Origin of the sequence: Nocardioides epinepheli (assembly GCF_037936805.1) — a bacterium.
GTDB lineage: Bacteria > Actinomycetota > Actinomycetes > Propionibacteriales > Nocardioidaceae > Nocardioides.
Map to the genome: position 1 here is coordinate 1 of NZ_JBBMMC010000003.1, position 57671 is coordinate 57671.

General features: G+C 70.5%; 47 protein-coding genes, 2 tRNA genes and 1 pseudogene (1 of these 50 running past the window's edge). 26 read left to right on the forward strand and 24 right to left on the reverse strand.

Annotated features, from left to right (window positions below):
* Positions 1-201: 201 nt before the first annotated feature.
* The gene (locus WMR31_RS05020; protein ID WP_340537686.1) at positions 202-1992 is read right to left on the reverse strand and encodes an alpha/beta hydrolase; all 1791 of its coding nucleotides are present in this window, start codon (positions 1990-1992) and stop codon (positions 202-204) included.
* Complete coding sequence (locus WMR31_RS05025) at positions 1989-2306, reverse strand: hypothetical protein (RefSeq protein WP_340537687.1); 318 nt, start codon at positions 2304-2306, stop codon at positions 1989-1991. Before WMR31_RS05025 ends, WMR31_RS05020 begins: the two co-directional genes overlap by 4 nt.
* A 70-nt stretch (positions 2307-2376) precedes the next feature.
* On the opposite strand from WMR31_RS05025, the gene WMR31_RS05030 reads away from it, so the two are divergent.
* Both WMR31_RS05030 and WMR31_RS05035 read left to right on the forward strand, forming a co-directional pair.
* The gene (locus WMR31_RS05030) at positions 2377-3534 is read left to right on the forward strand and encodes a lipid II:glycine glycyltransferase FemX (protein WP_340537688.1); all 1158 of its coding nucleotides are present in this window, start codon (positions 2377-2379) and stop codon (positions 3532-3534) included.
* Between the two features lie 4 nt (positions 3535-3538).
* The gene (locus WMR31_RS05035) at positions 3539-4600 is read left to right on the forward strand and encodes an alanine racemase (RefSeq protein WP_340537689.1); all 1062 of its coding nucleotides are present in this window, start codon (positions 3539-3541) and stop codon (positions 4598-4600) included.
* A 133-nt stretch (positions 4601-4733) separates the two neighbouring features.
* Here the strand turns inward: WMR31_RS05035 and WMR31_RS05040 are convergent, their stop codons facing one another.
* Positions 4734-6149: a glycosyltransferase 87 family protein gene (locus tag WMR31_RS05040; protein ID WP_340537690.1), complete on the reverse strand. Its 1416-nt coding sequence runs from the start codon at positions 6147-6149 to the stop codon at positions 4734-4736.
* Between the two features lie 16 nt (positions 6150-6165).
* Positions 6166-8568 carry a transglycosylase domain-containing protein gene (locus WMR31_RS05045; RefSeq protein WP_340537691.1) on the reverse strand — a complete coding sequence of 801 codons (2403 nt, stop codon included), beginning with the start codon at positions 8566-8568 and terminating at the stop codon, positions 6166-6168.
* 213 nt (positions 8569-8781) lie between these two features.
* Between WMR31_RS05045 and WMR31_RS05050 the strand changes: the two genes are divergently transcribed.
* Both WMR31_RS05050 and WMR31_RS05055 read left to right on the forward strand, forming a co-directional pair.
* The gene (locus WMR31_RS05050; protein ID WP_340537692.1) at positions 8782-9369 is read left to right on the forward strand and encodes a PadR family transcriptional regulator; all 588 of its coding nucleotides are present in this window, start codon (positions 8782-8784) and stop codon (positions 9367-9369) included.
* A gap of 87 nt (positions 9370-9456) precedes the next feature.
* Positions 9457-10542, forward strand: coding sequence for an inositol-3-phosphate synthase (locus WMR31_RS05055; RefSeq protein ID WP_340537693.1), 1086 nt, complete (start codon positions 9457-9459; stop codon positions 10540-10542).
* 186 nt (positions 10543-10728) lie between these two features.
* Here WMR31_RS05055 and WMR31_RS05060 read toward each other — a convergent pair whose 3' ends face one another.
* Complete coding sequence (locus WMR31_RS05060; protein WP_340537694.1) at positions 10729-11061, reverse strand: hypothetical protein; 333 nt, start codon at positions 11059-11061, stop codon at positions 10729-10731.
* 61 nt (positions 11062-11122) lie between these two features.
* Here WMR31_RS05060 and WMR31_RS05065 point away from each other — a divergent pair, with 61 nt between their 5' ends.
* Positions 11123-11635, forward strand: a complete 513-nt coding sequence (locus WMR31_RS05065; RefSeq protein ID WP_340537695.1) for a MerR family transcriptional regulator — start codon at positions 11123-11125, stop codon at positions 11633-11635.
* Positions 11636-11770: 135 nt separating this feature from the next.
* Here WMR31_RS05065 and WMR31_RS05070 read toward each other — a convergent pair whose 3' ends face one another.
* The gene (locus WMR31_RS05070; protein WP_340537696.1) at positions 11771-12847 is read right to left on the reverse strand and encodes a MerR family transcriptional regulator; all 1077 of its coding nucleotides are present in this window, start codon (positions 12845-12847) and stop codon (positions 11771-11773) included.
* A gap of 197 nt (positions 12848-13044) precedes the next feature.
* Entirely contained in the window at positions 13045-14502 is a 1458-nt protein-coding gene (locus WMR31_RS05075) for a CCA tRNA nucleotidyltransferase (protein WP_340537697.1), read from the reverse strand.
* 57 nt (positions 14503-14559) lie between these two features.
* Between WMR31_RS05075 and WMR31_RS05080 the strand changes: the two genes are divergently transcribed.
* The 7 genes from WMR31_RS05080 to trxA all read left to right on the forward strand — a co-directional run bounded on the left by WMR31_RS05080 (position 14560) and on the right by trxA (position 24268).
* On the forward strand, positions 14560-16923 hold the full coding sequence (locus WMR31_RS05080; protein WP_340537698.1) for a DUF6049 family protein: 2364 nt from the start codon (positions 14560-14562) through the stop codon (positions 16921-16923).
* Positions 16920-18995 (forward strand): murein biosynthesis integral membrane protein MurJ, encoded by a 2076-nt coding sequence (gene murJ / locus WMR31_RS05085; protein WP_340537699.1) that lies wholly within the window; start codon positions 16920-16922, stop codon positions 18993-18995. Before WMR31_RS05080 ends, murJ begins: the two co-directional genes overlap by 4 nt.
* 88 nt (positions 18996-19083) lie before the next feature.
* Entirely contained in the window at positions 19084-21114 is a 2031-nt protein-coding gene (locus WMR31_RS05090; protein ID WP_340537700.1) for a protein kinase family protein, read from the forward strand.
* On the forward strand, positions 21107-21823 hold the full coding sequence (gene sigM, locus WMR31_RS05095; RefSeq protein WP_340537701.1) for an RNA polymerase sigma factor SigM: 717 nt from the start codon (positions 21107-21109) through the stop codon (positions 21821-21823). The genes WMR31_RS05090 and sigM overlap by 8 nt, the downstream gene beginning before the upstream one ends.
* A 39-nt stretch (positions 21824-21862) precedes the next feature.
* The gene (locus WMR31_RS05100; protein ID WP_340537702.1) at positions 21863-22657 is read left to right on the forward strand and encodes a hypothetical protein; all 795 of its coding nucleotides are present in this window, start codon (positions 21863-21865) and stop codon (positions 22655-22657) included.
* Between the two features lie 220 nt (positions 22658-22877).
* Entirely contained in the window at positions 22878-23846 is a 969-nt protein-coding gene (gene trxB / locus WMR31_RS05105) for a thioredoxin-disulfide reductase (protein ID WP_340537703.1), read from the forward strand.
* 47 nt (positions 23847-23893) lie between these two features.
* The gene (gene trxA / locus WMR31_RS05110; protein ID WP_445321601.1) at positions 23894-24268 is read left to right on the forward strand and encodes a thioredoxin; all 375 of its coding nucleotides are present in this window, start codon (positions 23894-23896) and stop codon (positions 24266-24268) included.
* Between the two features lie 39 nt (positions 24269-24307).
* Here the strand turns inward: trxA and WMR31_RS05115 are convergent, their stop codons facing one another.
* Complete coding sequence (locus WMR31_RS05115; protein ID WP_340537705.1) at positions 24308-24988, reverse strand: GNAT family N-acetyltransferase; 681 nt, start codon at positions 24986-24988, stop codon at positions 24308-24310.
* A gap of 45 nt (positions 24989-25033) precedes the next feature.
* Here WMR31_RS05115 and WMR31_RS05120 point away from each other — a divergent pair, with 45 nt between their 5' ends.
* Together WMR31_RS05120 and WMR31_RS05125 are read left to right on the forward strand one after the other, a co-directional pair.
* Positions 25034-26248 (forward strand): pyridoxal phosphate-dependent aminotransferase, encoded by a 1215-nt coding sequence (locus WMR31_RS05120; RefSeq protein WP_340537706.1) that lies wholly within the window; start codon positions 25034-25036, stop codon positions 26246-26248.
* 22 nt (positions 26249-26270) lie between these two features.
* Positions 26271-27047, forward strand: coding sequence for a lysophospholipid acyltransferase family protein (locus WMR31_RS05125; RefSeq protein ID WP_340537707.1), 777 nt, complete (start codon positions 26271-26273; stop codon positions 27045-27047).
* 76 nt (positions 27048-27123) lie between these two features.
* On the opposite strand, the gene WMR31_RS05130 is transcribed toward WMR31_RS05125, so the two are convergent.
* From WMR31_RS05130 to rpmH, 8 genes are all read right to left on the reverse strand, one after another.
* A complete protein-coding gene (locus tag WMR31_RS05130; RefSeq protein ID WP_340537708.1) occupies positions 27124-28152 on the reverse strand; it encodes a ParB/RepB/Spo0J family partition protein in 1029 nt (342 codons plus the stop codon).
* Positions 28149-28940: a ParA family protein gene (locus WMR31_RS05135; protein ID WP_340537709.1), complete on the reverse strand. Its 792-nt coding sequence runs from the start codon at positions 28938-28940 to the stop codon at positions 28149-28151. The genes WMR31_RS05130 and WMR31_RS05135 overlap by 4 nt, the downstream gene beginning before the upstream one ends.
* A gap of 326 nt (positions 28941-29266) precedes the next feature.
* Positions 29267-30010, reverse strand: a complete 744-nt coding sequence (rsmG, locus tag WMR31_RS05140) for a 16S rRNA (guanine(527)-N(7))-methyltransferase RsmG (protein ID WP_445321602.1) — start codon at positions 30008-30010, stop codon at positions 29267-29269.
* Positions 30011-30020: 10 nt separating this feature from the next.
* A complete protein-coding gene (locus tag WMR31_RS05145; RefSeq protein ID WP_340537711.1) occupies positions 30021-30536 on the reverse strand; it encodes a Jag family protein in 516 nt (171 codons plus the stop codon).
* Positions 30533-31738, reverse strand: a complete 1206-nt coding sequence (gene yidC, locus WMR31_RS05150) for a membrane protein insertase YidC (RefSeq protein WP_340537712.1) — start codon at positions 31736-31738, stop codon at positions 30533-30535. Before yidC ends, WMR31_RS05145 begins: the two co-directional genes overlap by 4 nt.
* A gap of 6 nt (positions 31739-31744) precedes the next feature.
* Entirely contained in the window at positions 31745-31993 is a 249-nt protein-coding gene (gene yidD, locus WMR31_RS05155) for a membrane protein insertion efficiency factor YidD (RefSeq protein WP_340537713.1), read from the reverse strand.
* The gene (rnpA, locus tag WMR31_RS05160) at positions 31990-32361 is read right to left on the reverse strand and encodes a ribonuclease P protein component (RefSeq protein WP_340537714.1); all 372 of its coding nucleotides are present in this window, start codon (positions 32359-32361) and stop codon (positions 31990-31992) included. The genes yidD (WMR31_RS05155) and rnpA overlap by 4 nt, the downstream gene beginning before the upstream one ends.
* A gap of 55 nt (positions 32362-32416) precedes the next feature.
* Positions 32417-32554: a 50S ribosomal protein L34 gene (rpmH, locus tag WMR31_RS05165; RefSeq protein ID WP_139979691.1), complete on the reverse strand. Its 138-nt coding sequence runs from the start codon at positions 32552-32554 to the stop codon at positions 32417-32419.
* Positions 32555-33336: 782 nt separating this feature from the next.
* On the opposite strand from rpmH, the gene dnaA reads away from it, so the two are divergent.
* The 3 genes from dnaA (at position 33337) to gnd (ending at position 37295) form a co-directional block, all read left to right on the forward strand.
* Positions 33337-34815, forward strand: a complete 1479-nt coding sequence (gene dnaA, locus WMR31_RS05170) for a chromosomal replication initiator protein DnaA (RefSeq protein ID WP_340537989.1) — start codon at positions 33337-33339, stop codon at positions 34813-34815.
* A gap of 381 nt (positions 34816-35196) precedes the next feature.
* Positions 35197-36348: a DNA polymerase III subunit beta gene (dnaN, locus tag WMR31_RS05175; protein WP_340537715.1), complete on the forward strand. Its 1152-nt coding sequence runs from the start codon at positions 35197-35199 to the stop codon at positions 36346-36348.
* A gap of 53 nt (positions 36349-36401) precedes the next feature.
* Positions 36402-37295, forward strand: a complete 894-nt coding sequence (gene gnd, locus WMR31_RS05180; protein WP_340537716.1) for a phosphogluconate dehydrogenase (NAD(+)-dependent, decarboxylating) — start codon at positions 36402-36404, stop codon at positions 37293-37295.
* 24 nt (positions 37296-37319) lie between these two features.
* Here the strand turns inward: gnd and WMR31_RS05185 are convergent, their stop codons facing one another.
* Both WMR31_RS05185 and WMR31_RS05190 read right to left on the reverse strand, forming a co-directional pair.
* Entirely contained in the window at positions 37320-37736 is a 417-nt protein-coding gene (locus tag WMR31_RS05185) for a DUF2752 domain-containing protein (protein WP_340537717.1), read from the reverse strand.
* Positions 37717-38253, reverse strand: coding sequence for an NINE protein (locus WMR31_RS05190; protein WP_340537718.1), 537 nt, complete (start codon positions 38251-38253; stop codon positions 37717-37719). The genes WMR31_RS05185 and WMR31_RS05190 overlap by 20 nt, the downstream gene beginning before the upstream one ends.
* A gap of 131 nt (positions 38254-38384) precedes the next feature.
* Between WMR31_RS05190 and recF the strand changes: the two genes are divergently transcribed.
* Positions 38385-39581 (forward strand): DNA replication/repair protein RecF, encoded by a 1197-nt coding sequence (gene recF, locus WMR31_RS05195; protein ID WP_340537719.1) that lies wholly within the window; start codon positions 38385-38387, stop codon positions 39579-39581.
* A 28-nt stretch (positions 39582-39609) separates the two neighbouring features.
* Positions 39610-40146: a DciA family protein gene (locus WMR31_RS05200; protein ID WP_340537720.1), complete on the forward strand. Its 537-nt coding sequence runs from the start codon at positions 39610-39612 to the stop codon at positions 40144-40146.
* A gap of 10 nt (positions 40147-40156) precedes the next feature.
* Here the strand turns inward: WMR31_RS05200 and yidD (WMR31_RS05205) are convergent, their stop codons facing one another.
* Positions 40157-40582, reverse strand: a complete 426-nt coding sequence (gene yidD, locus WMR31_RS05205; protein ID WP_340537721.1) for a membrane protein insertion efficiency factor YidD — start codon at positions 40580-40582, stop codon at positions 40157-40159.
* 403 nt (positions 40583-40985) lie between these two features.
* Here yidD (WMR31_RS05205) and gyrB point away from each other — a divergent pair, with 403 nt between their 5' ends.
* The 6 genes from gyrB (at position 40986) to WMR31_RS05235 (ending at position 47157) form a co-directional block, all read left to right on the forward strand.
* Positions 40986-43145: a DNA topoisomerase (ATP-hydrolyzing) subunit B gene (gene gyrB, locus WMR31_RS05210; protein ID WP_445321603.1), complete on the forward strand. Its 2160-nt coding sequence runs from the start codon at positions 40986-40988 to the stop codon at positions 43143-43145.
* Positions 43146-43256: 111 nt separating this feature from the next.
* A complete protein-coding gene (gyrA, locus tag WMR31_RS05215; RefSeq protein WP_445321607.1) occupies positions 43257-45860 on the forward strand; it encodes a DNA gyrase subunit A in 2604 nt (867 codons plus the stop codon).
* Positions 45860-46744, forward strand: coding sequence for a DUF3566 domain-containing protein (locus tag WMR31_RS05220; RefSeq protein ID WP_340537723.1), 885 nt, complete (start codon positions 45860-45862; stop codon positions 46742-46744). Before gyrA ends, WMR31_RS05220 begins: the two co-directional genes overlap by 1 nt.
* Before the next feature lie 73 nt (positions 46745-46817).
* A tRNA-Ile gene (locus WMR31_RS05225) sits at positions 46818-46891 on the forward strand.
* A 36-nt stretch (positions 46892-46927) separates the two neighbouring features.
* On the forward strand, positions 46928-47056 hold the full coding sequence (locus WMR31_RS05230) for a DLW-39 family protein (protein WP_340537724.1): 129 nt from the start codon (positions 46928-46930) through the stop codon (positions 47054-47056).
* Positions 47057-47084: 28 nt separating this feature from the next.
* Positions 47085-47157: transfer RNA gene (locus WMR31_RS05235), tRNA-Ala, on the forward strand.
* 108 nt (positions 47158-47265) lie between these two features.
* On the opposite strand, the gene WMR31_RS05240 is transcribed toward WMR31_RS05235, so the two are convergent.
* The 5 genes and pseudogenes from WMR31_RS05240 to WMR31_RS05260 all read right to left on the reverse strand — a co-directional run bounded on the left by WMR31_RS05240 (position 47266) and on the right by WMR31_RS05260 (position 54620).
* Complete coding sequence (locus WMR31_RS05240) at positions 47266-49686, reverse strand: GmrSD restriction endonuclease domain-containing protein (protein ID WP_340537725.1); 2421 nt, start codon at positions 49684-49686, stop codon at positions 47266-47268.
* A 55-nt stretch (positions 49687-49741) separates the two neighbouring features.
* Positions 49742-50050: pseudogene (locus WMR31_RS05245) on the reverse strand (ISL3 family transposase); the annotation flags it as partial.
* 385 nt (positions 50051-50435) lie between these two features.
* Positions 50436-50996, reverse strand: coding sequence for a hypothetical protein (locus tag WMR31_RS05250; RefSeq protein WP_340537726.1), 561 nt, complete (start codon positions 50994-50996; stop codon positions 50436-50438).
* Between the two features lie 42 nt (positions 50997-51038).
* Positions 51039-53264, reverse strand: a complete 2226-nt coding sequence (locus WMR31_RS05255; RefSeq protein WP_340537727.1) for a protein kinase domain-containing protein — start codon at positions 53262-53264, stop codon at positions 51039-51041.
* A gap of 144 nt (positions 53265-53408) precedes the next feature.
* Entirely contained in the window at positions 53409-54620 is a 1212-nt protein-coding gene (locus WMR31_RS05260) for a nuclease-related domain-containing protein (protein ID WP_340537728.1), read from the reverse strand.
* A gap of 102 nt (positions 54621-54722) precedes the next feature.
* Here WMR31_RS05260 and WMR31_RS05265 point away from each other — a divergent pair, with 102 nt between their 5' ends.
* On the forward strand, positions 54723-57671 hold the 5' portion of the coding sequence (locus WMR31_RS05265) for a DEAD/DEAH box helicase (RefSeq protein WP_340537729.1). Its footprint extends 132 nt past the window's final position; only the first 2949 of its 3081 coding nucleotides appear in the window; the start codon lies at positions 54723-54725; the stop codon falls past the right edge of the window.

The following is a 57671-nucleotide window of genomic DNA, read 5'->3' on the forward strand; positions in this document are numbered from 1 at the left end:
TACATCGCCCGCGAGATCTACCGACACCTCGCCACCACAATGGCTTGACAACCCATAGAAGCGTCTCAACCTCCGGCGCGCGCAGTCCTCGGAGGTTGAGCAAGCGGGACGAGTGAGGAACGAACTCGTCCCGCGCCGACGAAACCTCGCAAGCCTCCTCGGCAACGCTGGCAGCGACGGTTGCCGGGTTTTCGTCGGCGCTCAACCTCCGATGCCGAGGCCCTCCAGCGTGCCGAGCAGGTCGCCGGCGGCGGCGTGGCCCTGGTCGACGAGCTCGTCGACCCAGTGGTCGCGCTCGTCGTCGAGCCATGCGCCGAGGTAGGTGGGGGCGGGGTCGTCGCGGCCGGGGACGACGTCGGGGTCGGCGCCGGCGACCACGGCCGCGGTGTTGGCCAGCGCGTGGCTGCCGGGGTCGTCGTAGGAGGAGTGGTTCTGCTCGAAGCCGACCGAGACGAACTCCTGGACGTGGAACGGCTCGCCCGGGTCGACGTCGAAGCGGATCGCGCCGAAGGAGTCCTGCGCCGGGTCCTGGCCCAGGCCGGGCTCCCCTGGGCTTCCGAGCCAGCTGACCGGGTCGCGGTCGGCAGCCCCGACGTAGACGTCGCCACCGAAGCCGAGGTCGTCGACGGTGTCGACGCCCGCGCCGGGGCTCCCGAGCAGCACGACGGCGTCGGCCTGCAGCCCGTCGGCCGCGGCGTGCGCGACGGTGGTGGAGCCGTAGCTGTGACCGACGACGGTGACCTCGGCGGGCGAGCCCACGTCGGTGGCGTGCAGGCCGTCGACGAAGTCGACCAGCGTGTGACCGCCGTCCTCGGCCGCGTCGGCATCGGCGACGCCGAGCACGTCGGCGCCCTCGTCGAGCAGGTCGCGGACGCCGGGAGGGTCGAAGGTCGGGGCGTCGTAGCCCATCCAGGCGATCACCGAGGTGGACCCGGTGTTGCGGTCCTCGATCGCCTCGTAGAGGTCGAGCGCGCTGGCGACCTGGCCGTCGATGCCGGCGAGGTCGCTGGTGAGGCCGGGCACCGTGACCGCGACGTGGTCGGCCTGCTCGGGGTCGCCGATGGCGATCGCTCCGGAGCCGTCGCCGTCGAAGGCATCGGGCCGGTACTCGACCAGGTAGACCGCGGCACCGGAACGCGATGCCCGCGCCAGCGCGTCGCGGACGGCGGTGACCGTCGCCCGCCACGGGCCGCGCGCACCGGCGACGAGGCCGGCGGCGAGCGCGGCCAGGTCGACGGCGAGGGCGGCCCGGTTGGCGTCGTCGCGAGCCGAGACCGGGATGCCATCGGTGTTGCCGACCACCTCGGGGTGGTGGGTAACCAGGGCGTCGCGCTCCCGGCCGCTCAACGCGACCCACCACGCGTGCACGCGCTCGGGATCATCGGCCAGCGCACGGAGCCGGCGCAGCAGGTCGGCGATCCGCTCGGCGTCCGGGCGCGCGCCGGGGGGCAGCGCGTCGGCGGTGGCGGTGGCCTCGGCGTCGGTGTCGAGGCTGCGCAGGATCGCGATCAGCCGGTCCTCGGCGGAGGCGAGGTCGGAGGCGATCTGGACGCCGTCGCTGACCAGCCCCTCGCGCCACCGCCCCAGCGACTCGATCTCGGCGGCCAGCCGCTCTGGGGCCGGATCGCCGTGGAGGCGACTGCGGAGCTCGCGCAGCGCTGCGTCGTAGGAGGCGGAGTCGGCCTGGAGGGCCGCGTGCCGGCGGCCGAGGTCGGCGACGTGGTCCTCGAAGGACTCCAGGCCGCGGGTGGCGCTCTCGAGCGCGATGGCCGCGAGGTCGACCGAGCGCGCGAACCGGTCGGCCTCGGCTCGCGCGGCGTCGTCGGCCGCTCCGGAGCCGCCGGTGAGGGAGCCGGCGCCGCGCACCTGGGCGACGACGTCGACCAGGACGGTGCTCGCGGCGCGCACGGCGTGGGTGACCGTGGCGGCCGTGACGTCGACGCCGAGCGGCGTGACCGCGGGGGCCGGCGGCGGCAACGGCGGGGCGCTCACCGCGACCACCACGGTCCGGAGTCGGGCAGCCGGCCCAGGCGGAGCGCGGCGTCGAGGTCGGTGGCGCCCAGGACCGGCCACAGCGCCCGCACGGCGCCGGCATGCTCCTCGGCCGCGACGCCGTGGGCGCCCAGCGTCGTGCTCCAGTGGTCGAGGAAGCCGGCCGCGACCGGGGCGACCCGGACGCCGAGGAGTCCGGGGTCGGCCCCGGCGAGGAGCCGGCGGGCGGTGTGGAGCTCCTCGACCTGGCGTTCCCACACCTGCGCGACCGCGGAGAGAGCCGGCGGGTCGGTGCGGAGTTCGTGGCGCGTCATGGCGGGACTCGATGCCCTCGACGTCGAGGCCGAAACCGGGGCCGGGCGCGCTTGTGGATAGCCTCGTGGAATGGTCGAGGTGGACGTGCGGACGACGAGCGAAGACGAGCATCTGAGCTTTCTGGAGTCCCGTCGCTCGGCGAGCTTCCTGCAGACCCCGGCCTGGGGCCGGGTGAAGTCGGAGTGGGTCCGGGAGTCGATCGGCTTCTTCGAGGGCGGCGAGCAGGTCGGCGCCGCGCTGGTGCTCTACCGGCGCCTCCCGAAGCTGAAGCGCTCGCTGGCCTACGTGCCCGAGGGCCCGGTGATCGACTGGGCCGGCGACGACCTCGCCGCCTACCTGCGCCCGCTGGCCGCGCACGTGAAGCGTCAGGGCGCGTTCGGGATCCGGATCGGCCCGCCGGTCGTCACCCGGCGCTGGGACACCGCCGCCGTCAAGGCCGGGCTCGCCGACCCCGACGTCCGCAGCCTCGACGACGTACCGCCCACCGAGCGCGACCCCGTGGGGGCCCGGGTGGTCTCCCAGCTGCGGGCGCTGGGCTGGCAGCCGCAGGCCGTCGAGGGTGGGTTCGCCGCCGGGCAGCCGCGGCACGTCTTCCAGGTGCCGCTGCGGCACCGCGGTGACGCGGAGCGGGCCGCGAAGACCGAGGCCGAGGTGCTGGCCGGGATGAACCAGCTGTGGCGCCGCAACATCAAGAAGGCCGCGAAGTCCGGGGTCGAGGTCGTCGCGTCCGGCGGGCCGACGCCGATCACCCCCGACGACCTGGCGGCGTTCCACGCGCTGTACGTGCACACCGCCGAGCGCGACCGGTTCACGCCGCGGCCGCTCTCCTACTTCCAGACCATGATCGCCGCGCTCTCCGCTGAGGACCCCGACCGGATCCGCCTGTGGAACGCCCGCCACGACGGCGACCTGGTGGCCTCCACGCTCGCGATCCGCGTCGGCGGGCACGCCTGGTACTCCTACGGCGCCTCCTCCACCGAGAAGCGCGAGGTGCGCGGCTCGAACGCCGTGCAGTGGGAGATGATGCGCGACGCGCTCACGGCCGGCGCCGACGTCTACGACCTGCGCGGCATCACCGACACCCTGGACTCCGACGACCCGCATGCCGGGCTGATCCAGTTCAAGGTCGGCACCGGCGGCGAGGTCGTCGAGTACGCCGGCGAGTGGGACCTGCCCCTCAACCGGCCGCTGTACTTCGCCTTCCAGCAGTACCTGAAGCGGAGGTGACCCCGTGTCCTTGACCCTCACCGTCGACGGCGAGCGCTGGCGCGCCCACCTGCGAGACGTCGCCCAGGCCAACCCCGGCCTCGTGCCGGTCGCCAAGGGCAACGGCTACGGCTTCACGCTCGGCCGCCTGGCCCGCAAGAGTCAGTGGCTCGGCGTCGACACCATTGCCGTCGGGACGTACGACGAGCTGCCCGAGGTGGCCTCCCGCTTCGAGGGGTCGCTGCTGGTGCTCACGCCGTGGCGGCCGTTCGTGGCCGACCTCGACCCGGCGCTGGCCGGCCGGGTGATCCACACCGTCGGTCGCGTGGAGGACGTCGAGGCCCTGCTCTCCCGCCAGCCCGACGCCCGCCTGGTGCTCGAGCTGGAGACCTCGATGCGCCGTCACGGCTTCGCCGCGCGTGGGCTGTGGGAGGCCGCCGAGTACCTGCGGCGCTCCCCCGCGGCCCGCGCGGCCCGGGTCGAGGGCGTCGCGCTGCACCTGCCGCTGGCCCAGGGGTCCCACCTGGGGGAGGTCCGGCGGCTGATGAACGACGCCGTGGGCGCTGGCCTGCCCGGTCTGCACACCGTGTGGGTCAGCCACCTCACCGCGAGCGAGCTGGCGACCCTGCGTCGCGAATTCGCCGACTTCGCCATCCGTCCCCGGATCGGCACCGACCTGTGGCTCGGTGACCGGTCGGCGCTGCGGGTCACCGCGACCGTCCTCGACGTCCACGCGGTCGAGCGCGGCGACGCCTTCGGCTACCGCGGCCGCACCGCTCCCAAGGCGGGCCACGTGGTCGTCGTGTGCGGCGGCACCGCGCACGGCATCGGCCTGGAGGCGCCCACCGGCGACTCCTCCCTCAAGTCGCGCGCCGCCACCTTGGCCCGCGGGGGCCTGGACGCCGTCGGCTTCGTCCGCTCACCGTTCTCCATCGACCGCAAGCAGCGCCTGTTCGCCGAGCCGCCCCACATGCAGGCCTCCATGCTCTTCCTCCCCGCCGGTGCGCGGGTCCCCGACGTCGGCGACGAGATCGACGTCCGGGTGCGGTTCACCGCCACCACGTTCGACCGGGTCGTGGTCAGCTGAGCCGGTCCGGTGTGGGCTGGCGTCGGCTGGCGTTCAGCTGAGATCGTCGGCTTGTTACTGACCGTTCTTACCTCTGGCCTGCGCTTGTAAGAGCAGGCCAGAGGTCACAACGGTCAGTAACAAGTCACAACGGTCAGTAACAAGCAGGCCCGGCCGGCACCTGGGGAGCCCCCGCCGGAGCGGTCTCGGGGTCGTCGAGCGGGGCTTGCTCGGGCCACCACAGGTCGCGGACGACCATGGCCACCAGCCAGCCGGTGCAGACCAGCCGGATCACGATGGCCAGCCAGTAGAAGCCGGACTGCTCGCCGTCGCCGGGAGAGAGCAGGCCGCCCTCCCACCAGTAGGTCGCGGCGAAGAAGAGGACCTCGCCGGACTGCCAGATCAGCAGATCGCGCCAGCGGGGGCGGGCCAGCGCCGCCAGCGGTAGCAGCCACAGCGCCTGCGAGGGGTCGTAGTGCAGGCCGAAGAGCGCCAGGCCCGCGACCAGGAGGAAGGCGACCTGGCTCACCCGTGGACGACTCGGCGCGAGCAGCACCAGCGCGATCACCAGCGCGGCCCACAACGCCACGAACAGCCAGGAGAACCGCAGCCCGACGTCGTGGGAGAGGCCGGCGGTGTCGGCCACGATCCGCCACAGCGAGCCGCGATCGGGACCGCGTTCGACCAGCACGTCCCAGAACCGGTTCCACTGGGCGCGGCCGGTCAGGAACGCCGGCGCGTTGAACAGCGCCCACGTGGCGGCGGCGGTGACGGCGGTCGGCAGCACCCAGGCCACGCGACGCTCGCGCATCGCCACGAGCAGGAACGCCACCAGCACCAGCAGCGGCCATACGCCGGCCGCGACACCGACGCCGAGGAATGCCCCCGCGGCCACCGGACGGCCGCGCGACCAGGCCCACATCGCCCCGGCGACCGCGGCGACCGCGATCAGGTCCCACGACAAGACGCCGGCGAAGGCCAGCACCGGGGCGGCGGCGAAGCCCGCGGCATCCCACGGACGACGTCGGTGCACCGCCGCGAGGGCCGCGGTGGTGAGCAGCGCCAGCACCGCCAGCCCGACCACGTTGATCGCCATGAACAGCGAGCGTTCGCTGGCGACGTCGTCGGACTCGGCCACCACGTCGACCGGCTGGCCGTAGCGCTCGGAGACGTCCGGGGAGCCGGCCAGCACATGGGTGAGCCGCGCCGCGGCGTAGTTCCACAGCCCGACCGGCGCGGACTCCTCGGTGACGGGGTAGCGCTCACGGGTGTCGCGATCGCCCGACCAGGGCCAGGCCAGCTCGACCAGGCCGGTGCCGGTGTAGGCGGCCGGGACGTCGGACACGCACACGTGGGTGAACCGATCGGCCTCGGTCGGAGACCAGTCGTCCAGTGCACACGTCGTCTTCGACAGCAGCCCCAGCGCGAAGGTGAGCGCGGTGAGCGCGAGCAGCACGCCGAGCGCCCGGACCGGTCCCCCGGCCCCGGCGTGCGAGCCGAGCCGACCGCCGACCGCCGGGCTCAGCCCGGCGAGGACGGGATCGTCGTGGGTGGGGTGCGACCGGCTCACGTTGCTCAGGTGGCCCTCAGGCGGCCGACGCCGGCGATCGGCGTCCGCGGCGCCGCTCCCGGCCGCGCTGGCGCTGGAGCTGCCCCGGCGGGTTGCTCGGGGACGGCGGCGCGCTGCTGGTCGGGTCCGGCGGGTCGCTGGTCGGGTCCGGCGGGTTGCTGGTCGACGGCGGCGGATTGGTGGTCGAGGGCGGCGGGTTGCTCGTCGTCGGCTCCTCGGTCGGGTCGGTGGTGACGATCTCCGGCGGCGGCTCGCTGGTGTGGTTGTTGCCGCCGCCGTTGTTGTTGTTGCCGTTGTTGTTCCCCGGGTTGTAGCTGGTCGGCGGGGGCGTGTAGGGGGCGTGACCGTCGCGGGGCGGCTCGCCGTCGACGAAGGCCGGCTCGGGGAACTGCTCGATCTCGACGCCGGCCATGTCGCGGGTCATGATCGCCTTCCAGGTCTTGGCCGGATAGTTGCCGCCGAAGTAGCCCTGGGCGCCGTCCTCCGCCGACGCCGGGAGCCAGCCGTCGAGCTGGCCGTTGCCCTCGCCCCGCACGTACATCACCGCGGTGGACAGCTGCGGGGTGTAGCCGGCGAACCACGACGACGACACCGCGCCGCCGGTCTTGGTGGCGGTACCGGTCTTCCCGGCGATCGGGCGCCCGTCGTCGAGGTTGGCCCGGGTGCCGGAGCCGGACTCGGCGACCTGCTGGAGGGCGTAGGAGACGTCGGAGGCGATGTCGGCGCTGATCGCGCGGTGGTTGGTGACCTTGTGCTCGTAGAGCACCTTGCCGTTGGCGTCCTCGATCTTGGAGATCACGAACACGTCGGCCGCGGTGCCGCCATTGGCGATGGTGGCGTAGGCGTTGGCCATGTTGATCGGGCTCACCGTCTGCGAGCCGAGCGCGACACCGGTGATCGGCTCCAGGCCCGGCGAGGAGGTGGGGATGCCGTAGGCGTCCTTCTTGCGCGCCTTCTCCGGCGGGATGCCCATCGACTCGGCGGTCTCGATGATCTTCTCCGGGCCGTCGTCCATCTCGACGGTGAGGTCGATGAAGGCGGTGTTGATGGAGTCCTGGGTGGCCTTGGTGAGGGAGACGGCGCTGCCGTAGTCCTCGTCGCCCTGGTTCTCGAACTCCAGACCGTCCTCGGTCTCGTAGGGCGAGTTGCCGTCGAAGGTGTCCTTGAGGGCGTAGCCCTCCTTGAGCGCGGTGGCCACCGCGAACGGCTTGAACGTCGACCCCGCCTGACCGCCGAGGATCGCCCAGTTGAGCTGGGAGTCGAGGTAGTCCTGGCCGGCGTAGAAGCCGCGCAGTGCTCCGGTGCCGGGCTCGACGCTGGCCGCGCCGATGTGGAGGTCGTCGGTGCCCTTGAACTTCGGGCGGACCGAGTTCACGCCGGCCTTCGCGGCGTCCATCGCCTTCTTGGTGAGCGTGGTGGTGATCCGCAGGCCGCCGCCGTCGATCTCCTCCTCGGTGAACGGCGTTCCGTCCTCCTTGGTGAGGCCGAGCACCTGGTTCTTGATGAGGGTGAGTGCGTGGCCGGTCTGCCCGCCGTAGCTGTCCTCGACGTCCTGCTCGGGGAACGGGGGCAGCTTCTTGCGTGCCTTGGCGGCTTCGACGTCGGTGATGTACCCCTCGCTGGCCATCGAGTCGATGACGTACTGGAAGCGACCCTTGAGGTCCTGGCGCACGGCCTTGCCGTCGGCGGGGTCGAGGTTGTTCGGGTTGTTCAGGATGCTGGCCAGCACCGCCGCCTCCCGAAGGTTCAGGTCGGCGGCCTTCTTGTTGAAGTAGACGTCGGCGGCCGCCTCGATGCCGTAGGCCCCTCGCCCGAAGTAGATGGTGTTGAGGTAGCCGGCGAGCACGTCCTCCTTGGAGTACTCCCGCTGGATCTTCAGCGAGAGGATCGCCTCCTTCACCTTGCGCTTGTAGCTGCGCTCCTGGGTGAGGTAGAGGATCTTCACGTACTGCTGGGTGATCGTGGAGGCGCCCTGCTGCGAGCCGCCGCTGGCGTTGTTGAACAGCGCGCGCACGATGCCCTTGGGGTCGATGCCCGAGTTCGTCCAGAAGGACTTGTCCTCGGCCGCCACCACGGCGTCCTTCATGTTCTGCGGCATGTCCTCATAGTCGAGGGAGTCGCGGAACTGGGTGGCGAACCGGCCGATCTCGGTCTCGCCGTCCTGGTAGTAGACGAAGGTGGCGTTGGTGAGCAGTTCGGCGTTCGGCTCGGGGATGTCAGTGGTCTTGTACAGGTAGATGAAGCCGGCGATCGCGATGAGGGTGAGCACCAGGCCGGTGATCATGCTCCACTTGGTGAACTTCCACAGCCGCCGACGCCAGGTCGGGGTGGGGTTGTCCCAGTAGTCGTCGCTCCGCTTGCGCCGGAACCGGCTGAACCGGGCGCCCGTCGATCCGCCCGCGCTGCGCTTGCCCGCCACCTGTCACCTCGTCCGCCACCGAGAGTTCTCGCCGGCATCCCCGGCACGACGTACGAGGGTACGCAGCAGCCGGTCATGCCACCGAAATTCCGGCGCGCGCGACGTGCGCGGCGGACGCCGGACGGCGCGACCGGTCCGCGGCCGAGCGCCCGACCGGTCGACACGAGCCATCGTCGATTCCTATTCGGTGGATATATCGCTACGATGCATCGCATGGCACGTCGTGGAGAGTCCATCGAGCTGGCCGTCCTCGGTCTGCTGCACGAGGGCCCCATGCACGGCTACGAGCTGCGCAAGCGGCTCAACCTGATGCTCGGGTGGGGGCGCGTGCTCTCCTACGGCTCGCTCTACCCGACGCTGAAGAAGATGCTGCGCGGCAACCTCATCGAGGAGCTGCCGCCGGAGATGACGCCGGTCTCCCGGCGTCCGAAGATCGTCTACCAGGTCACCGCGGCCGGCACCGCCGAGTTCGAGCGCCTCATGTCCGAGGTCGGACCGGCCGCCTGGGAGGACGACGACTTCGGCATCCGGTTCGCGTTCTTCGGCCGCACCGACATGGAGATCCGGCTGCGCGTCCTCGAAGGACGCCGCACCCGCCTCCAAGAACGGCTCGACCGCATCCAGTCGCAGCTGTCGATGACGGAGAAGGAGGTCGACCGGTACTCCGCCGAGCTCCAGCGGCACGGGGTCGAGTCGGCCCAGCGCGAGGTGCAGTGGCTCTCCGACCTCATCAACGCCGAGCGCAACAACCACCACCCCCGCAGTCAGGACCCGGCGGCCCCGCCGGCGTCGTCCGCCTAGCTGCCGTTCCCGACCGGTCGCGTGGCCGGTCGCGGTGTGGCAATCCCCAAGAGGCCTCAGACGAGGCCACCCCAGGAAGGAAACCCGATGGGTTCGGTTCGAGTAGCAATCGTGGGAGTCGGCAACTGCGCCACTTCCCTCATCCAGGGCGTCACCTACTACGCCGACGCCGACGCGTCGACGACGGTCCCCGGCCTGATGCACGTCGCCTTCGGCGACTACCACATCTCCGACGTCGAGTTCGTCGCCGCATTCGACGTCGATGACAAGAAGGTCGGCAAGGACCTCTCCGAGGCGATCAACGCCTCAGAGAACAACACCATCAAGATCGCCGACGTCCCGACCCTCGGCGTCGAGGTCCAGCGCGGCCCGACCCTCGACGGCCTGGGCAAGTACTACCGCGAGACCATCGAGGAGTCCGGCGCCGAGCCGGTCGACGTCGTCCAGGTCCTCAAGGACCGCAAGGTCGACGTGATGGTGTCCTACCTGCCGGTGGGCTCGGAGGAGGCCGACAAGTTCTACGCCCAGTGCGCCATCGACGCCGGCGTCGGCTTCGTCAACGCCCTGCCCGTCTTCATCGCCTCCGACCCCGAGTGGGCCAAGAAGTTCGAGGACGCCGGCGTCCCGATCGTCGGCGACGACATCAAGAGCCAGGTCGGCGCGACCATCACCCACCGCGTGATGGCCAAGCTGTTCGAGGACCGCGGCGTCGTCCTCGACCGCACCTACCAGCTCAACGTCGGCGGCAACATGGACTTCAAGAACATGCTCGAGCGCGAGCGCCTGGAGTCGAAGAAGATCTCCAAGACCCAGGCCGTCACCTCCAACCTGCACGGCGAGCTGGCCGGCAAGGTCCACGACCGCAACGTGCACATCGGCCCGTCCGACTACGTCGCCTGGCTCGACGACCGCAAGTGGGCCTACGTGCGCCTAGAGGGTCGCGCGTTCGGCGACGTCCCGCTGAACCTGGAGTACAAGCTCGAGGTCTGGGACTCCCCCAACTCCGCCGGCATCATCATCGACGCCCTGCGCGCCTGCAAGATCGCCAAGGACCGCGGCATCGGCGGCCCGATCATCAGCGCGTCGTCGTACCTGATGAAGAGCCCGCCGGTCCAGCTCCCCGACGACGAGGGCCGCGCCCGCGTCGAGGCGTTCATCGCCGGCACGGAGTGACCCTCCGGCTCTCCTGATCGACCTGCTCGAGGGCGGGCATCCCGAATGGGGTGTCCGCCCTCGGCTCATTTCGTCCAGACGCGCGCTTGCGCCCGGTGGGGCCGCGGCTCGGGATAGTTTGAGGCGTTATCAACCTCGAAGGGGTGACCTGAGGTTGATAACGCCTCAAACTATCCGGCGATCCGGCTACCCGGCGATCGGAGCGGGGGTGGCGGCGAGACGTCGGACGGCGAGGGCCGCGGCGACCAGGCAGGTCAGCACGCCCGCGACCAGGGCGTAGCTCGGCTCCTCCTCGGCGACCGTGGCACCGAAGGCGACGACGTAGACGCCGAGGGCGAAGGCGAAGCCGGCGAGGAGCGCGGGCACCGCCCACCGCGGGTTCGGGACGAGCGCGCCGGCGACCAGCAGGGCGACGACGACGAGGTCGGCGACTACGAACTCCGCGTCGTGGGAGCCCACGACCAGCAAGAGTGCCGTGACGGCGGCGGTGCCGAGAGCCAGGATGCGCAACGGGGTCATGGGTATCCTCCATGCTGTGAGTAGCACTATCGATAGTGATGCTATCAGTGCCGGGTTGCGCGTGGCAGACGTCGCCGAGTCCGCCGGCGTGGCCGTCGCGACGGTGAAGTACTACGTGCGCGAGGGCCTGGTGCCCCCTGGCGAGCGGACCGGGCACAACCAGACGCGCTACTCCACCGACCACGTGCGCCGGGTCCGCCTGGTCCGAGCGCTCCTCGAGCTCGGCGGTCTGAGCATCGCCGCCGCCAAGGACGTGCTCGCGGTGATCGACCACCCCGGCCGGACCCAGCACCAGGTGCTCGGCGCCGTCCAGCGCTCGGTGCCCACGCCGCGGGCCGACGACGTCGTGGCGACCGCCGAGGCGCTCGGTCACGGCGACCTGGCCGAGTTCGCCACGGTCTACGCCGACGCGGCCGAGCGACTGGCCGCGCTGGAGCTGGCCTGGGTCAAGCGCGCGGGCACGGACCGCCAGGCGCTCTCCGAGCGGGCGCTGGTCGGCACGGTCCTCGGTGACGCCCTGCTCACCGCCGCCCGCCGCGAGGCCCAGCAGGCCGCCTCCGAACGCGGCGCCTAGGTCGCTGCCTGAGCCGCCGCCGGCATCGGCTGGGCAGGTCACCAGAGGGATAGTTTGAGGCGTCATCAACCTCGCAGGGCCAGGTTGAGGTTGATGACGCCTCAAACTATCCCCGGCCGGCGGCGCTCCCAGCGGTCAGAGATCGATGACGACGATCGCCCAGTTGTCGTCCGCGCCGGCAGCGAGGACGGCGTCCGCCACGGCCGCGACGACGGCGTCGGGGTCGGACTCCTCGACCAGGAGGTCGGTGAGGGCCGCTGGGTCCAGCCGGCCGTGGACGCCGTCGGTGGTGAGGACGAGCCGGTCGCCGGAAGCCACGGGGTGCACGGCGAGGTCGGGTTGGTAGGGACCGTCGACGGCGATCGCCCGGTTCAGCTGGACCCGGCGCTCGTCGGATCGGGCCTCCTCCGCGGTGAGCCGGCCCTCGTCGATGAGGGTCTGCACGACCGTGTGGTCGCGGGTCAGCCGCTCCAGCCGGCCCTTTCGCACCAGGTAGGCGCGCGAGTCGCCGACGTGCGCGAGCACCGCCTGCTCCCCGCTGAGCAGCACCGCGGTGAGGGTGCAGCCGGCCTCGGGCTGGCCGGCGTACCGCTCGGAGACCAGGGTGGCTGCCGCTGCCACCGCGGTGTCGAGCGCCGCCAGCGGCGCGGCGGAGCGATCCACCTCGCCCACCCGGGCGACGACGTCGGCGCTCACTCCGGAGGCGCCCGCGCCGATGCCGTCGGCCACGGCGAACATCCCCTCGCCGAGGTGAACCGCATCCTCCTGGGTGTCGCGCGCGCCGATCCCGGATCGCGTCGCGGCGCGGGGGTGGGTCGTCGGTCGGATGTGACTCGTGGTGCTCATCGGGGGCTCCTGGTCGCTCAGCGTGGCCACGAGGTCGGCGATCAGCACCCGGGCGGAGGCCGTGTCGGCCTCCACCTGGCGCCAGTACGAAATGAGCTCGGCCGCCGCGGCGGGCGCCGACTGCTCGACGAGATCCGCCACGACGCGGATCCGCGCCAGGGGGACTCCCGCCAGCCGCAGTCGCGCCACCAGCCTGGCCCGCACCAGCTGCTCGGGCTCGTAGCGCCGGTAGCCGGTGACCGGGTCGACGTCGACCGGAACCAACAGCCCGGACTCGTCATACAGCCGCAGGGCCTTGGCGCTGAGCCCGGTGGCTCGGGCGACGTCGCCGATCGTCATCAGCTCGCCGGGAACGCGATCGCTCACCATGTCTCCTCGTGATCCGGTGAACCGTTCACCGGTCCCCCGAGACTGGAGCCTGCCCCAGGGGCAGGGTCAACCACCGCCTCGAACGCGATCCGCTACGTGGCGGACCCGCTACGTACACGCTCCGCCACGTGAGCGGTCCGCCACGTGAGCGCTCCGCTTCGTGAGGGAACCCGGACGTGACGGAACCGCCCTGTTCACGACGTAGAGCGCTCGGCCCACCACGCCAGCAGCGCCTCGCGCGCGTCCTCCTGCGAGAGCGGGCCGCGATCCAGGCGCAGGTCGAGCAAGAAGCGGTAGGCCTCGCCGACCTTGCGGCCGGGCCCCAGACCGAGGATCTCCATGATCTGGTTGCCGTCCAGGTCGGGGCGGAGCGAGGCCAGCTCTTCCTCCTGGGAGAGCCGCTCGATGCGAGCCTCGAGGTCGTCGTAGGTGCGGCTGAGCCGCTCGGCCTTGCGTCGGTTGCGGGTGGTGCAGTCGGCGCGGGTGAGGACGTGAAGACGCTCGAGCTGGTCGCCGGCGTCGCGTACGTAGCGGCGCACCGCCGAGTCGGTCCACTCTCCCGAGCCGTAGCCGTGGAAGCGCAGGTGCAGCTCCACCAGCTTGGTGACCGCGGCGACGTCGTCGTTGGAGAAGCGCAGGGCCTTCATCCGCTTCCCGGTGAGCTTGGCACCGACCACGTCGTGGTGATGGAAGGTCACGGTGCCGTCGTCGAGGAGGCGGCGGGTCTTGGGCTTGCCGACGTCGTGCATGAGCGCGGCGAACCGCGACACGAAGTCGGGCTCGCCGCCCAGCCGCGACTCCAGGTCGATGGCCTGCTCGAGCACGGTGAGCGTGTGCTCGTAGACGTCCTTGTGGCGGTGATGCTCGTCGCGCTCCAGACGCAGCGCGGGCAGCTCCGGGAGCACACGGTCGGCGAGACCGGTGTCGACCAGGAGGGTGAGCCCGCGGCGCGGGTAGGGCGCGCAGATCAGCTTGACCAGCTCCTCGCGGACCCGCTCGGCCGAGATGATGTCGATCCGCTCGGCCATCTCGGTCATCGCCGCCACCACCTCGGGGGCGACGGCGAAGCCGAGCTGGGCGGCGAAGCGGGCGGCCCGGAGCATCCGGAGCGGGTCGTCGCCGAAGGAGTCCTCGGGACGGCCCGGGGTGCGCAGCACCTGATGGGCCAGGTCCACGACGCCCCCGTAGGGGTCGACGAACTCCCGCCCGGGCACGCTCACGGCCATCGCGTTCACGGTGAAGTCGCGCCGGCCCAGGTCGCCGTCGAGGGTGTCGCCGTAGGCCACGACCGGATTTCGGGAGGCCGGGTCGTAGGTCTCCGACCGGTACGTCGTCACCTCGACCTGCCAGGGCCCCTTGCACACCCCGATGGTCCCGAAGTCGCGCCCCATGTCCCACAGCGCGTCGCCCCAGCGGCCCAACAGCCGCTCGGTCTCCTCGGGACGAGCCGAGGTGGTGAAGTCCAGATCCGTGTGCGAGCGGCCCAGCATCGCATCGCGGACGGGGCCACCGACGAGGTACAGCTGGTGGCCCGCGTCGGCGAAAAGCGCACCGAGATCGTCGAGCACCGGTGCCAACCGGTCCAGCTCGAGGCCGACCCGGCGCTGCACCTCGATGATCGAGAGCGGCTCGGGGGTCGAGGGGGCGGGCACGGCGCGGAGTCTACGGAGTGCACGGTCTGGCAGTGCGGGGCGGATACCCTCGGAAACGTGGTCCGACCCCCGACGTTCTCGCGCGCCCTCGTGGCGGCCTGCGGGATCCTCGCCTCGGCCGCCTTCCTCGGAGCCGGCGCCTCCCCCGCCACGGCCACCGACCCGCACGTCGGCAGCGCGACCAGGGCGGCCACCCCGGCCGCCGAGCGGGCGCTCGCCGGACATCCCCACCACCCTCGGACCACCGACCAGCTGGCACCCGACACCGCGCCCCTGCAGGTGCGGATCTCCACGCTCTCCCCGGCGAGCCTGCCGGCCCAAGGCGACGTGCGGGTCACCGGCACCGTCACCAACCGCTCGACCGAGACCTGGACCGGTATCGCGCTCTACCCGTTCTTCGGCAACGCCGAGGGCACGGCGCTGCGCACCGAGGCCCAGCTGGAGGCCGCGATGAGCGAGCCCTACGACTCGCTGCTCGGTGAGCGGCTGATCAACGTCGGGGAGCAACGCGGCGACATCGAGGAGCTCGAGCCGGGCGAGTCGGAGTCGTTCACCGTGACGGTCCCGGCCAAGAAGCTCCCGGTGACCCGGGCCGGGGTCTACTGGTTCGGCGTGCACGCTCTCGGCGCGAGCGCCAGCGCGCCGGACGACCTGCTCGCCGACGGCCGCGCCCGGACGCTCATCCCGTACGTGCCGAAGCGGTTCGAGGACACCCCGCTGCCGGCGACTCTCGTCGTCCCGATCACCGCTCCGGTGCGCTACACCGCCGACGGCCGGATCGACAGCCCGGAGACGTGGGCCCGCTGGCTGGCACCGCAGGGTCGCCTGTCCCGTCTGCTCGGCTTCGGGCAGGCCGGGTCCGCGCCGCTGACGTGGCTGATCGATCCGGCCCTCGTCGACGCCGTCGGCCACCTGGCTCGCGGCAACCCGCCCCGCAACATCGAGCCCACCACCCCGCCGGGCGAGACCGGCCAAACCGGCGGCACGGCGACCCCCGGCGGCGAGGCGACGGGCCTCACCGAGGGGGCCGGCGGCGGAGGCACCGGCGGCGGGAGCACCGACGCCGAGCCCGTCTCGCCCGAGGCCCAGGCGGCCGCCGCCTGGCTCGATCGGCTCAAGGGCGCCGTCGCCGGCGACGAGGTGCTCGCCCTCCCCTACGGCAACATCGACCTCCCGGCCGCCGTGCAGCACGACCCCGACCTGCTCAAGCTCGCCCTGACCCAGCACAGCGCGGTGCTCAAGAGCCTCGGCATCGAGACCCGCCCCGGCGTCATGTCGCCCAGCGGCTACCTCAACCTCTCCAGCGTCCGCGCCCTCGATCCCGACACCACGGTCATCGTCACCGACCGGATGATCGCCGCCCGCGGCCCGCGGCCGGCGGTCGCGTCGGTCGAAGGCCACCGGCTCGTCGCGGCGTCCTATGCGGTGGGCGAGGGCACGCCCGGCCCGGGCCCGTCGCGGACGTCGGTCGGCCTGCGCCAGCGCTTCCTCGCCGAGGCCGCGGTCCGGCTGGTCCGCGGTGAGCAGCGTCCGCTCAGCGTCGTCCTCCCCCAGGGCTGGGGGCTGGCCGACGCGGTCGGCTTCTACTCCGGACTCGACACGCCCTGGCTCGACCTGGGCACCGTCGGCGACCTCGAGGCGGCGACCACCCCGGTCGACGTCGATCCCGCCACGCTGGACTATCCGGCCCTCCAGGCCCAGCGCGAGCTGGACTCGGCCACCTTCTCCGACGTCGCCGAGCTCATCTCGTCCGGCGACGTCCTGCAGAACGTGCTGGTCGACAACAACGACATCGGCGCGGTGCTCACCGAGGAGGGGCTCACCGGGCTGTCGTACTCGGTTCGGCCCGAGCAGGCCTCGGGGCGCTTCCTCACCCAGGGATCGCAGGCCTGGGTCGACCGGCATCTCGACGAGATCGGCGTGACGACGTCGCGGGGGGTGACCCTCGCCGGCGCCTCCGGTGAGTTCTCGGTGACCATCAGCAACGACCTCGACCAGGCGGTGTCGGTGCGCGTGCAGGGGGTCTCCGACGCCGGCATCGAGATCACCGGGCCCGAGGTCACCGAGCTGGGTCCCCAGAGCCGCACGACCGTGGTGCTCCAGGCCCGGACCACCGACACCAGCGTCCACAACGTCGACCTCGTGCTCACCGACTCCGAGGGCACACCGCTCGGCGCGACGCACTCGGTGCCGATCCGGTCCGCCCAGGTCAGCGACGTGATCTGGCTGATCATGGGCACCGGCGCGGGGCTGCTCTTCCTGGCGATCGCGGTCCGCGTCGTCAAGCGGCTGCGTGCGGCGCGGCGCGGGGAGGCCGGTGACCTGTTCGCCACCCGGGCCGAGCGCGCCGCGGAGTCCGCGCGGGCGGCAGAGGAAGCAGCCGAGTCGACCGATGCCACCGACCCGGTCGAGGCCCCATGACCGAGCGCGGACCGAAGCATCGCGCACCCGGCCACGCACGCGGGCCCGACGACGAGCCGATGCCCTACGAGGACGAGCACCCCACCGTCGAACGGATGATGCCGCTGCTCGCGGAGTGGGAGCGCGGCCGTCAGGGCGACTGGCAGCTGGTCGAGGACCCGACCATGGAGCGGTTCGCGCCCACCCCCGTGATCCGCCGCGTCCACTCCGAACCCCCACCCCCGCCACCCCGGGCCGCCGGGCAGGGCGGGGGCGCCCGGGCCGCCTCGGAGAGCGCGGGCGAGCGGACCCAGGCGATCCCGATCGCACGCCGCCAGGCGCGGCTGGCCGAGCACTCGATGCTCCACGGCCCGCAGGTCCCGGGGGGACCCGACGAGGAGCCGGAGGCGACCCAGGTGCAGCCGGTCGCCCCGGCCGCGGGGTCCGGCAGCCAGGAGTCGGTGCTGGCCAACAGCGCGGTCATGGCGGCCGGCACGGTCGTGTCGCGGCTCAGCGGCTTCGTCCGCTCCACGCTGCTCGCGGCCGCACTCGGCCTGAGCCTGCACGCCGACATCTTCAACATCGCCAACACCGTCCCCAACATGCTCTACATCCTGTTGGCCGGCGGCGTGTTCAACGCCGTGCTGGTGCCGCAGCTGGTGCGGGCGATGACCCACGACCCCGATGGCGGCGACGCCTACACCGACCGGGTGGTCACCCTCGCCGCGCTCTTCCTGGCCGGGGTCACCGCAGCGCTGGTGATCTTCGCGCCGCAGCTGATGTCGCTCTATCTCGACTCCGGATTCGACCGGCCCGACCGGGCCGCTCATCTGGACTCGGTGATCGCCTTCGCGCGGTACTGCCTGCCGCAGGTGTTCTTCTACGGCATGTTCGTGCTCGTCGGGCAGATCCTCAACGCCCGCGGTCGCTTCGGGCCGATGATGTGGGCGCCGATCGCGAACAACATCATCTCGGTGTTCGTCCTGGTGGTCTACCTGCTCACCTACGGCCCGGCCACCGGCGCGGAGCAACAGGGCCCCTACACCTCCGGCCAGGAGATGCTGCTCGGCCTGGGCTCGACCGCCGGCATCGCCGCCCAGCTGCTGATCCTGCTGCCCTACCTCAAGCGGGCCGGGTTCACCTTCCGGCCGCGCTTCGACTTCCGCGGCTCCGGCCTGGGCCACACGTTCCGGCTGGCGATCTGGACGGTGCTCTTCGTCGTCGTCAACCAGATCGCCTACACCGTCGTGGTGCGCCTGGCCTCCACCGGCACGGTCGACGGCGGCGACGGGACCGGCTACTCGGTCTACTCCTCGACCTTCCTGATCGTGATGGTGCCGCACTCGATCATCACCGTCTCCCTGGCCACCGCGATCCTGCCGCGCCTCTCGCGGGAGGCCGCGGTCGGCGACCTGGACCGGCTCAGCCAGACCCTGTCGTCGGCGTTGCGCACCGCCCTGGCGGTGGTGATCCCGTTCGCCGCCCTCCTCCCGTTCATCGCCGACGACGTCGCCCACGTCGTGTGGGGGCACGGCGCAGCCGCCGACGGCTACGACGGCTACGTGCCCTCCCTGGTGCTCTTCGGCCCCGGGCTGGTGATGTTCACCATCCACTACCTGATGCTGCGCGGCTTCTACGCGCTGGAGGAGACCCGGACCGTCTTCCTCATCCAGTGCGTGGTCGCGGTCGTCAACATCATCGGGGCGATCATGCTGGTCCACGGCGTGGCCGCGGTGGACACCTCCCCGGCACTGGTCGTCGCCTACGGGATCTCCTACGCAGCCGGAGCCCTGGTGTCCTACGTCGTGCTCTCCCGGCGGCTCGACGGCCTTGAAACCGCCCGCCTGGTCCGGTTCGTGGTGCGCCTGGCGATCGCCGTGGCGATCTCGACCGCGGTGGCGGCCGGCGTCGCGTGGCTCCTGGGCCGCGCCCTGGAGGATCCGCACTGGGTGCTGGCCGGCGTGCGCGCCGCCGTGGTCGGTGCGGTCCAGGTCGCCGGATTCGTCGTGGTCGCCCGCGCCCTGCGGATCACCGAGGTGACCGCGGTGATCGACATGGTCGCCTCGCGCCTCTCGCGAGCACGGAGGCGGTGAATCACCGCCTCGAAGAACTACGATAGGCCGAAGGCCCCCCACCCGCCTTGGGTCCTCGTACCCGTACCGCAACCAGGAGACACGTCCGGTGCCGCATGCCACCCGACCCGGTGATCTCCTCGGCGACCGCTATCGGCTGGTCGACCTGCTCACCGAGAGCGGTTCCGGCCGGTTCTGGCGGGCCTACGACCGGATCCTGGAACGGCATGTCGCGATCCATGTGATCGCGGCCGGCGACGAGCGTGCCTCGGCCCTGATGGACGCGGCCCGGCGCTCGGCGACGGTGCACGACCGCCGGATGCTCCGCGTGCTCGACGCCGAGATCGGCGAGAAGCTGTGCTTCGTCGTCAACGAGTGGGGCTGGGGCAGCTCGCTGGACGTGATCGTCGCCAGCATCGGCACCCTGCGCTCGCGGCACGCCGCGTGGCTCGTGGCCGAGGTGGCCGACTCGATCGCGGCGGCCCACGAGGCCGGGATCGCCCACGGCCAGCTCAACCCGGAGAACGTGCTCATCGACCGCAACGGCGCGGTGCGGATCATCGGGCTCAGCGTCGACGCCGCTCTGCACGGCGTGGAGACCGAGGGCGAGTCGGGCCAGTCTGCTGCGATCCAGCGCGACGTCGAGGACCTCGGCGGCCTGCTCTACTACGCCCTCACCGCCAAGTGGGCCGGCGCCTCGCGCTCGGGCGCCACCGCGGCGCCCCGCGGCGGCGGCGACGTGCTGCGGCCGCGCCAGGTGCGCGCCGGGATCCCGCGTCCCCTGGACAACATCTGCGACGACGTCCTGGTGCCCGAACGCCCCCGGCACCGCGAGACCGCCGACGTCGAGATCAGCGCACGCGGCATCGAGGGCTTCCTCAGCTCCTTCGTCGGCGACGCGACGGGCATCTCCGAGGCCCTGCTCGCCTCGTTGCCAGACGTCCCAGCCGACGAGGAGCAGGTCGTGCTCCCCCCGGTCCCCGAGCTGCGTCCCTTCCTCGCCGACGAGCCGCCCGAGCTCGCCGAGGTGCCCGGTGCCGAGCCGGGCGCGCGGCACGCGCAGGGCGACACCAAGACGAGCACCTCGATCCGCACCGACACCGAGACCGAGACCGAGAGGGTCACCGAGACCGGCCAGGGCGCAGGGGGCGACAACTCCGACGACGAGCTGCCCACCGAAGCCGGCGTGCCGATCTTCGGGGAGGGCGACGACGTGTCGTGGCTCGAGCGCCGTTCCACGCCGGCGGCGCCGCCGCCGCCCTTCGACGACCCGCCCGAGCGTCCGCTGTTCGCGCCCACGCCGGCCGACGGCGAGCCGATCCGCAAGCCTCGCAACGGCGTCGCGTCCGGTTCCCACGGCTCCGGACCGAAGGGGGCGGGGTCGAAGAGTGGCGGCTCGAAGTCCGGAGACGAGTACTGGCCCTGGGAGACCGGGGGCCCGGTCGGCCTGGTGTCCACCGGCACCCACCTCGCCACCGTCGAGGAGGAGCCGGTGCCCGGGCGCTCGTTCCTGCGCCTGGCGATCATCATCGCCGTCGTCTGCGTGGTGGGGCTGGGCGTCATGGTCGCGGTCAACCTCGGCAACGGCAGAGGGCCGCTGGGTCGTGAGCCCGAGTCCTCGACGTCGCGGTCGAACTCGCCCTCGGCGCAGCGCTCGCCCGGTCCCGCACCGGCGCTGACCGGCCTGGTCGCCACCGCCTTCGATCCGCTCGGGGGCTCGGACAGCAACGGCGCCGAGAACGACCCGGACGCCGGGCTCGCCGTCGACGGCGACGCCACCACCAGCTGGTCGACGGTCGGCTACAACGACCAGCTCGGTCCCGCCGCGCCGGCGCTGAAGACTGGCGTCGGCCTGGTGATCGACCTCGGTGCGAAGCGCTCGGTCACCGCCGTCGACCTCACCTTCGTCGGCGCACCGACCTCGGTGTCCCTCTACGTCACCGATGCCGCGCCCACCGAGGCGCCGGAGGCCGACGGCCTCAAGCCCGTCGCCCAGGGCACCGCAGACGGCACGAAGCTGCGCCTGCCGGTCGACGGCGCCACCGGTACCCACCTGATCGTGTGGCTCACCTCGCTCCCCGAGGGCGACGACGGGCGCTTCCGCGGCCGGGTCGCCGAGGTCGTGGTGCACGGTGAGTGACCTCTCCCCCGCCACCGCGCCGCAGCCGGACGGAGCGACCGACCGCGACCTCCTCGCCGCGCACGTCGCGGGCGATCCCGAAGCCTTCGGTGAGCTGTTCGCCCGCCACCGCGACCGCCTGTGGGCGGTCGCCCTGCGCACGATGGGCAATCCCGACGACGCCGCCGACGGGCTGCAGGACGGGATGGTGGCCGCCTTCCGGCGCGCGGCGTCCTATCGCGGGGAGGCACAGGTCACGACCTGGCTGCACCGCGTCGTCGTCAACGCCTGTCTCGACCGGCTCCGCGCGGCCAAGGTGCGCCGCGCCGACGCACTTCCCGACGACCTCGAGGAGTACGGCGGCCGAGGCTCCCTGGCGACCTCCACCGGCGGGCCGTCCGAGGAGGTCGCCGACCCGGCCGACCTCAGCGTGGCCGCCGATCGCCGACGCCGGGTGCTCGCCGCGCTCCAGGAGCTCCCGGAGGACCAGCGTGCCGCGCTGGTGCTGGTCGACATGGAGGGCTACTCCGTCGCCGAGGTCGCCCAGATCCTCGGGTGCGCCGTGGGTACGGTCAAGTCGCGCTGCTCGCGCGGTCGGTCCCGGCTCGCCTCGATCCTGGCCGACCTGATGCCGCCGCCGACGAGAACCCGGATCGTCGCTCCGCGGAACCGAATCGGCCCCGGCGACGTCCCAACCACGAACCCCCCACGCGGGCCACCCTCCTCGTGACCTCCCGACCCGCCTGATTCCACCGATCCGAGAGTGACCATGTCCGACCAGCAGCCGCAGGCGACGCCCGAGCAGGAGGCCCGCGTCCGCAGCCTCCTTGCCGAGGCCCGCCACACCGGGACGCTGCCGCCCGAGGTGGCGCAGCGACTCGACAGCGCGCTCGCCCGGCTCGTGGCCGACGGACCCCGCGCCATCGACCCGCCGCCGCCCACCGGGGAGCCGTCGGGCCGGCCGAACCCGCCGCCGGGACCGCCGAACTGGTCGACCCAGGTCGTCGATCTCGCCGATCGCCGACGACGCCGGGTCACCGCCCTGCTCGCGGCCGCCGCCGCCGTGGTCATCGTCGGTGTCGGCGGCACGGCGGTCATCAGCAGCCTGGATGACAAAGACTCCTCCCAGAGCGATGCGGGGGGAGCGGATTCGGTGGACCTCGGTGAGCTGTCCCGAGATGACGATGGCGCCGAGGCCCCCTCGCTCCAGCAGGAGACCCGCCCGGCCGGACCCGATGGCGGCTCGGCGCCACCGCCCGAGGCGAGTCCACTCGCTCCGAGCATGTCCGTCGCCGCATTCAAGGCCGACGCGCTGGATCTGCGCTCGAAGGCGGTCTATCGGGCCGAGGCCGGAGCCGTCGTCACCGGCGAGCAGCTCAGCAGTGACCCGATGTTCGTCTGCGAGGCGACGCCCACCGGATCCGGCATGATGCTCGGTGTCACCTTCGACGGCCGCCCGGCCGTGCTCGCCTACCGGGACCCGCAGGGCGACGTCCAGTCGGTCGACCTGATCCAGTGCGGCACCGGATACATCCTGCGTTCCACCGTCGTGCCCGCGCCCTGACCTCGTCCTTCTCCGGCGGGAATCACCCTCGCCTACGATCAGTTACACCGCTGAACCCGTCCGGATCGGTACGCCGACGTACCGCACTGCCTGCCCTGGGGTGTGGTCCGGCCGGGCGCCGCTACGAACCCGATCCTCTACGAGCGCGTTCCCCCACGAACCGGATCCGCTACGTAGGGGATCCCCGTCAGACCCACACAGCCGAGGAGCTCCCCTACCCATGTCGACCCGCAACGTCATCATCATCGGCTCCGGCCCGTCGGGCTACACCGCGGCGATCTACGCCGCCCGAGCGAGCCTGCAGCCCCTGGTCTTCGAGGGATCGGTCACCGCCGGCGGCGCGCTGATGAACACCACAGACGTCGAGAACTTCCCCGGCTTCCGCGACGGCATCATGGGTCCGGCCCTGATGGACGACATGCGCGCCCAGGCCGAGCGCTTCGGCGCCGAGCTGGTCGCCGACGACGTCGTCGAGGTCGATCTCACCGGCGAGGTGAAGGTCGTCAAGACCGCCACCGACACCTACACCGCCAAGGCGGTCATCCTGGCGATGGGCTCGGGCTACCGCAAGCTCGGACTGCCCAACGAGGACGCCCTGTCCGGACGCGGCGTCTCGTGGTGCGCCACCTGCGACGGCTTCTTCTTCCGCGAGCAGCACATCGCCGTCGTCGGTGGCGGGGACTCCGCCGTCGAGGAGGCCACCTTCCTGACCCGGTTCGGCTCCAAGGTGTCCCTGATCGTGCGCCGCGACGAGCTGCGCGCCTCCAAGATCATGCAGGAGCGTGCCTTCGCCGATCCCAAGCTCGACATCGTGTGGAACTCGGTCGTGGAGTCCATCAACGGCACCGAGGCGCTGGAGTCGGTCACCCTGCGCGACACCGTGACCGGTGCGACCAGCACCCTGGAGGCGACCGGGCTCTTCATCGCCATCGGACACGACCCGCGCTCGGAGCTCCTGCACGGCCAGGTCGACCTCGACGAGAACGGCTACGTGCTGGTCAAGCAGCCCAGCACCGAGACCAACCTTCCCGGCGTCTTCGCCGCGGGCGACCTGGTTGACCATCACTACCGTCAGGCGGTCACCGCGGCCGGCACCGGATGCGCCGCCGCCCTCGACGCCGAGCGCTACCTGGCCGACCTCGAGTTCGCCGCCACCCCGGCCGAGGCCGCCGCCGACGCACTGATCTAGGGCGCCGCTGGCCCGGGAACACCCGTGGTCGCGGCGGTGTTGAGCCGATGACGACCTCAATCCGAGCATCGAAGCAGTCAAGGAAGGAAACATCCGTGGGCAACATCTCAGCCGTGACCGACGCAGAGTTCGAGGCGCAGGTCCTCAAGTCCGACAAGCCGGTCCTGGTCGACTTCTGGGCCGAGTGGTGCGGTCCGTGCCGCCAGGTCGCCCCGATCCTCGACGAGATCGCCGGCGAGTACGGCGACAAGATCACCTTCTTGAAGATGAACGTCGATGAGAACCCCGTGACGCCGTCGTCCTACCGCGTCACCGGCATCCCGACGATCAACGTGTACCAGGACGGCGAGGTCGTGCGCAGCATCGTCGGCGCTCGCCCGAAGGCCGCCCTGCTCAAGGAGCTCGAGGCCTTCACGGCCTGAGCCCGCGCTGCCTGCCGGCACCCGTCACGACCCCGGACGTCACCCGACGTCCGGGGTCGTGTGCGTCGCGGGCCGCTGCCCGTCGCGACGCAGCGCCGGAGTCGGCGGCCGGACGACGCCGACCAGGCGCTCCAGCGCCGCCTCCACCTCATCGCGCCAGGTGAGCGCCGAGCGAAGGTCCATCCGCAGGCGCGGGGTGCGGGGGTGGTCCCGGCGGGTCTTGAAGCCCACCCGGGCCAGGAACTCCGCACTCACCACGCACCCGCCAGGCGACGCTCGAGCTCCGAAGGCCTCCACCGCGCGGATCCCGCCGCGCTCGATCAGGTCGCGGGCCATCGCCTGCACCAGGATCCGGCCCAACCCGCCGCCGGCGTACTCGGGGGCGACGAACGCGGTGGTGAGGAGCACGGCATCGGCGGAGACCGGCGCGGTGGGTAGCGCCGCAGCGCCCGGGACCAGGCCGGGAGGCGCGTAGCAGACGTAGCCAACCGGCGCGTCGTCGACGAACACCACTCGGCCGCACGAACCCCACTCGCGCAGCACCACCGAGAGCCAGGCGTCCTTCTCGGCCGCGCAGTCCTCCTCGTCCAGCCCGCCGCGCCGGACCGCGTCGAGCTCCCACCAGCAGCACCACCGACAGCGCACACCGGCCTCGCCCAGCGCTTCGAGCACGTCGGGTGTGAGTCGGACGATTCGCCGCGTCGCCGGACGGCGTGTCATGGGATGCACGGTACTGCGCCCGGCCCGACCTGCGAGGATGCCGCCGTGCGCCAGATCCGTCAGAGCCGCAAGCTGCACGACGTCCGCTACGACGTGCGCGGCCCCATCCTCGTCGAGGCCCAGCGACTCGAGGCCGAAGGTCACCGCGTCCTGAAGCTGAACATCGGCAACCCGGCCCCGTTCGGCTTCGAGGCTCCCGAGGCGATCCTCGCCGACGTCAGTCACCACCTCGCGACCTCGCAGGGCTACAGCGACTCGCGCGGCATCTTCTCCGCGCGTACCGCCGTCGCGCAGTACTACCAGCAGCGCGGCCTGCGGGACACGACCGTCGACGACGTCTTCATCGGCAACGGCGTCTCCGAGCTGATCTCGATGGTGCTGCAGGCCTTCCTCGACGACGGCAACGAGATCCTCGTGCCCGCACCGGACTATCCGCTGTGGACCGGCGCGGTCACGCTGTCGGGTGGCACGCCGGTGCACTACCTGTGCGACGAGGCGAACGGCTGGGTCCCCGACCTGGCCGACATCGAGTCGAAGATCACCGAGAACACCCACGGCCTGGTGATCATCAACCCCAACAACCCCACCGGTGCGGTGTACAGCAAGGAGATCGTCGACGGCCTCGTCGACATCGCCCGGCGCCACGAGCTCGTCGTGTTCGCCGATGAGATCTACGAGAAGATCCTCTTCGACGACGCCGTACACCACCACGCCGCTGCGGCGGCCGGTGACGACGTCCTCTGCCTGACCTTCAGCGGTCTGTCAAAGGCCTATCGCGTGTGCGGGTACCGCGCTGGCTGGGTGATGATCTCCGGACCGCAGGAGATCGCCACCGACTTCCTCGAGGGCCTGACCCTGATCGCGAACATGCGGATGTGCGCCAACGTGCCGGCACAGCACGCGATCCAGACCGCCCTGGGCGGCTACCAGTCGATCGAGGAGCTCATCGTGCCCGGCGGCCGGTTCTACGAGCAGAGCATGCTCGCCGACCGGCTGCTCAACGAGATCCCCGGGGTCAGCTCGGTCCGGCCGCAGGGCGCGCTCTACTGCTTCCCGCGGCTGGACCCCGACGTGTACCGGATCGAGGACGACGAGGCGTTCATGATCGACCTGCTGCGGGCCAAGAAGATCCTGGTGACCCACGGGACCGGCTTCAACTGGCCGCACCCCGATCACTTCCGGCTGGTGACGCTGCCCGACGTCGTCATGTTGGAGGAGGCGATCGGCCGGATCGCCGAGTTCCTCGCCACCCGCCGCTGACCGCTGAGATCCAGGAGCCCCGATGCGCGACCTGACCTATCCGCCGATCATCGCCAGCGCCAAGACGGCGTTCTGGATGCTTGGCCAGCGCTTCCAGACCTCGGGCGCCGAGCACGTGCCCCGTGAGGGCGGGGCGCTGCTGGCGCTGAACCACATCAGCTACCTGGACTTCATCTACGGCGGGCTCGCCGCCAACCCGTCGCGCCGCCTGGTGAGGTTCATGGCCAAGCACGAGATCTTCAACAACCCCGTGTCGGGACCGTTGATGCGCTCCATGCACCACATCGAGGTGGACCGGGGCGCCGGGACCGCCTCGGCCGCCGCCGCCGTGGACTACCTCCGTTCGGGAGAGGTCGTCGGGATCTTTCCCGAGGCGACGATCTCGAGGTCGTTCGAGCTGAAGGAGTTCAAGACCGGCGCGGTCCGGATCGCCGCGGAGGCGGGCGTACCGATCATTCCGGTGATCCTGTGGGGCACCCATCGGATGATGACCAAGGACCACGACCTGGATCTGGGTCGCGGGAAGACGATCGCGGTGCGCTGCGCACCGCCGATGCGACCCAGCGGTGCGGATCCCGTGGCCGAGACGGCCGAGCTGCGGCGGATCATGACGGCCCTGCTCGACGAGACCATCCGCACCTACCCCGAGGACGAGCAGCCGCCCGGCTCGTGGTGGCTCCCGGCGTCCTACGGCGGCAGCGCACCGACGCCCGAGGAGGCCGCCCGGATGGACGCGGCGGAGAAGCGGGAGCGGGTGGCTCGCCGAGCGGCTCGCCGAGCGGCCCAGGGCGGCGACTGAGCCGGGCTCCTCGATCTATCGACCTATCGATGTGTCGTTCCCTCGACATCTCGATATGTCGACATTGCTGGACGGCTCAGATCGGGCGATCGGTGCGATTGCGGGGGTCCATGATGTCGACGATGCGGCGCAGGTCGTCCAGCGAGGCGAACTCGACGGTGATCTTGCCCTTGCGCTGCCCCAGGTCGACCTTCACCCGGGTCTCGAAGCGGTCCGAGAGCCGCTCGGCCAGATCGGCGAGACCCGGGGCCACCGGCTTGCGTCGCGTCTGCCGGTTCGTGCGGCCGGCCAGCTCGCCGTCGGCCACAGCGACGATCTCCTCGAGCCCGCGCACGCTGATCCCCTCCGCGACCACGCGCTGAGCGAGCCGGTCCTGGAGGTCGGCGTCCTCGACGGCGAGCAGGCTGCGCGCATGGCCCGCCGACAGCACGCCGGCCGCGACGCGGCGCTGTACCGCGGGGCTGAGCCGCATCAGGCGGAGCGTGTTGCTGATCTGCGGCCGGGACCGCCCGATCCGGGTGGCGAGCTCCTCGTGGGTGCAGTCGAAGTCCTCGAGCAGCTGGGCGTAGGCGGCGGCCTCCTCCAGCGGGTTCAGCTGGCTGCGGTGCAGGTTCTCCAGCAACGCATCGCGCAGCATGTCGACGTCCTCGGTCTGCCGCACGATCGCCGGGATCGTGGTGAGACCGGCCTCCTGGGACGCACGCCAGCGGCGCTCGCCCATGATCAGCTCATAGGACTCCGGACCGGTCGAGCGGACCACGATGGGTTGCAGCAGCCCGACCTCGCGCACCGAGTGGACGAGCTCGGCCATCTCCTCCTCGTCGAAGACCTGACGAGGCTGCACCGCGTTCGGGACGATCTGCTCGATCGGGAGCTCGGCGAAGTACGCACCCTCCACCGGTGCCAGGGTCGAGCCCGGAGTGGCCGAGCCCGGCCCGGCGCCGTCCGCCGAGCCGTCGCCACCGGGATGCGCCGCCTGCCGGCCGGCTGCCGCGGTCTCCTCGGCGAGCGAGGAGTCCGCCGCGTCGGGCTTGGTCGCCGGGGCGGTGGGGATGAGAGAACCGAGCCCGCGGCCCAGTCCGCGTCGGGTGCCAGGCGCGCTCATGCTCGTACTCCTCGGGTCGTGATCTCACGGGCGGCCTCCAGATAGGAGAGCGCCCCCGGCGAACCGGGATCGTAGGTCATCACGGTCTGCCCATAGGACGGGGCCTCCGAGACGCGCACCGACCGCGGGATAGCGGTCCGCAGGACCTGGTCGCCGAAGTGGGTCCGCACCTCCTGCGCCACGCCGGCCGCGAGCCTGGTGCGAGCGTCGAACATGGTCAGCAGGATGGTGGAGACCGAGAGGTCCGGATTCAGGTGAGCCTTCACCATCTCCACCGTCTCCAGCAGCTGGCCGAGCCCTTCCAGGGCGTAGTACTCGGCCTGGATCGGGATCATCATCTCCTCGCCCGCCACCAGGGCATTCAGGGTCAGGAGTCCCAGCGACGGCGGGCAGTCGATGAGCACGTAGTCGAAGCGGTCCTCGCCCACCAGACCCTCGGCTCCGACGAGCGGGTGGCCGTGGATCGCCTTGCGCAGCCGGCCCTCACGGGCGACCACGCTGACGAGCTCGATCTCCGCGCCGGCGAGATCGATCGTCGCGGGTACCACCTGGAGCGCGGGCAGGTCGGGGCACACCTGGGCGATCTCCACCAGCGGTCGGCCGTCCACCAACGCGTCGTAGGTCGACGGGACGCCACGGTGGTGCTCCACGTTCAAGGCGGTGGAGGCGTTCCCCTGGGGGTCGAGGTCGACGACCAGCACGCGCTGACCCAGCTGCGCCAGCGCGGCAGCGACGTTGACGGTCGTGGTGGTCTTGCCGACCCCGCCCTTCTGATTGGCGACCACCATCACCCGAGTCGCTCGAGGGCGCTCGGCCGCCCCGACCGCCGGGCCTGCGCTCGGCCCGGTGCGTCGCGCGAGAAGGGTGTGTTGAGCAGCCCGCGCCAGCGGTGTCTCCTCGGCGTCGAAAGAGTCGTACGAGGCGAGATCCCCCGCTGTACGGACGGTCGGCTCGGTGGGTTCTGCCGACTGGCCGTCGGAACCGGAACTGCTGGTCACTGATGACTCCGTTTCACGTGAAACAGGCCGCGACGGCCTGGGGAAAACTCGATGCAAATCTGTGGAGAACCTGCCGATTCACGCGGGGAACGGCCGGTGGATAACTCGGGAGTAGCTCAACGGCGACGACGTCGCGCCTTCTTCTTGCGTGGCGCGGTGGACGACCCGCTCCCCGACGACCCGGGACGCTGGACCGGCCACGATACCGACGACGGATCGGCCCAGGCGACTCGGACCGCGCGAGTTGTGGAGGGGAGGCTCCCGGAGCCCAACTCGTGCACCTCGGGTGTGGCGCAACCCCACTGCTCGAGGGCCAACGCCGCATCCTCGATCTCCTGCTCGGCGCGGGACCCCTTCATCGCGACCAGAGCGCCGTTCGGGCTCACCAGCGGCATGCTCCACCCCAGGAGCCTGTCCAGGGGAGCGACCGCTCGCGAGGTCACGACGTCGAACCGCTCGATGTCATGGAGCTGATCGGCCCGCCCTCGGACGACCCGTACGTCCAGACCCAGGTCTCGGACCACCTCTTTTAGGAAGGTGGTCCGCCGCAACAAGGGCTCGACCAGGGTCACCGTGACATCGGGACGCGCGATCGCGAGGACGAGACCGGGCAGGCCCGCCCCAGAGCCGATGTCGGCCACGGTCGCGCCCTCGGCGACCTGCTCGGAGAGCACCGCCGAGTTCAGCAGATGGCGATCCCACAGCCGCGGCACCTCGCGCGGCCCGATCAACCCTCTGGTCACTCCGTCGGTGGCAAGGAGATCGGCGTACCGGACGGCAAGGTCCAATCGCCCAGGCGGAAACACCCCCTGCGCCTCCTCGGGCACAGGGGGTGTTTCACGTGAAACCTCGTCGCTCACCAGGTGCCCATCACCGCGGCAGGATCACCACGTAGCGGCGTGGCTCGACGCCCTCGGACTCCGAGGTGAGACCAGCGGCAGCGACGGCGTCGTGCACGACCTTTCGCTCGAAGGGCGTCATCGGCTCCAAGGACGCCGGCGCACCGGACTCCTCGACAGTGGCGACCGTCTCGGCGGCGAGCTTCTCCAGCGCAGCGCGGCGCGCGGCCCGGAAGCCGGAGATGTCGAGCATCAGCCGGGACCGCTCCCCGGTCTCGCGGTACACAGCCAGGCGAGTGAGCTCCTGGAGGGCCTCGAGGACCTCGCCGTTCGGACCCACCAGCTGCTGCAGATCGGCGCCGACGATCGACACGGCCGCGCGGTCGCCCTCGACGTCCATGTCGAGATCGCCGTCCAGGTCGGCGATGTCGAGCAGTTCCTCGAGGTAGTCGGCCGCGATGTCACCCTCCTGCTCGAGGTGTGTCAGGCGGTCGTCCTGCTCAGCCTCCGGCTGGTCCGCGGTCTCGATCTCGGCATCGGCGCTCATCGGCGGCCTCCCTGCTTCTTCTTCTTCTTGGACTTGTTCGGGACGCCCTGGCGGCCACCGCCGGCACGCGTCCCGCTGGCCGGCGACGACTTGCCCTGCCCGGGCTTCGACGGGGCCTGCTCCGGCTCGGCGTCCACCTCGGCCGAGCCGTCGGTCTTCGCCAGCGACGGCTTCGCCGTGTTGGCGGGGTTAGCCGGGTTAGCCGGGTTGGCCTCGACCGGCTGGCCGCTACGACTCGTGCCCTGACGCTGCCGCTCGGCCTTGCTCTGCCGCTTCGGCTGCTGCCGGACGGCGGGGCGGCGATCGGTCTCGGGCTCCGGCTCCGGCTCGATGTCACCCGAGGCGATGCCCTTGGCCCGCGCCTTCGCCAGGTCGCGCTCCTTCTTGGCCGCGAACGCCGGCGTCCCCGGGGCGGGGTTGTTGCGGATGACGTAGAACTGCTGGCCCATCGTCCACAGGTTCGAGGTGGTCCAGTACAGCAGGACCCCGATCGGGAAGGCCACGCCGCTGATACCGAACACGAGCGGGAGCACGTAGAGCAGCACCTTCTGCTGCTGGGCGTACGGTCCGGTCAGCGCATCGCTGGGCATGTTCTTGCGCATCAGCTGGCGCTGGGTGGTGAACGTGGTCGCGGTCATGGCGATCACGAGGATCACCGCCACGATCATCACCGTGGCGTCGCCGTTGGGGCCCCACACGCGGGCCTGCCAGAAGGACTCCTTGATCGGGATGTGCCCGAAGATCAACGAGTTCGCGAAGTCCTGGGCCCGAGCATCGCTCAGGAAGCCGCGGCCCTCGTTGTTGCGCGCCGCCTGGTCGAGGATCCGGAACAGCGCGAAGAAGATCGGCATCTGCAGGATCAGCGGCAGACAGGACGCGAACGGGTTCGTACCCGCGTCCTTGTACAGCTTCATCGTCTCTTCGCCGAGCTTCTGCCGGTCGTGGCCGTACTTCTTCTGCAGCTCCTTGACCTTCGGCTGGATCAGCTGCATGTTGCGCTGCGACTTGATCTGCTTGACGAAGAGCGGGATCAGCAGCACCCGGATGACCACGGTCAGACCGATGATCGACAGCGCCCACGACAGACCGCCCTGAGGATCCAGGAAGAGACTGAACACCTCGTGCCAGGCGAGCATGATGCCGGAGATGGCGTAGTACAGCGGCGTCATGATGATGCTGCCGATGTCGGAGAGGAAACCCACGGGTACTCAAGCTCCTTGCTTGGAGACGGGTGGAACAGAACGACGGGGAGGGACCTTGTCGACGCCGCCGGCGGCCCACGGATGACAGCGTGCCAGGCGACGCACGGCGAGCCACGAGCCCTTGATGCTGCCGTGCACCTGGACGGCCTCAAGCGCGTAGGCCGAGCAGGTGGGGTAGTACCGACAGACCTGTCCGTACAACGGACTGATCAGCAGGCGGTAGAGCTTCAACAGCCCGATCAACAAGTACTTCATGCCGGTGCCTCGGACGCGGCCGGGAGCCCGAGCCGGTCCAGGCAGCGTTCCAGGTCGGCGCCGAGTGCGGCCGAAGAGGATCCGGCCGCCGGCGCCAGAGCCCGGATCACCAGGACCGAGCCCGCGGGGAAGCCCTCCACCCGCGGTCGCATCAGGTGTCGCAGGCGCCGCTGGACCCGGTTCCGGACCACGGCGTTGCCGACCGCCTTACTCACGACGAAACCAACGCGGGGCGCTCGATCATCGGCCGAGCCGGCCTCGGGGCACCACAGGTGGGTGACCAGGCGACGGCTGGACGCACGCCTCCCACGCCGCGACGCGGTACGGAACGTTGCAGCGTCTGTCAGGCGGTGTGCTGCGGGCAGCACGACGCCGGCGGTGGCTGGCCGACGGGACGCGGAGCGTGGCTGACTGAGCCGAGGCTCAGACGGCCAGGCTCTTGCGACCCTTGCGACGACGACCCGACAGGATCGCGCGACCCGCGCGGGTGCGCATGCGGAGACGGAACCCGTGCGTCTTGTGACGACGACGGTTGTTCGGCTGGTAGGTGCGCTTGCTCACGGCATTCCTTCGTTCATTCGGTCCTGGGCCACACGGTGAGGGCCCCGAACTGCTTGCGAGTGTTGGGCGCGCCTACCGGATCTGATCGTCGAACGACCCACACTGGTGCGGCGGGTCAGGCGACGAACGAGTTCGGCTGGCACCGCCCATCCACTCCGAGGGCGCCGAGGCTGTGGAGCCGTGGCTGGGAGTGGACATGCGGCACCCGTCGACCCCGGGTGACCTAGGAACGGTACGCGTTCGCGAGAGACAGGGTCAAACCGACACTGGACCATGCGGCGTCCTGCCCGGAGCCGATGCGGCACCGCTCGCCCCGGACCTGTGGACAACGGCTTGCTCCGGTCGCCGTCACCGGGCTACTTTTTCGATAGATCGGGCTTCCCCGCCAGCTCCTGGCCCGATGCGGGCCCCGGTTCGGCTCGTGTCGTCCAGCATGCCAGGCTTCACCCGTTGACCTGCGCGAATACCGTCTGGAGACCCCTGTGAAGCCGCCGCGATCAGCAGCCCTCCGGGCGCTCTCCACAGGTCCGAGTTCTGGTTCACACCCTGTGGAGAAACTTGTGGAACAGAGTCTCGGCGCCTCGCTGCCGTGCGCACCCAGGCCATATCCGTGACCCATCCCTGACCCATCTCTGACCCATCCCTGACCAAGCCCCCGCACCCTCGTCGCACCTCCCTCGCCGGCTGCCCGGCGCAGCCCGCCCCCACAGCCCAGCATCAGGAGCCCGTTCGTGGACGACCAGCAGCACACCCCAGCCGCACCCCCGTCCGGGGACCGATCGATAGCGCAGGGTGCTGGCGCACACGCCGAGGCCACCGCCACCCAGGACTCTCCCCTCGACGTCGCCTGGCGCTCGGTCATCAAGGACCTGCAGCCGCAGCACCAGGCGTGGCTGAAGACGAGTCAGCCGGTCACCCTTCACGAGAAGACCGCGATCGTCGCGGTTCCCGACGACTTCACCCGCTCCCAGCTCGAGGGTCGCCTCCGCGGTCAGCTCGAGGACGCGCTCTCGGGTCAATTCGGACACGAGATCCGGATCCTGGTCACCGTGAACTCCGAGCTGGGCGACCTGCCGCCCATGGAGATCCACGAAGGTGGCGACACATCGACAAGTGAATCCATCGATATGTCGACAAACACAGCCGGGGTGGGGGGTCCCACGGCACCCACCCACGAGCGCGATCAGCTCCTCGGGCCCGACCCGAGCAAGGGCTCTGCGCTGGAGACCCGGCTGAATCCGAAGTACACCTTCGAGACCTTCGTCATCGGCTCCTCGAACAGGTTCCCCCACGCAGCCGCCGTCGCGGTGGCCGAGGCCCCGGGCAAGGCCTACAACCCGCTCCTGGTCTACGGGGACTCCGGACTCGGCAAGACCCACCTCCTCCATGCGATCGGCCACTACGTCCGGAGCCTCTACACCGGGGCGAAGGTCCGCTACGTCTCGAGCGAGGAGTTCACCAACGAGTTCATCAACGCGATCCGCGACGACCGGCAGGATCGGTTCAAGCGCCGCTATCGCGAGGTCGACGTCCTGCTCATCGACGACATCCAGTTCCTCGAGGGCAAGACCCAGACCCAGGAGGAGTTCTTCCACACCTTCAACACCCTCCACAACGCCAACAAGCAGATCGTCCTCACCTCCGACCGTGCCCCCAAGCGGCTCGAGGCGCTCGAGGACCGGCTGCGCAACCGGTTCGAGTGGGGCCTGATCACCGACGTCCAGCCCCCCGACCTCGAGACGCGCATCGCGATCCTGCGCAAGAAGGCGGCCATGGACCGCCTCACCGCGCCTCCGGACGTGCTGGAGTTCATCGCCTCGAAGATCCAGACGAACATCCGCGAGCTCGAGGGTGCCCTGATCCGCGTCACCGCCTTCGCCAACCTGAACCGGCAGGAGGTCGACATGACCCTCGCCGAGATCGTCTTGAAGGACCTGATCCCCGAGGGCGGCGAGCCGGAGATCACCGCCTCGCTCATCATCGCCCAGACCGCCGCCTACTTCGGTCTCTCCATCGAGGAGCTCACCGGGCCCAGCCGCGGCCGGCATCTGGTCATCGCCCGCCAGATCGCGATGTATCTGTGTCGAGAGCTCACCAACCTCTCCCTGCCGAAGATCGGGGCCCAGTTCGGCAACCGTGACCACACCACCGTCATGTACGCCGAGCGCAAGATCAACCAGCTCCTCGGCGAGCGCCGCGCGGTGTTCAACCAGGTCAGCGAGCTCACCAACCGGGTCAAGATGCAGGCCCGCCAGTCCTGAGCGCCGCTGCCACCGGCCTGTGGATCAGCTCGGTCTTGTAGTTCGAACTACACGGGGAGGATCTGTGGACAACTGGGGACGACGACCCGACGGCCTCGCCGCGACTCACAACCCGACCACGCTCGCGCGACGATCTCCACACCCCTCGTGCACAGCCCGGCAGCGCTCCCACCAGCGCGAACGCCGGTTCTCCACAGATCACACAGCTCCTATGACTCCTACGAGTACCTACCCGCAGCGAATCTCCGTGGAACTCCAACCGGCCCACCCGCTGTGGACGACTCCGTCCGCGTGGCAGGATGCGAACGCGGGACGACTCATCGCAGCGCCTCCCGCCCGCCACCCTTCCCGCCGTGCACAGACCCCTGCGAAGGATCAGTTGTGAAGTTCCGTGTCGACCGCGACGTGTTCGCAGACGCCGTCGCCTGGGCCGCGCGCAGCCTGCCCGTCCGCCCCAGCGCCCCTGTCCTCGCCGGCCTCCTCATCGAGGCCAGCGACGACGGCCTCGTCCTGTCGACCTTCGACTACGAGACCTCGGCGCGCGCCACCCTCACCGCCGAGGTGCACGACGAGGGCACCGCGCTGGTCAGCGGCCGCCTCCTCGCCGACATCTGCCGCAGCCTTCCCGCCAAGCCGGTCGAGATGGTCATCGACGGCGCCCGCGTCTCCCTCACCTGCGGCTCGGCCCGCTTCAGCCTCCAGACCATGCCGGTCGAGGACTACCCGACCATCCCCGACATGCCCGATGCCACCGGCACCGTCCCCAGCGACGTCTTCGCGCACGCCGTCGCCCAGGCGGTCACCGCGGCCGGCCGTGACGACATGCTGCCGGTGCTCACCGGTGTCCGGGTCGAGATCGACGGCTCGACGATCGCGCTGCTGGCCACCGACCGGTTCCGGCTGTCCCAGCGCGAGCTGGAGTGGAACCCGCGCACCCCGGACGAGTCCGTCGCCGCGCTGGTACCAGCCCGCGTTCTCGGCGACACCGCCAAGTCGCTCACCGCGGGCGGCGAGGTCACCCTCGCGCTGTCGAACACCGGCACCGGGGAGGGGCTGATCGGCTTCGAGGGCGCCGGCCCCGGCGGCATCCGCCGCACCACCACCCGGCTTCTCGACGGCGAGTTCCCGAAGGTCCGCAGCCTGTTCCCCAACGAGAAGCTCACCACCGCGAAGGTCGACAAGGCTGCGCTCATCGAGTCGGTCAAGCGCGTCGCTCTGGTGGCCGAGCGCAACACCGCCGTGCAACTCCACTTCGCCGACGGCGTCCTCACGCTCGACGCCGGATCGGGCGACGAGGCGCAGGCCTCGGAGTCGATCCCCGCGACCATCGACGGCGCCGAGCTCACCACCGGGTTCAACCCGCAGTTCCTCCTCGACGGCCTCTCGGCCATCGACCAGGACGTCGTCGAGCTGGCGTTCACCCAGCCGTCCAAGCCGGTCGTGATCAGCGGCGTCACCGCCGACCAGGGCGACGACGCCGGCATCGACACCGGCTTCCGCTACCTGCTGATGCCGCGGCGCCTCCTGTCCTGACCGCCCCACGGCACCACCCTGACCACCGGACCACTGGCTCAACGGAGGCTCGCATGCACATCGGACTCGTCGGACTCGGCAAGATGGGTGGCAACATGCGCACCCGGATGCGCGATGCCGGGCTCACGGTCGTCGGCTACGACCGCAACCCGGACCTCTCCGACGTCGACAGCCTGGCCGCCCTGGTCGAGGCGCTCCCGGAGGACGAGCCGCGCGTGGTCTGGGTGATGGTGCCGGCCGGTGAGCCGACCCGATCCACGATCGCCGAGCTGCGCAAGCTCCTGCGCGCCGGCGACCTCGTCGTCGACGGCGGCAACTCCAAGTGGACCGACGACCAGCTCAACGCCGCGGCACTGGCCGAGGACGGCGTCGGCTTCGTCGACTGTGGGGTCAGCGGCGGCGTGTGGGGCCTGAAGAACGGCTACGCGCTGATGGCTGGCGGCTCCGACGACGACATCGCCAAGGTGATGCCGGCCTTCGAGGCGCTCAAGCCGGCCGAGGGCGGCTACGTGCACGCGGGCCACAAGCCCGGCGCCGGGCACTTCGCCAAGATGGTCCACAACGGCATCGAGTACGCCATGATGCAGGCCTACGCCGAGGGCTGGGAGCTGCTCGAGACGATCGACCTGGTCGAGAACGTCCCGGCGATCTTCGACTCCTGGCGCACCGGCACCGTCATCCGCTCCTGGCTCCTCGACCTCCTCACCGCGGCCATCGAGGAGGACGAGCACCTCGACGCACTGCGGGGCTACGCCGAGGACTCTGGTGAGGGCCGCTGGACCGTCGAGGCGGCGATCGAGAACGCCGTCCCGGCCAATGTCATCGCGGCCGCCCTGTTCGCCCGGTTCGCCTCCCGCCAGGACGACAGCCCGGCGATGAAGGCGGTCGCGGCGATGCGCAACCAGTTCGGTGGACACGCGGTCCACATCGCCGAGCACGACGCCTGAGCGACATCCCGGCAGTCGGTCCGCTCAGAGCGCGAGCACCAGGCGGACGGCGGCGAAGGCGAGCCAGGCGCCGAGGATCACCTGCACCCAGCGCAGGCGTGCCAGTGTGTTGAGGTTCGGCGGCCGGCGACCCCGCACGCGGGCGAGCACGACCACCGCGACCAGCGCCACGACGGCGAGGACGGCCACGATCCCGAACGGGTGCGCGGCGAAGGCGTCCTCCCAGCGCCCGTGCGCGAGGTAGACCCAGGATCGGGTGAGCCCGCAGCCGGGACAGGGCAGCCCGGTGAGCCGGCGGAACGGGCACAGGATCGGGCCGTCCTCGACGCCGTCGGGTGCGAGGACGAAGGCGAGCGCGAGCGCGCCGAGCCCCCCGATCGCGACGAGCTCGGTGCCGGCGATCGGGGGGCGCGTGGCTCTCTCAGGCGAGCGGACGTCCATTGGCGTCGGGAAGCTTGCGCATCGCGATCAGGACCAGGTCGATGATGGCCCAGATCCCCGCCCCGCCGCAGGTGACGAGCTTGAGGATGCCGAGTCCGGTGTAGCCGAGGTAGAAGCGGTCGACGCCGAAGCCGCCGACGAGCACCGAGAGGAGCAGCGCGGTGAGCCAGTCCTTGTCGGAGTACAGCCCCGGGACCTGCTTGGCGGGGAACCAGTTCGGGTTCTCGCCGGTGCGCACCATCGTGTCGCCCTTGAGGGTGCCGGCGACCGCCATCTGGGCCAGCTGCCCCAGCTCGAGCGGACCCTGCTCACCGCCGAAGGCGGAGATGTAGAACGGTCCGGTGGGGGCGCCGACCTGGCCGTACCCGGCGTTCGGCTGGCCGTACCCGGCATTGGGCTGGCCGTAGGCCGGGGCTCCGGGAGGTCCCTGCTCTCCGCCGTAGGACGGCGGCGGGGGCTGCTGGGGATAGGGGTTCTCGCCCTCGGGTGGCTGCTTTGCCAGCGGGTCTTCGCTCATGTGCGCAGCCTACGGACCGTAGGCTCGGCGCAGGGGCGGACTCGCACGATCCCGGGGGGACACCGGGGTCTCCCTGGACCACTGCCGAGGCCGACCCCGAATCCGGCGACCACACGATCCGAGGAGAAGCGGTGCACGTCTCGCATCTGGCGCTGCACAACTTCCGCTCCTACGAGCTGGTCGACGTGCCGCTCGGCCCGGGGGTGACGGCGTTCGTCGGACGCAACGGACAGGGCAAGACGAACCTGGTCGAGGCGATCGACTACCTCTCGCGGCTCTCCTCGCACCGCGTCTCCAGCGACGCGCCCCTGATCCGGGCGGGAGCACCGCAGGCGGTGGTGCGCGCTGCGGTGGTCAAGGACGGCCGCACCGCGGTGCTCGAGGTGGAGTTGAACCCCGGAAAGTCGAATAGGGGACGAATCAATAAGTCGACATTGCCCCGGGTCCGCGACCTTGTCGGCCTGGTGCGCACCGTCGTCTTCTCGCCCGAGGACCTCACCCTGGTCAAGGGCGACCCGGGCGATCGCCGTCGCTTCCTCGACGACCTCCTGGTGCTGCGTGCCCCACGCCTGGCCGGCACCCTTTCCGACCTGGACCGCGTGCTCAAGCAGCGCGCGTCCCTGCTCAAGACGGCCGGCCACGCCCGCCGCGGCTCCTCCAGCCAGGATGCCGCGTTGTCGACCCTCGACGTGTGGGACGCCCACCTGGCCCGGGTCGGCGCCGAGATCCTCGCCGAGCGCCTCGCGCTGGTGGAGGTCCTGCGGCCCTACGTCGGCGCCGCGTACGCCACCGTCGCGCGCGGGGCGACCCGCGACGACGCCGCGTTGGCCTACCGATCCTCCTTCGACCTGCCCGGGTCGGTGGCGGCCGCGCCGCACCGGCCCGACCGGGGCGACCTCACCGAGGCGCTCCTGGCCGAGCTCGGCCGACGTCGTGGCGACGAGCTCGACCGGGGGGTCTGCCTGGTCGGCCCGCATCGAGACGACCTGCTGCTCTCGCTCGGCCGCGACCCCTCCGACCCCACCAGCCGGCTGCCGGTGAAGGGCTACGCCTCCCACGGCGAGAGCTGGTCGTTCGCGCTGGCCCTGCGCCTGGCCTCCTTCGACCTCTTGCGCGCCGAGGGCGACGACCCGATCCTGATCCTCGATGACGTCTTCGCCGAGCTCGACGCCGAGCGCCGCGCGCAGCTGGCCGCACTGGTCGCCGACGCCGAGCAGGTGCTGGTCACCGCGGCGGTGGCCGACGACGTCCCGGAGGCGTTGCGCGGCGCGCGCTATCTCGTCGGCGGCGGGGAGGTGACCCGTGCCCCCGACCCCGAGTCCGTCTGAGGACGGCACCGCGCCCGAGCAGCCGCGCGTGGACGACGGCCTCGACCTGGCCCGCCAGGTCACTCGCGCGGCCGCGAGCAGCGGCTCACCGGCCGCGCGGCGCCGGCGCCGTCGGCCGACGCCGACCGGCACCCCCCTGCCCGACGACGTCCGCAGTGCCCATCCCGATCGCCGCCGGGGTGCGATCTCGGGTGCTCATCCCGACGAGCGGGACCCGCAGCTGTTGGAGAGCGAGGTCGCCAGGCTGGTGGGACGCGGCGGCTGGGACCTGCCGCTGCGGATGCGCGGCGTCTTCGCCCGGTGGCCCGAGCTGGTCGGCGACGACGTCGCCGGCCACTGCACGCCGGAGTCGTTCGTCGACGGCGTCCTGGTGGTCCGCACCGACTCCACCGCCTGGGCCACCCAGCTGACCCTGCTCACCCCCACGATCCTCGGCCGCCTCAACGCCGATCTCGGCTCCGGCACCGTCCGGGTGCTCGAGGTCCGCGGCCCGCACCTGCCCACGTGGAAGAAGGGACGCCGCTCGACCCGCGACGGCCGCGGCCCGCGCGACACCTACGGCTGAGACTCGCAGCTCAGCGCCGAGGCGGCACCGGGTCCAGCGTGGCGGCGCCGGCACCGCACCGCCGCAGACGTCGCACGATCAGCCATCCACCGCGAGCCAGGCCGTGTCCCGACAGCGCCTGGAGGCCGTAGCGCGAGCACGACGGCGTCATCCGGCACACCGGCTCGGCGCGCGGCTGGGAGATGGTGAGCTGGTAGGAGCGGACCAGTCGCGCCGCGGCCCGGCCACCGACTCCGGCCGGCCGAGCGACGTACGGGTCGACGCCGGCGGTCCCGAAGGCACCGAGGAGCAGTCGGAACAGCAGCAGCGGGGAGATCAGGAAGGGGCTGCAGTCGCAGTCGACGCAGTCACTGCAGTCGGGGCCGTCGCACCCTCCCTTGCCCTTGCGGCGCCGCTCGGCGCGCCAGTTCCGAAAGCGTTGGTAGGGAGTGGCCACGCATCTTCTCCTCAGTGGTCGATGCCGGCTCGTCGGTGCCGGCTGGCACAGATCATGCACCGCGCACGGGCCACCCACACCTCGAATGCGCGATCACCCGCCAGACCGGCCCCAGGGCCGTCCTGAGAGCGTCGATGCCGTACCCGCCCTAGGCGACCCCCCTGCGCGTCGCTCCACGACCGGTTCTTGCAACGCCTGGGAGGCGTCTCGGGACCGTTCGCCCCCACCTGCGGGGTGGGTCACGTGAAATGCGGCCCGCAGGGCGGTAATATGGACGTCGAGGTCGCCGGCTCGTAGGTCCGCCCCCGCGGATCCGCGTTCCGCGACCTTCGTCATGCCTCAGGCGCGATGCCTGTCGTCCCTGGCTGATGCCATTGTGCTCCCCCATCGGAGAGGTCCGCGAGTGTCCGAGCAGTCTGTCCCTGAAGAAGTTCCTACCGGCTCCGCCGACAGCCCCGACAGCCCTGACAGCACGGACACGATCTCCCCCACGATCAGCAGCACCGCCGTCGAGGGCGAGTACGGCGCGGAGTCGATCCAGGTGCTTGAGGGTCTCGAGGCCGTCCGCAAGCGCCCGGGCATGTACATCGGCTCCACCGGCGAGCGCGGCCTGCACCACCTGATCTGGGAGATCGTCGACAACGCCGTCGACGAGGCGCTGGCCGGGCACTGCGACCGGATCCAGGTCACCTTGAACGCCGACGGCTCGATCAGCGTCGCCGACAACGGTCGCGGCATCCCCACCGACACCGCCCCCGGCAAGGACCTTCCCGCGGCCACCCTCGCGCTCACCGTCCTGCACGCCGGCGGCAAGTTCGGCGGCGGCGGCTACAAGGTCTCCGGTGGTCTGCACGGCGTCGGCTCCTCGGTGGTCAACGCGCTGTCCGACAGGCTGCGGCTGGAGATCAAGAACCGCGGCTACGTGTGGGAGCAGGAGTTCAGCCTCGGCGAGCCCGACTACCCGCTGCGCCAGGTCCGCGAGCTCGCCGCCGACGAGGGCACCGGCACCACCGTCACCTGGTCGGCCTCCCCCGACATCTTCGAGACCACCGACTACAACCTGGAGACCATCGCCACCCGCTTCCGCGAGATGGCCTTCCTCAACAAGGGCCTGCGCATCGAGCTGCTCGACGCGCGCCCCCAGGCCGAGGAGCTGGCCGAGGCGGTGGCCGACGGCACCGCTGAGGAGACCGAGGGCGTCGTCGACGCCGCCTCGGCGATCCACGCCACCGACGTCGCCGGCCACAAGGCGCTGGAGCAGGTGTTCTGCTACGAGCGTGGCCTGGCCGACTACGTCGACTTCCTCAACCGCCGCAAGACCCCGGTGAGCTCGATCATCGCCGCCGAGGCCGAGACCGGCGACGCCGCGCCCAACCCGATGAGCCTCGAGTTGGCGATGCAGTGGCAGTCGACGTCCTACAACGAGTCGGTCCACACCTTCGCCAACACGATCAACACCCCCGAGGGCGGCACCCACGAGGAGGGCTTCCGCGCCGCGCTCACCTCGCTGGTCAACCGGTGGGGCGAGGAGTGGGGGCTGATCAAGAAGAAGGAGGAGCGGCTCACCGGCGACGACATCCGCGAGGGCCTGACCGCCATCATCAGCCTGAAGATCTCCAACCCGCAGTTCGAGGGCCAGACCAAGGCCAAGCTCGGCAACACCGAGGCCAAGGGCTTCGTGCAATCGGTGGTCAACGACCAGCTCGGCGCGTGGCTGGAGCAGAACCCCAGCGAGGGCAAGGACGTCATCCGCAAGGCCCAGGCCGCGGCGACGGCGCGGATCGCAGCCCGCAAGGCCCGCGACCTGGCCCGCGACCGCAAGGGCCTGCTCGGCAAGAGCGGCCTGCCCGGCAAGCTCTCGGACTGCCAGTCCAACCGTCCCGAGGAGTGCGAGGTCTTCATCGTCGAGGGCGACTCCGCCGGCGGCTCGGCGCGGCAGGGCCGCGACCCGCGCATCCAGGCGATCCTCCCGATCCGCGGCAAGATCCTCAACGTCGAGAAGGCCCGCATCGACAAGGTGCTCGGCAACGCCGAGGTGCAGACCATCATCTCCGCGCTCGGCACCGGCATCCAGGAGGAGTTCGACCTGGCCAAGCTGCGCTACCACAAGGTCGTGCTGATGGCCGACGCCGATGTCGACGGCCACCACATCAACACCCTGCTCCTCACCTTGCTGTTCCGGTTCATGCGGCCCCTCATCGAGCACGGCCACGTCTACATGGCCCAGCCGCCGCTGTACCGGCTGCGCTGGAACAAGCCGGCCGAGCACCAGTTCGTCTACTCCGACGCCGAGCGCGACGCCCTGCTGCGCGACGGCCTCGAGGAGGGCAAGAAGCTCCCCAAGGACAACCCGGTGCAGCGCTACAAGGGTCTGGGCGAGATGAACGCCAAGGAGCTGTGGGAGACCACCATGGACCCCGAGCAGCGGCTGATGCTCCAGGTCACCCTCGACGACGCCGCCCACGCCGACGAGATCTTCTCCATCCTCATGGGCGAGGACGTCGAGCAGCGCCGCTCGTTCATCCAGCGCAACGCCAAGGACGTTCGATTCCTCGATATCTAGCTCTCTACCACCTGCCCTAGATATCCCTAGAACCATTCAGAGAGACCAATCGTGACTGAGACTCCCACCGACGGCGGCGGCCGGATCGAGCCCGTCGAGCTCCAGACCTCGATGCAGCGCGCCTACATCGACTACGCGATGGCGGTCATCGTGGGCCGCGCGCTTCCCGACGTCCGCGACGGACTCAAGCCGGTGCACCGCCGGGTGCTCTACGCCATGTTCGACGGCGGCTACCGCCCCGACCGCGGCTTCTCCAAGTGCTCGCGCGTGGTCGGCGACGTCATGGGTCAGTACCACCCGCACGGCGACTCCGCGATCTACGACACCCTGGTCCGGCTCGCGCAGCCGTGGGTGATGCGCGCCCCGCTGGTGCACGGCCAGGGCAACTTCGGCTCGCCGGGCAACGACTCCGCCGCCGCCATGCGGTACACCGAGTGCCGGATGGCGCCGCTGGCGCTGGAGATGGTCCGCGACATCGACGAGGAGACCGTCGACTTCCAGCCCAACTATGACGGCCGCTCGCAGGAGCCGGTCGTGCTGCCGGCCCGGTTCCCGAACCTGCTGGTCAACGGCTCGGCCGGGATCGCGGTCGGCATGGCCACCAGCATCCCGCCGCACAACCTGCGTGAAGTCGCCGAGGGCGCCATCTGGTGCCTCGAGCACCCCGACGCCTCCCGCGAGGAGCTCCAGGACGCGCTCATCGAGCGGATCAAGGGTCCCGACTTCCCCAACGGCGCCCTGATCGTGGGCCGCACCGGCATCGAGACCGCCTACCGCACCGGCCGCGGCTCGATCACCCAGCGCGCGGTCATCGAGGTCGACGAGGACAACCGCGGGCGCACCTGCCTGGTCATCACCGAGCTGCCCTACATGGTCAACCCGGACAACCTCGCACTGAAGATCGCCGAGCTCGCCGACTCCGGCAAGGTGCAGGGCATCGCCGACGTGCGCGACGACACCTCCGACCGCACCGGGCAGCGCCTCGTCGTCGTGCTCAAGCGCGACGGCGTGGCACGGGTCGTGCTGAACAACCTGCTCAAGCACACCGAGCTGCAGACCAACTTCAGTGCCAACATGCTGGCCCTGGTCGACGGAGTCCCGCGCACGCTCTCGATCGACCAGTTCATCAGCAACTGGGTCGAGCACCAGGTCGACGTCATCCGCCGGCGCACCGAGTTCCGCCTCAAGCGGGCCGAAGAGCGCGCCCACATCCTGCGCGGCCTGGTCAAGGCGCTCGACATGCTCGACGAGGTGATTGCGCTGATCCGGCGCTCGCCGGAGGTCGACGACGCCCGCCAGGGCCTGATCGAGCTGCTCGAGATCGACGAGCTCCAGGCGAACGCGATCCTCGACATGCAGCTGCGCCGGCTCGCGGCGCTGGAGCGGCAGAAGATCATCGACCAGCTCGCCGAGATCGAGCGCGAGATCGCCGACCTGAAGGACATCCTCGCCAACGTCGCCCGCCAGCGCGCGATCGTCGTCGAGGAGCTCGGCGAGATCGTGGAGAAGTACGGCGACGAGCGCCGCACCCAGATCATCGCCGCCGACGGCGACCTGTCGATGGAGGACCTCATCCCCGATGAGGACCTGGTCGTCTCGATCACCCGCGGCGGCTACGCCAAGCGCACCCGCGCCGACCAGTACCGCAGCCAACGGCGCGGCGGCAAGGGCGTGCGGGGTGCCTCGCTGCGCGGCGACGACGTCGTGGAGCACTTCATCGCCACCACCAACCACCACTGGCTGCTGTTCTTCACCACCGCCGGCCGGGTCTACCGCACCAAGGCCTACAACCTGCCCGAGGCCTCGCGCGACGCCAAGGGCGGCCACGTCGCCGGGCTGCTGAGCTTCCAGCCCGACGAGGGGATCGCCCAGGTGCTCGCGATCCGCGACTACGAGCAGATGCCCTACCTGGTGCTCGCCACCCGCAACGGCCTGGTGAAGAAGACCCGCCTGGGCGACTACAACTCCCCGCGCCAAGCCGGCGTCATCGCGATCAACTTCCGCGAGGACGACGACGAGCTGATCGGCGCCGAGCTGGTCTCGGCCGACGACGAGATCCTGCTGGTCTCCCGGCGCGGCCAGGCGGTCCGGTTCAAAGCAGACGACGGCCAGCTGCGGCCGATGGGCCGGGCGACGTCCGGCGTCACCGGGATGGCCACCGCCGAGGACGACTCGGTGCTCTCGATGTCGGTCATCCGCGCCGCTCAGGCGGCGGCCGAGGACGCCGAGGAGACCGACGACGTCCAGATCCAGTACGTCTTCACCATGACCGACGGCGGCTACGCCAAGCGCTCGCGGATCAACGAGTACCGCCTGACCAACCGCGGCACCAAGGGGGTGCGCGCGATGACGCTCACCAACGAGGACCGCGGCGGCCTGGTCGGAGCGTTCATCGTCGAGGACGGCGACGAGGTGCTCTCGATCACCCAGACCGGCCAGGTCGTGCGCAGCCCGATCAACGCCGACTTCCGGCCCACCGGCCGCTCGACCCAGGGCGTCAAGTTCGTCACGCCGAAGAAGGGCGACGCCGTCGCCGTCGTCGCGCGCTCGATCGAGGCGAAGGTGGAGGAGCTGGCCGACGAGGCGGCCGCCGAATCGGGTTCGGAGGAGGGTGTCGTTGAGGTCGAGGTTTCCGCGGATGTGGTAGCGGATGACACAATCGATCCTCAGGCGTCCGACCAGGGCGTTGTACCCGAGGGTGAGGACGAAGGTTGATGAGTGACCGGCAGGCACCGACGACTCCCCCGCCGAAGTCGCCTCCGAAGTCGCAGTCGAAGTCTCAGCAGCGGCCCAGCCAGCGCAAGCCCGGCAGCTCCGGCGGTTCGACCGGCTCCACCAAGCCACCCTCGACCCCGCCCAGCGGGAGCGCGCCGGTGAGCTCGGGGGCGAACCGTCCCTCCGGCTCGAGCACCCAGCCGCCGAAGCCGCCGAAGGCCCCGAAGACGCAGAAGACCCAGCGGTCGACGCCGGCGCCGGCCCTGGCGAAGCAGCCCACGCAGTCTTCGGGCACCGCCCCCGCGGCCCCGGCCACTCCGCCGCCCGCTGCGGGCGATCCGGGCGACACCGCGGTCCGCCCCGGGTTCGCCGACCGGATCGCGGCGCGGTTCTCCGGCAGCGACCGTCGCACCGACGGCGCCGACTCCACCTCGCCGGCCGCGGCCCCCGCGGTCGCCCCCGCCGCGGCCGCAGCTGCGGCGCCGTCGTCCACGCCGAAGCCGAAGCCGCGCGGACCCCGCCGGGCCCGGCTGCGCCTGACCCGCATCGACCCCTGGTCGGTGATGAAGACCGCCTTCCTGCTCTCGATCGCCTTCGGCATCGTCACCGTGGTGGCCGTGGCCGTGATCTGGGAGGTGATCGGCGCCGCCGGCGTGTGGGGCTCGATCAACGACACGGTCAAGGAGGTCATCAACGAGCCCGGCACCAAGGACTTCGACATCCAGGACTACGTCGGCACCAACCGGGTCCTGGGCTTCACGATGCTGGTGGCCGCCGTCGACGTCATCCTGATCACCGCGATCGCCACCCTCGGCGCCTTCCTCTACAACCTCTCCGCGGCCCTGCTCGGCGGCGTCGAGGTCACCCTCGCCGAGGACAACTGACCCCCACCACCCGGATTGGGACCCCGCCCGCGCGGTGGGGTAACGTTCCCCCGCCTGCTCATGCGGGCGGTTCGGGCCTATAGCTCAGACGGTTAGAGCGCTTCCCTGATAAGGAAGAGGTCACAGGTTCAAGTCCTGTTAGGCCCACACCCACCCTCGCCTCAACGGACCCAGGGAGATGCGATGAAGAAGATCCTGCTGCTCGCGCTCGCCGCCGCCGGCGCCGTCCTCGTCCGCAAGAAGATGACCGCCGCCCGCGACGAGCAGACCCTCTGGGCCGAAGCCACCGACAACGTCCGCGCCGTCGACTGACCAGCCCAGCGGCCCCGCGCCGCACCCAGGGGCCTTGGCGCAATTGGTAGCGCACCTGCTTTGCAAGCAGGGGGTTAGGGGTTCGAGTCCCCTAGGCTCCACACACTGAATTCGCATCAGCGTGCGGTTTCTTTCATTTCAAGAGTGCTCTGGTTTGGTTCGAGATCGGGCGCTAGGGGGACTGTGGGGGGAAGCGACGCCCGATGGCATCAGTTGTCGATGTCGATGAGCGCGGTGAGACCGTCGCTGTCCAGGCGAAGTCCGGGGTCTGCGACTCCGTCCTGCAGGTGCACACCTTCCTCTGCTAGCAGGTCGGCAGGAATCCGGGTGTCGTCCGGGTCGGACCAGGCGAACCCGGATGCGACTCGTCCGTCATGCGTCAGTACCCGCCATGGATGCGAGCACTGCTGACAGCGCGTGATGTGCGTTCCGAGTGGTTGGGGTGCGGTACCGATTGCATCAGCAAGCTCGCTGTATGACGTCCATGACCCAGCTGGAAGGGCGGCCAGAATTTCATGGAGGCGTGACCAGTCGAACCCGCTCGGGCGGTCGGATTTGCCACCACGGAACTGAGCCCTGACGTCGGCAAGACGGCGACCATCGTCGAGGTGCCAGAACACCCAGCCGTTGGCGGCCTTGCCGCCCTTGGCATGGTAGCCGGCGCTCGACGGGCTCGCGTAAACCTTGTCCCCGATAGCGATGCGCCCGTCTGCGAGGACGATCGCCTCGGTTCCGGCCCACTTGCCCGGCCGCGACAGGAGCGCGGTCCCAGGCTCCAGGAGACCGGCCGCGACGAGGTGCTTGACCTCGACCCACGCGTTCTCCTTGGTGGACGAGTCGCTGATGGAGCCCGTGTGACCGTCGGGCACGGGCCACACCTGAAGGATCAGGTCGGTGAGCAGCGTCGTTCGCGCGTCGATCGAAGATTCGTCCCAGGATTCGCGATCGGTGAAGTAGCGATTGAGGAGCATGACGTCATTGGCGACGATCTTCTCCCGCTTGGTGGGCCAGGCGCCGTTCGAGACGTTGGCGTTGAGGCTGGTGGTGAGCAGTGTGAGGTTGCCGAGTCGATGGACGTGTTCGCCGCGCGCCAGCTCGGCCTCGAGGCCGTCGACGGGCCAGTTGGTCTCCCACTTCTGGGGGAGCACGTGCTCGATGGGGTAGCCGAGCCGTGCAACCTGGGGGTAGTCGTGCTTCGCGCGGAGGTGATCCTCGACGGCCTCCAGGTAGAGGCGCATCCGCCCGCGTGGGTAGCGACGGTAGGACTGCTCGGTGACGAGATGCGCGCGGACCTCGTCGTCCCCGGGCCAGTAGTTGGAGGCAACGTTGAGGCGGCTGAGATGGTGCTCGACGCTGTCCGCGAGGTCGGCCGGATCGCTCGTGCGGTAGATCTTGATGATCTCAGCGACGATGCGGCCGAGGTCCGCGGACGTGAGTCGAAGGATCTGGCGACGCACCATCCAGGACTCCAGCATCGACAGGACCCGATCGGCGACATCGGCCGGGATCCCGAGTGCGGGGTCGTAGAGCCAGATGATCGCGGGCTTGAGCAACTCGACCCCGCCGGCAGTCATTCGGTAGAACGCCATCTCCGGGCGAGTGAGGATCCGCGAGCTCTCGGTGGCGTGCTCGGTCCATGAGCGGTAGAGCTCGGCCTGTGCCTTGATGGCGAGGAGGAGCTCGGCCATTTTGGTGTTGGCTTCGTGGTCGACGTACGTCTTGAAGCGGATGAAGGTCTGCCGGGGACTGACCTCCTCGCCGAGCTGGCTTACCAACCATTGACTAAGGAAGAGCGAGCTGCGGCTCATCGAGACGCGGCCGACGCTGACTTCCTTCTCCCAGAACTTCGACTCGAAGGGCCAATCCTCGGCATAGGCACGGTGGGTGTCGGCGCCCTCCGCGTCGAGACGCTGGAAAACGAAGTTCTTGATGAGGTCAGCCGCGGTCAGCGGTGTGCCGCGGGCGTTGAGCGTCTCGAAGATCTCCTGTGAGTTCTCCTGAGCCAGTAGGTCGATCACGACGAGCTGCAGCCCCTGGCTCACGGCCTGGGCAAGCGCATCGGCTCGGTCGCGGGCGTCCTCGGCAGCTCCGAGCCAATCATCCACGCGAGCCGCGAAGAACTCGTGGGCGCGGGTGATCCGGGAGCCGGCGTGGTTCAGCGCTTCGTAGGTGACTGGCGCCTCGGCGTTCATCACCTCGCGGAAGGCCTGGCCGTCCTGGTTGGTGTGCGACAACTTGAGGCTGGCCTCGACGACCCCGCCGTAGGCGCGGTTGTGGGTCAGGTCGTTGAGCTGGTCGGCGAGTCCGTCGAACTCGCGCGCCTCGAACGTCGCGGCCGCGGCATCGACGAACAGTTGGAGCGTGGTGAGCCGCTGCTGCCCGTCGATGACGTTCTTGGACGGCACGGCGCCCTGCTGCCCGTCGATCGCCTGGAGGACCACCGCGCCGAGGAAGTGGGTCGGCTGGCTGTAGGGATCACGTATCCGAATCTCAGCCAGCCGAGCGATGTCCTGCCACAGCGGCATCCACTGCTCTGCCTCGTCCCAGACATAGGGCCGCTGGAAAAGCGGCACCACGAGGTGCTGGGGGAGGTAGAACACGGCCTGCGGCGTGAGCACATCGGTCTTCACGTGCTGCACGCTAGCGCTGGACTCAGACGGATCCGAGAGGTTCTGCCGGTTCTATCTGGTAGAGCGGGTCGTCTCGATAGCCACGGTGGCCGTGGATGATCTGTTGGATCCGGCAACGGCAGGTGTCCATCGCGTCGCCGGCTAAGCGCACCACATGGAAGGGGTCCATGACCGCGACCGCGTCGGGGAGTTCTTCGGCGGCGGCGGTCTTGAAGCCGGTGAACCCGTCCATCCAAGCTTTGAACGCGCTCTTGGAGCGGCCCTCGACCATGTCCAGTAGTCGTGCGGGCCCATTCCCTGCACGGATTGCGGTGAGGTCGATGATCACGGTGACGTACTTGTCGCCCTTGCGCGTGTGGCGCCACGGCTCCGTCGCGGGCGCAGGCCAGGGCAGCCGTCACCGGTGCTGCAGATCATGGCGACGGCCGGGGCCACGTACCGGGCGAGGGGAGCATCGTGCTCGAGCATGAGGTCGGCGGACCCGCCATCGACGACGGCAGCAACGTCGTCGGTGGTGATTGCCTCCTGGGGAAGGCAAGGCCTTGGTGGCCCAGAGCGGCGTGCTGGAGTACGTCGGTGACCGGCCGTTCGCCTGGCTGGAGGACGGCCCCACCCGAGACGGCCGACCACCTGATCGCCGGCCACGACTTCCTCGTCGTCCGCACGGCCGCGGCGCGGGGAGGGGACCACCAACTTGACGCGCTGGAGGCGTCGGTGCGCCGGTGACGTGACCGTCGCCTGCACTACGTTTAGCTGGCGTGGAACGCGATGCGCCTGGTCTGTTCGATATGGAAGCCGCCGTGCCGGCTGCGGTTCGCAAGCCCTCTATTCGCGGGAGAAGCCGCGAGACCTGGTCGATGACGACGACCGCGACCATTACGGTCCACGATCGCCAGGCTGTCCGGGCCGCCTTCACGAAGTCGGCTGAATCGGCGTACACGCTCGCGGTCCTGGACGAGCCCGGCCCCGACGAGACGAAGGAACTCACTGTGATCGGGCAGGTCGCCTGGCTGGTGTCGCCCACGTAAGGCCTGGACGCCGCAGTCGAGGCCGGAGCCTTCCGCGTCGATTCCGTCGGGGTAGAGGTTCTCGACGATCAAGAGGATCGGGGCATGCTGCGCTGGGAGGTCACTGTGAAGCTGCGAGAGGCGGATGGTCTGCGTCGCCTTGCCCTCGAAGCTCGCCCTGACGACGCCCGGCAGATCGCGCAGAGCCTCGCTGGGGCGTGGCAGCGGGCGGTCGATCCGTTTGCGCCGATCCGCGTAGTTCCGGGGGTCGACTTTCAGCCCGGCACCGTGGATGTCATGCATGTCCCTGCGCGTGCCCGGCGCGATGCCTGACTGCGATCGCAGTCAGCTCACCCGCGCGAACCGGATCGGCCCGCCAGGCGAGAGCGTCGCGGGACGACGCAGGCTGTCCGCCCCGTAGTCGATCGAGCCGTCCGTAGCGACGACCACCAGATCGCCCTCGGGGGTCCATGAGGGGTAGCGGCCGTACTTGACGGCGCGGGCGCGGCCGCCGGCGGCGGGCACGGTGTAGATGGAGGTGCCGTCGGAGTAGGCGATCTGCTTGCCGTCGGGCGACCAGGCGGGGGAGAACGGGGCGGTGCTCGCACCCGGAGGGGTGCCGATGAGTCCGCGGAGGCCGGTGCCGTCGGCGCGGATCACCCACAGCTCCTGCTCGGGCGTGTCCCAGCGGCGGAAGACGATCTGGCGGCCGTCGGGGGACCAGTCGAGCTCGAAGGCGTCGACCGAGCTGATGGTCTTCGCGGCGCCCGAGCCGTCGGTCGGGAGGATGTGGATCCCGCCGGTGTTGTTGCTGTAGACGACGCGCGAGCCGTCGGGGGAGATCGCCAGGAAGTTGACCGAGCCGACGGTGACCTTGCTGATCGTCCTGAGGTTCTTTCCGTTCGCGTCCACGGTCATGACCTGCCCCCGGTAGTCGCCGTCGGTGGCCGCGTAGGCGATCAGCCGGCCGTCGGCGGTGACGTCGGGTGAGTTGCCCTTGCCCACGGTGAGGTGCTTCCCGTCCGGCTGCACGACCACGATGGCGCCCGAGTTGAGGTAGTCGCCCGCGCCGAGACGCTGGTAGACGATCCGGTCCTCGCTGGTCTTGCCGTCGCCCACCCGCAGCGTGACGGTCTGCCCGCTGGTGACCACCGATCCCGCGGACGGCGAGACCGACAGCACGGTGCCCTTCTGAGCGGCCACGCTGGCCTGCTGGACCTCGACGACGTCGATGCCGTGGCCCTCGAGCTCGGCGGCGACGTCGCTGGCCGGCTGCCCGGCGTAGTCGCCGATCGTGAACTCCTCGGGTGGCGCCTCCTCGCCCTGGTCGGGCTCGGGGTCCTCGCCGGCGCTCTCGTCCGGCTCGGGGTCGGTGCTCGTCTCGGGGTCGCCGGGTGCCGCCGAGGCGGGCTTTCCGCGCCAGTCGAAGGGATCAAGGACGACGCCGAGACCGAGTCCGAGCAGCAGGACGAGCGCGGCGACGAGCGGCAGCGCGAGCCGACGTCGTGAGCGGGGCTCGGCAGGCGCGGCGGACGCGGCGAGGCGGGGCGCCCGCAGCGCCGCACCGGCGTCGACCCCCGGCGGACTGGTCGGGGCCTGAGGGGAGTTCTGCACCGGAGGGGCTGCGAAGGTCGGCGCAGCCCAGGGCGCGCCGGGTTGCTCGGTCCGGCGCGACCACGGCGACCGCTCGCTGGGGATCACCGTCGCCTGCGCGAGGACGGCGGCCGCGCTGCCTCCCGTGGCCGTGCGCTCGGCGTTCTCACGCACCATCGTCAGCAGGGAGCGACTACTCGGCCGGCGGGCCGGATCCTTGGCCATCGCCAGCTCCACGATGCGACGCAGCCCGGGCGGCAACGGAGCGAGATCGGGCGCTTCGTAGAGGATCCGGCGCGCCGTCGTCACGGTGTCGGTCAGCGGGCCGAACGGCGGCTCGCCACTGGCGGCGTAGGCGATCAGCCCGCCCCAGGCGAAGACGTCGGCGGCGGCGTCGGTGGCCTCGCCGTTGATCTGCTCGGGCGCCATGTACGCCGGAGTGCCCACCAGCTCGCCGGTCTTTGTCAGCGTGGTCGCGTTCGCGGCGCGGGCGACACCGAAGTCGATGACGCGGGGACCGACGGCCGAGAGCAGGACGTTGCTCGGCTTGAGGTCGCGATGCACCACCCCGGCGTCGTGGATCGCGGTGAGAGCCGCCGCGATTCCGACCGCGACCCGGTCGAGCTCATCAGCCTTCAGCCGGCCGCGACGATCGACGGTGTCACCCAGCGTCGGCCCCTCGACGTACTCGGTGACCAGGTACGGCGACGGCCCGTCCAGCGAGGCATCCAGCACCGCCGCGGTGCAGAAACGCGGCACCCGGCGGGCGGCGTCGGCCTCGCTGGCGAACCGTGCTCGGAACTCGGGGTCGTTGGCCCAGCCGTGGTGAATGACCTTCACCGCGACCGGCATGATCGAGTCGGCCTTCATCGCCAGATACACGATGCCCATCCCGCCGACGCCGAGCCGGCCCTGCAGGTGGTACGGACCGATCGTCTTCGGGTCCCCCGGCTCCAGCGGAGCGACGTCGTCGAGCATCGTGCGGCCTTTCGTTCCCCCGACGCGACACCCCGCTGTGTCCGTCTCCGAGTGCTGCTCCGATCGTAGGTTCCGGGTCAGGCACCGTGGGTGTGACGGCGTGCCTGCCTGAACGGTTCCGCCAGATCGCGGATCGATGAGCGCTCAGCGGCGAAAGGTGAAGGATTCACAGTGCGGCGCGGTGACCTGACCTCGAATCTTGTTCGCATCCGGGGCGCCGAGCGGCACGCGAAAGCCGACCATTGCGTATCCGTCCGGGCGGCGTAGCCAATCGTCCGGCTTGAATATGACGACGTCGCCGCTGACCCTGGCTGTCAGCCGATAGCTCCCGGACTTCACCTCCGGGCTCCGTTTGGTAGGGCCGAAGAAGACGGTGGCATCGACTCCTGATCGACCGGGGGCCGGAGGGTCGACAACCAAGCGTGCGCGGGTGAGAGACGTACATCGGTAAGTGCCTCGCCACGTACCCGCGAGAGCGGTGCCCGCTGAGGCGGCGCCTCCGGACGGCTCGGTCGCGTCCTGCCCGACTGTGGGGGTCATGACCTTCGCGACGGCATCTGCCGCAACCTGCGCGATCGGACCCCCGGCGAAGATCAGCCCCAGCGCGACGACGAGGCCACCGATAAGTCTGATGAGCCCTGGGCGGCCGTTGTGGGCGCGCTTGGGTGGCGGCGCCGAACGCGGTCTGGCTCGCCCGGGCGTGGTCGATGTGGTGAGCGGCTTCGCACGGTTCGGTGAACGTACATCGTGGCCGGGCGCAGATCCGGTCCTTCGGTGGCTACGACCGGCCGAGTGCGTTGCGGCGGTCAGCTCGACACTGATCCGATGTCGAGCCTCCGCGCTCAGGACTGCAGGTCGAGTGAGAAGCAGCTCGACGAGATTGGTGGTCGAGCAGATGAGGACGCCGCAACTCTGACCCGATATCGGATCGGGGCGGACGAAGCACAGCACAGGATGAACAGCCGCTGGGTGCAGCGTCGCGGTAAGCGCGGACACGGCGACAGCGGCGTCTGCTGCTCCTGCGACCGCCGGTTCTCGCGCGCGACCGTTCTGGCGCAACATTCCGTCGCGAACGGTGACCGTGCCGGACCAGTTCTTGGAGTCGATCACGAAGACTCCCGGCGGACCGATCACCACATGGTCGATGTTCGCGTGCGGCCTACCGGGCCAGCGCAGATCGTGAAGGACCGCCCAGTCCTCGGCGGGAAGGGTGTCCAGCTCCGAGGCCGTCTCGAGCTCGCCCTCGGCGCCCAGCTCCCAGCGTTCGGCCGAGCGCATCAGACGCTCTGCCTTCTCGCGTTGGCGGCGTGCGACCTCACCGGCCGATCGGCCGGCGGGGGCGAACCTGTCGGACATCGTTTCCTCCTCGCGTCGAAGGTTAGGTCGCCGATCGCGGACCCGTGGGGCAGTTGGCGAAGTTGACCCCATTGCGCCGAATCGCCTGGCAAGCTCGGCTTCGTGGAGGACGGGCTGTACGAATCGCTGCTCACCAACGAGCTGGCCCAGCGCCTGGCCTTCCTCGTCGATCGGGCGGCCAGCACGGCCCCGATCGAGGCGGCCGAGCAACCTCACGTCCTGGCGCGGCATATCGCCGAGATCGTGCGTCAGCGCCTGGAGGCGATCGGGGACGAGGCCGCGCGCATCGCGGTCGTCAACTCCGTCCTGGACGCGATCGAGCCCGACGAGCAGGTCGCTCCTCCGCCGCGGCAACTGCTCTCCATCGTCGACAGCGCGACTCTGGGTCAGGCAGACCGGCTCGGTGCGCGGCCTCGTACACCGCTGTCCGAGGCCGCGCTGCTGACCAATGCCCGCGACGAGCCGTCGCTGGCCGCCGAGCTCAAGGCGGAGCTGCGATCGGCCGACTCGGTCGACCTGCTGTGCGCCTTCGTGAAGTGGTACGGCGTTCGGTTGCTCGAGGACGAACTCCGATCGCTCATCCGGTTTGGCGTGCCGCTCCGGGTGGTCACGACGACCTATCTGGGATCGACGGAGCGGCGGGCGCTGGACCGGATGGTCCGGGAGTTCGGTGCCGAGGTTCGGATTCAGTACGACGCCCAGCGCACCCGACTCCACGCGAAGGCGTGGCTCTTTCGGCGCAACACCGGGTTCGACACCGCCTATGTGGGCTCGTCGAACCTGTCGCACGCGGCACTGGTGGAGGGTCTGGAGTGGAACGTGCGGCTCGCGAGCGTCGCGAACCCGAGCCTGATGCAGAAGTTCGAGGCCACGTTCGACTCCTACTGGAACGATCCGAGCTTCGAGCGCTACGACCCCGAACTGGACCGCGACCGACTCGATGACGCGCTGGCGGAAGCCTCGGGCAGAACCGAGCATCACCGCGTCACCATCAGCCTGTCCGGACTCGAGGTCCGCCCGTTCCCGTACCAGCAGGAGATGCTGGAGGCGATCGACGCCGAGCGCACCGTCCATGACCGCCACCGCAATCTCGTCGTGGCCGCTACTGGAACCGGAAAGACGGTGATTGCGGCCCTCGACTACCGCAATCTGACCGAGCTGGCCGGCGGCGAACGGCCCTCACTGCTGTTCGTCGCCCACCGTCGCGAGATCCTGCAGCAGTCGCTGCGCACCTATCGCGAGGTCCTCGCGGACGCGAACTTCGGTGAGCTGTACGTCGACGGCGCCCGGCCGGAGCGATGGCAACACGTTTTCGCGAGCGTCCAGTCGTTGACGTCCTACGGTGTCACCGACATCCCCGCCGACCACTTCGACGTCGTCGTGATCGACGAGTTCCATCACGCCGCCGCGCGCACCTATCGGCGGATCCTCGACCACTTCGCTCCCCGTGAACTGCTCGGGCTGACGGCGACCCCCGAGCGGGCCGACGGGACCGACGTGCGCGAGTTCTTCGGCGGACGCACCGCGGCCGAGCTGCGCTTGTGGGATGCCCTCGGCGCCGATCTGCTCTGTCCCTTCCACTACTTCGCGGTCGCCGACAACACCGACCTGCGCGGGCTGACCTGGTCACGTGGACGGTACGACGACCTTGAGCTGTCGAACCTCTACACCGGAAACCGGGCGCGTGCCGAGATCGTCCTGCGCGAGCTTGGCGACAAGATCCTCGATGTCGCAGCGATGCGGGCGCTTGGATTCTGTGTCGGGGTGGCGCACGCGGAGTTCATGGCGGCGACTTTCAACGAGGCCGGCATTCCGGCCAAGGCCATTACGGGGGAGACGCCCAGCAACGAACGACAGCAGGCGCTGGCCGATCTGCGGTCGCGAGAGTTGAACGTCCTGTTCTCGGCCGACGTGTTCAACGAGGGACTCGACATCCCCGACGTCGACACCGTGCTCTTGCTGCGGCCTACCGACAGCGCCACCGTCTTCTTGCAGCAACTGGGCCGCGGACTGCGTCGGACTCGGGACAAGGCGGTGCTCACTGTCTTGGACTTCGTCGGCTTCCAACGTAAAGAGTTCCGCTGGGACCGGAAGCTGCACGCGCTCACCGGCGCCTCGCGCAAGAGCCTCCAGCGCGACATCGAGCAGGGGTTCCCCTTCCTCCCCTCCGGGTGCCAGGTGATCCTCGATCGCCAATCCCAGTCTGCGATCCTGGAGAACATCAAGTCGCAGGTCACGGTGCGGTGGAACCAGATCGTCGGCGAGCTGCGGTCGTATGGCGAGATCGATCTGGCCGAGTTCCTCGGCGAATCGGGGCTCGAACTGTCCGACATCCTGCGCAAGGGCAGTCACTCATGGACGAGGGCTCGCCGGGAGGCCGGATTATCGACGTCCCCCGGAGGTGAGCTCGAGGAGCGGCTACTCAGACGAATCCGTGCCTTCGCTCACGTCGACGATCGACTGAGGGCCAGCGCCTACGACCGGCTGCTGGCCGACGATGCGCCGAGCTACTCGCGGTTAAGCCCCCACGAGCAACAGGTCGCGCAGATGCTGTTTTTCTCGCTATGGCCCGACGGCGGCGGACACCCGACGATCGATGCCGGTCTGGAGCAGTTGCGCCATGAGGCGGCGACCCGTGCCGAGCTCCGCAGCGTCGTCGACATCTCCTTCGATGCCGCGCGGCACTTAGCGATCGAGCTCACCGGCTCCCTGACCGAAGTGCCGCTGCGCGTGCACGCCCGCTACCAGCGTGAGGAGGTGCTCGCCGCGCTCGGCTACGCCTCCATGGAGCGCAAGCCGAACTCGTTCCGCGAGGGCGTGCTCTTCGTCCGCGATCACAACGTCGACGCCCTCTTCGTGAATCTCAAGAAGTCCGAGGCCGACTTCTCGCCGACCACCATGTATCGCGACTACCCCATCAGCCCGACGCTCTTCCACTGGGAGTCCCAGTCCGGTACCTCGGTCGCCTCAGCGACCGGCCAGCGCTACCTCAACGGCACCAGCACTGTGCTGCTCTTCGTGCGCGAGACGAAACAGGACGACTTCGGCACC

Bases quoted from the DNA above. Each gene is read 5' to 3' on its own strand.
- WMR31_RS05130 (WP_340537708.1), bottom strand. From the start codon at position 28,152: ATGAGCGCGCCTGGCACCCGACGCGGACTGGGCCGCGGGCTCGGTTCT.
- WMR31_RS05145 (WP_340537711.1), bottom strand. From the start codon at position 30,536: ATGAGCGCCGATGCCGAGATCGAGACCGCGGACCAGCCGGAGGCTGAG.
- WMR31_RS05190 (WP_340537718.1), bottom strand. From the start codon at position 38,253: ATGAGCGAAGACCCGCTGGCAAAGCAGCCACCCGAGGGCGAGAACCCC.
- WMR31_RS05060 (WP_340537694.1), bottom strand. From the start codon at position 11,061: ATGACCCCGTTGCGCATCCTGGCTCTCGGCACCGCCGCCGTCACGGCA.
- gnd (WP_340537716.1), top strand. From the start codon at position 36,402: ATGCACATCGGACTCGTCGGACTCGGCAAGATGGGTGGCAACATGCGC.
- WMR31_RS05055 (WP_340537693.1), top strand. From the start codon at position 9,457: ATGGGTTCGGTTCGAGTAGCAATCGTGGGAGTCGGCAACTGCGCCACT.
- WMR31_RS05030 (WP_340537688.1), top strand. From the start codon at position 2,377: ATGGTCGAGGTGGACGTGCGGACGACGAGCGAAGACGAGCATCTGAGC.
- WMR31_RS05220 (WP_340537723.1), top strand. From the start codon at position 45,860: ATGAGTGACCGGCAGGCACCGACGACTCCCCCGCCGAAGTCGCCTCCG.
- murJ (WP_340537699.1), top strand. From the start codon at position 16,920: ATGACCGAGCGCGGACCGAAGCATCGCGCACCCGGCCACGCACGCGGG.
- WMR31_RS05255 (WP_340537727.1), bottom strand. From the start codon at position 53,264: ATGCTCGACGACGTCGCTCCGCTGGAGCCGGGGGACCCGAAGACGATC.
- trxB (WP_340537703.1), top strand. From the start codon at position 22,878: ATGTCGACCCGCAACGTCATCATCATCGGCTCCGGCCCGTCGGGCTAC.
- WMR31_RS05185 (WP_340537717.1), bottom strand. From the start codon at position 37,736: ATGGACGTCCGCTCGCCTGAGAGAGCCACGCGCCCCCCGATCGCCGGC.
- WMR31_RS05260 (WP_340537728.1), bottom strand. From the start codon at position 54,620: ATGTCCGACAGGTTCGCCCCCGCCGGCCGATCGGCCGGTGAGGTCGCA.
- WMR31_RS05100 (WP_340537702.1), top strand. From the start codon at position 21,863: ATGTCCGACCAGCAGCCGCAGGCGACGCCCGAGCAGGAGGCCCGCGTC.
- WMR31_RS05050 (WP_340537692.1), top strand. From the start codon at position 8,782: ATGGCACGTCGTGGAGAGTCCATCGAGCTGGCCGTCCTCGGTCTGCTG.
- WMR31_RS05125 (WP_340537707.1), top strand. From the start codon at position 26,271: ATGCGCGACCTGACCTATCCGCCGATCATCGCCAGCGCCAAGACGGCG.
- WMR31_RS05115 (WP_340537705.1), bottom strand. From the start codon at position 24,988: ATGACACGCCGTCCGGCGACGCGGCGAATCGTCCGACTCACACCCGAC.
- WMR31_RS05250 (WP_340537726.1), bottom strand. From the start codon at position 50,996: ATGCATGACATCCACGGTGCCGGGCTGAAAGTCGACCCCCGGAACTAC.
- gyrA (WP_445321607.1), top strand. From the start codon at position 43,257: ATGCAGCGCGCCTACATCGACTACGCGATGGCGGTCATCGTGGGCCGC.
- yidD (WP_340537713.1), bottom strand. From the start codon at position 31,993: ATGAAGTACTTGTTGATCGGGCTGTTGAAGCTCTACCGCCTGCTGATC.
- WMR31_RS05230 (WP_340537724.1), top strand. From the start codon at position 46,928: ATGAAGAAGATCCTGCTGCTCGCGCTCGCCGCCGCCGGCGCCGTCCTC.
- trxA (WP_445321601.1), top strand. From the start codon at position 23,894: ATGACGACCTCAATCCGAGCATCGAAGCAGTCAAGGAAGGAAACATCC.
- WMR31_RS05135 (WP_340537709.1), bottom strand. From the start codon at position 28,940: ATGGTGGTCGCCAATCAGAAGGGCGGGGTCGGCAAGACCACCACGACC.
- WMR31_RS05025 (WP_340537687.1), bottom strand. From the start codon at position 2,306: ATGACGCGCCACGAACTCCGCACCGACCCGCCGGCTCTCTCCGCGGTC.